Here is a 49,090-nt window from a genome sequence, read left to right on the forward strand (position 1 = left end):
TCGGCCAGGTCCCCGAATTCGTCGACCCGAATACCGCGGCACCCGCCAACAATGGTGGGACAGGCGGTGGTGGGGGAACCGGAGGCAACAACGGCGGCAATGGCGGCGGGAGCGGCAACGGCGGCGGAGGCAACAACAGCGGCGGACCCGGCACAGGCGGAAACAGCGGCACCGGCGGCGGATCCGGAAGCGGACCCGGCGGCGGCAACGGCAACGAAGCCAGCGGCAACGGATCAGGCGCGGGTTCGGGCAGCGGAAACGGCGGGTCCAGTGGAAACGGCGGCCCGAGCGGCGCACCCTCGGGCAGTCCCGGCCAGGGCACCGGTCCGAGCGGTGCCCCCGGCGCCAGCGGCGCTCTCTCCACCTCCGAGATGCTCAGCATGTTCTCGGAAGTGTTGCAGCTCATCACTTCCGGCATCACGACTCTCGCGCAACTCGGCAATCAACTTGCCGCGCAACTCGGCCCGGGATTGCAGGCGCTGACCAAAGCTGTCGAAGACGGCACCCTGACGGTGAAGCAGGCATTGGCCGAGGCTGCCGAGCGGATCGGCGAGGAGATAGCTGAGGTCGAGGAGCTACTCCTCCCACCGGGTGCGACCGGTCCGATCGAATCGCGGGCGCTGTTGCCCAGCCCGAACGAGGCACTAGAACTACTTCAGCTGGGGGTACTAGGACGTGCGGCGGGCAATCAGCCCGCGGTATTCCAGGATTTCACGACGGCGAGGTCGACCGATGACGGCGTCGGCGAGCCGGGATCGGCGGGCGTCCCGGGTATCACGGCGGAGGGTGGCAACTGATGGAACGGACCTGGCGGCTCACCGGCCTCGATTACCTGGTGCTGCGTGAACGATTGGTCGGACGCCGCACGAGCTGGCCGTTCGCCTACGTCGCCGACGTGAAGGGACATTTCGACTTCCAATTCGTCAAGGCTCGGGTCTGGGGTGAGCTGCAGGCCGCGTGGGACCCCGCGCTGGCCGAGGTCATGGTGAAGTCGATGCAGGCCGATGTGCGGATCGCGGTGCTCGCCAATGATGAGAGCGCGCCCCATGATCTGGCCCGTCAGTGGACGATGGCGGGCAAACTGTTCGGCGACCGAGCGATCCTGGTCGAGGGATTCCGCGTGCGGTCGCCCTATAGTCACGACGAACTGGTGATCACCGAGTGCGATGCGGTGGAGCTCGCACGGGTGATCGTGGACAAGCTTCCCCCGATGGCGGCGGGCAGCCAGTCGCAGATCGAATTGCTGAGCTCGACGGCCGAGCCCGCGTTCGATCACTGGCACGGTCGCAGTTCGCTGTTCGACGAAGGCGACAGCGATGTCGATACCCGGAGCCGCGAGTGGCAGGCCGCGCCGAAATCCACGGTCGGCCGGATCGAGATCACGCACGGTCACTCGAATTTCGGCCCGAGCGGCCAGGTGACCAAGTGGATCTTCTGGGAAGACCATCCCGGCGATGGCCGCTACATCATCGATGCCGGGCCGCCGGTGGCCGCGGTCGCGACCGATGCCGAACGGCTGGTGCGGCTCATCGAACGGGAATGCGCTGAACTGCAGCGCATCCGGGGGGACGAGTCGCGCGGTGGAATCTCCCGGGTCAGCGTCTACGACGACGGACTTTGAGATGACCGATCCGAACCGATTGCGTTGACTGGAGTCGACATGGCACTGGATTCCGATGTCTCGGACAACACCAAATGGGCGAGCTTGGCCAACGCGGAGCTACTGCTCGAGGCGGGCACGGCGCAGAAGTGCGCGCAGCACGTCGAGGACATGCTCAATGTCGTTGTCGGCGTGCACACCTGGGTGCAGGGCAACTATGAACGTGCGAGTCCGGTGTTCGCCGCGTGCGTATCGGGGGTGCAGATGTGGGCCCTGTTCAACTCGAAGATCGCCACCGAGTTGCTGGAACGCATGGATCGGCATCGCAACATCCTCACCAATATGGGCAACACGTTTCTCGCCGCGGGCAAGAAATACGACCTCACCGAGCACAACTCGGCCGTGAGCTTCGAGGGAATCTCCTTCGACAGCCCACCGGGCACCCCTCCCAGCGGAGCGCCCAAATCGGTGAAGATTCCCCGGCATTCGAACAAGCCGGATACCACGACGCTCTACGACCCGGCCTTGTTCTGGCCCGAGGCGGGCTCGCAGCTGGATTGGTCGGTTTTGTACAACGTCGGCCAGTCGATCAATGCGCAGGCGGTCGCCGACGCGGGCGGTGTGTGGTACTGGCTGTCCAAGGGGTTGGACCGTGGTTTCGACACCCTGCGGACCACCATCGCCGGTGCGTCGGATCAGTGGACCGGCGCGGGTGCGGACGCGGCGATTCTGGCGACGACGCAGTACGTACTCGCCTCCGAGCAGCTCACGACGGATATGAATCTGTTGGGTGACTCGCTGGTGTTCAGCTCGGGCTGGCTGCAGCAGACGAAGAACGGCATGCCGCAGACCCCCGAACCACCGCCCGCGACGACCACCTCACAGCAGACGCAGAACGACGCGGACCTGCTCCGGTTCCAAGAGCATTTCCAAACGCATTACACCGAGAACTACATGCATTTGACGACCCATATCGTGGCGCTACCACAGCCGAACGAGGTGGTGGCGCCGAGCCTGGACGTCGGCGGGACGGCGCCGACACCGATCGATGCGCTCGACACGCCCGGTGCAGACGGGTCCGGCGGTGATTCCGGCGACGAGCCGCCGACCGGCCCCGCCAACAACGGCGGTGACGCACCGCCCGTCGGCGATACTCCGACGGGCGGTGACAACCCGCCCGTCGACGGCGACGATCCCTCCTCCGGGCTCCCGAATCCCGAACCCGAAACGGGACCGAACACCCCGAACCTGCCGGAAGGGCTGGAGGACAAACCATTCGAGACGCTGAGCAACCTTTCCGACGACCTGACCTCGGAAAAATCGGGCAGCACCCCGTGGCTGATGAATTCCGCCCTCCTGCCGCCCGGAAACGTCCCGTTCGTCGGCAAGGGCGGTGGCGGCGGAGGTGGGACCGGTCGCGTATTCGCCCTGGAACAGCTGAAAAACCAGGAGGCCAAGCTGTTCCCCCGCCTCACCGCCGTTCCGGACGAGAAGTTGCCCGGGCGGGCCGGGCCCGCTGGTGGGCGCGAACCGGGTGTCCCGTTCGGCGGTCACCCCGGCCGCCCGAATGGCGAGGAGAAGGAGAAGAAGCGGTCCGAACTGCTGGATTCGACCGAGCATCTCGACGAGGCGCTCGGGCAGCACGGGCGCGGCATCAGACCGGTGCTCGATCGGTGAGCCGCACCTGGCAGCTCACCGATACCGAACTGATCGCGCTGTGGGACAGGCTCTTTCAGGACCGGCTACCGTCGCCGCTGTTCGCGCTGAATCGCGGCGACAACACGCGGGACTGGGCGCGACTGGCGGCGGCGGCGCTGGCCGGGCTGGCTGAGGCGGCTGACGGCGGTCTGCACGACGCCCTCACCCGGGTCGCCCACGCCGATATCCGGGTCACCGCGGTGGCGTTCGACCCGCGCGATTGCGGCGACCCCGCCGGCCAGCTTCGCCTGGTCGGAGCCCGGCAGGGCGACGTGGCGACCCTGATTCGCCAGCTTCCCGGCGAAACCCGTTGGCACAGTGGCGGTTATGTCATCAGCAGTGGCGATGCCGATCGGCTGGCCGGTGCGGTGGTCGGCGCGCTCCCCGCTCGGGTGGCCGGGCGGGGGTCGGACACTCCTTTGATCACCAGCCCGGCGAGCGCGGAGGTCGACCACCACTACGGCCGGTCTCCGGTCTACGACAACTATGCGGCCGATCGCGCCAGCGCGGCGTGGCTGCGACGGCCCGCGGAGCGGCTCGGAGTGATCGAAACCCGTATGGGCAGTTCGATCTTCGGGCCGCGCGGCATCACGCCCTACCGCATCGAATGGCGAGATCTGGTCGATGACGGCCGCTACGCCGTCGCCGAGACGGCAGGACCGGTCGCGACCGCGGTCGACCGGACGGCGCTGGCGACCATGATCGCCGCCGATATCGCGACCGTGTCACAGACCATGGAGGACGAGCGACGTGTCTGAACAACCCCCGAGAATCGACGCCGAGTGGTCCGCGGACTCGATTTTCGGCGCCACGATCCACGAGAGCCCGGTCTTCGACGGGGCCGAGGCCGGGCGAGACCCGGAGACGACGCTCGATCGGGACGCGCCGGACCTGGAAGCACCGAAATCTGATTTCACGCCCTACTCGACCGGCGAGGCCGCATTGCGCGGTGGTGACATCATCGTGACCGCGACCGATTCGGCTGTGCCGCTGGCGGTTCGGCTCACCGCCGACCAACTCCGGCGCGACCCGGATGATCTCGGTGACGACATTCTGCGGCTGTGCAAGCTCGCGGCCAACCGGGCCGGCTTGCTCCGGCGTGCGTACCTGGCCGAGATCGGTGTCCCGGAATCGGCGCTGGACCTGCTCGAATTGCCGTCCCAGGACGCGGTCGAACACCACGAGCTCGCAGCGGAATTGGAGCACGGGTACGAACCGCACAGCTGGCTCGACCGGGATGGAGAGTCGTGGTGACAGATTTCGCTGCCCTCGAGGCAGGTGCTCGCGCACGACTGGATCGGATGCGACGGCTCGCCGCGGATCTCGCCGCTGTCCGGGTCGACCACACCGATGCCGACGGGACCATCACCGTCTCGGTCGACGGGGTGGGCCGACTGCTCGACGTCCGTCTGACACAGGGGATTTCGAGGCTGTCGCCGTCCGAGTTCGAACGGGTGCTCGTCGCCACCGCCGCTGCGGCGGTGCGGCGGGCTTTGGGAACGCGCGGACAACTGATCGAGGAATTCAACGGTCAGGTGAACAGCTAGCGCTGCCCTGCCGGCACGGCCGAGTCAACGGGCAGGTGAACAGCAGGGGCCGCCGCTCGCGCACCGCTTGCGGACACCGCGGCCCGAATTAGATTTCTGACGCGAGCCGTCTAGGTATCGAGATCACAGACCAGCCCAGGAGGGTACCGCGATGAACGTCCTCAATGTGCAACCGCAGACATTCCGCCGATACGGCGAGATTTCGGACGGGATGGCGGCGACGGTCGCCGTCGCGGGGGCCGTCGACCAGGCCGCTGTCATCGCGGCCATCGCTCCGACCTTCGGGTTGATCGGTCACGAATTCCTGACGAGTTTCGCCTACGCCCAGGCCAACCACTTCGCCGCACTGACCCAGCTCGTCGAAATCCTCACCACCACCGCCGATACCGCGCGGGTGGCCGCGGCTTCCTATGAACTGACCGAGCAGCACAGCGTGGCTTCGTTCGCTCCGCTGACGGGCACCGAACAATGACTTTCGCGCAACCCCTGGCGGCGCCGCTACATCCGACCGTTCTCGACGCGCTGCGAAATACGCCGGCCGCTCCGCTTCTCGATCAGCCGACCCAGCAGGTGCTGGCCGGCATCGGCTTGCCCGCGCTGCCGCAGTTTCCCGCTCTCCCGCCGCTGCCGGGTCTGCCGGTCCTCCCGCCGCTCGACCCGGCGGCACTGTTCAAACCGGTAACCGACCTGATCAGCGGCTATGGTAACGGCAATCTGGGCGGGGGGGAGTTCAATCCGCAAACGTTGATGCGGAATGTCACCGACGCGGTGCGCACCGCGATGCAGCTGGCCTCAACGGGCATTCAGCTGCTGCAGTCGATGGAGAGCTCGGGGGCGACGGCGGCGACCGCGGCGGCGGTCGACACCGTGGCGACGTCCGCATCGATCTCCGAGCAGGCCGCGCGTATCAACCTGACCACCGGTGGCGCCGCGGGCACCGTCGCTACCGGATATGCGCAAATTGCGGCGGTGGCAACGCGTTTCGCGCTCACCACCGCAGCGCTCGGGCCCACGCTGGTGACGCCGCCCGGCCAGGCGGCGCTGCTGGCCACCGCCATCGAGGCGGGCACCGAGGCGATCGCGATCACCGCCCAGACCAAGGCGCAGTTGCTGGCGCAGTCGGCGGAGATGACCGAGGCGGGCAAGCCGGTGCCGACTCGCCGCCCGAAACGTGCGGACCTCGGCAAAGTCCAGCGTTCGCTCACCCCAACGGTTTCGGCGGCCAGTCCCTCGGCGCCGGATGTGTCGGCGGTCAGTTCGCTGCCCTCCCCAGGATCGGCGTCTGCCACCGCCGGGGTCGCGCCCTCCTCGCCGAACCAGCCCACCGTGACGCAGTTGCTGTCGCAATTGCAGCAGGTGGTGACGCCGTTGCTCTCGGTCGCGCAGACCATCGGTAAAGAGGTCTCCGCGCAGTTCCCGGCCAAGCCTGCCGCCGACCCCGCGGCGCCGGCTCCGACGCGCTCCGCTACGGCAGCCGTGCCGGTCGGGTCGACGAGTGGGGGAGCGGCGGTCGCCCCGGCGGCGGCTCCGCTGGGCGGGTGGCAAGCCGAAGGCGTCATCGCGGCGACCGCGAGCCCGGTCGGCACGCCGCTGATATCGGCGTCGACCGCGACGTACTCGCATGAAGTACTCCCGCCTTTCGCCCCTGGCGCCGGCTCGACCGGCGCCGAGCGGGCCCGCTCGGCGGGCGGCCGACCGGAATCGCCGGTCGATGCCCGCTATGGCGACGAACTGGTCGGAGGTCACCCGCCCGAGACCGCGGCACCCGTCATCGGCGTGGAAACGACCGGCGACCCGGATACCCCATTCAGCCTGTAGGAGGCGAACTTTCATGAGCAGTATCGCGATAGATCACGAACTCGCCCGGATGGCGGCCGGTCGGCTGGACATGCTGGCCGACGGCCTGGAGAGCGGGATACTGCAGCGCGGCGACGCGCTGCGTCCGGTGCCGGGCGCCGCCGACCCGGTGTCGCGGCACACCGCGCAGGTGCTGCGACAGGTCAGCGGTTCGTTCGAGCAGTCCTACCTGGGTGGCATCGGCGAACTGCGCAAGATCGCCGCGAACCTGCGTTCCCATGCCGACCTCGTCGGGGATTCCGACGACGAAGCCGTGCAGTCGTTCCAGCGCCTGGCGTAGTACCGCGCGGCAGACACCGAGACGAGGAGTGACGCGATGGTCGAACTTCCGCACGCCGGATTCACCGGCACGATGTGGGACGCCGTACCGGCCGAGCAGTTGGCACGCGAGCTGATGACCGGCCCCGGCGTCGTGCCGATGGCCGAGGCGGGGCTTGCCTACGCAGCGCTCGCGCTGGGCCTGGGTGAGGCCGGTGCCGAGTATCGCGCCATCCTCGCCATTGTCGGGAACGCGTGGGGATCGGATTCCAGCGCGGAGGGCATCGCCCAATTGGCGCAGCTGGCCGACTGGTTCGACGACATCACCACCGCCGCCCAGCACAATGCCGCCACGGCCGCCGAGCAGGCCGCGGCCTACGAGATCGCTCAGCTCACGATGCCGCACGTGGACGAGGTGGCGGCGGCGGTGCGGATGGCCGAGGAGATGGTCAGCGGCACGCTGCTCGGCGCACCGCTTGCCGGACTGTTCGACACTGCCGACCATCAGGTCGATGCCCTGCGCGACCACGCCGCCCAGGTGATGCGCACCTACGAGGCGGGCAGTGACAAGCTGTCCGCGGCGTGGGAGCAAGAGGCGGCCCCTGCCGTCTCCGCGGGAGCCGCCCTACTCGCCGAGCAGAAGCAGACGTCGAAGCCGGTCGTCGACGGGTCATCGGGGCCGCCTCCGGACTCGCAGGCCGTTTCTCCTCCCGCACTGCAGTTTTCGTCGGTCGTCGACCTGTCGGCGCTGACTGTCGCGCCGACGCCGACCCTGATGGTCGGCGGTGAGTCGCTGGTGTTCACGCCGATCCCGCAACCCGTCGCGCCGATCGTGGCGGCAACGGCCGGCGCTCCTGTCGTGGCAACGGCCGCGCAGGTACCGCCACCGTCGATGCTCGCGCCGCCCACGAATTCGCCGGTTCCGGTGTCGCCGCAAGCCGGTCAGCGGGCGGTGGCAGCCGAGGCGGGAGCTCTCGGCGAGCAGATCGTCGTCCAGGCCGGGTTCGCCACCGCACCACCAGTTCTGGGCGGCGTAGCGCAGTCTCGTACCGCCGGGGCGTCGCAATGACGACCCTGACCGTCGATGCCGCCCTCGTCGTCGCCGAAAAGCTCGGCGCGCAAACCCTTCCGGTGGTTCTCGCCCTGCGCCCACGGCACAGTGAGCACGCCGACTTCCATGCCGCCCGCGTCGCCGCTGTCGCGGAGCTGTGTGGGCGCGGCGTGCTCGACGAGGACGGGAACGTCCTCGACGACGAGCTGACCACCGCATTGTTCGCCCTGGCCCGTCCGGAAAGGCAACTGGCCCTGCGGATCCGGCGCGATGGCGTGCATCGAATCTGCCTGGCCCGGCGCGGCCTGGACCACGCGGTGGCGGTGCGAGTGGGCGACGAAATCCAGATCGGCACCGTGTGGGGTGACGAGGATCCGGTGGCGTTGAGCCGGCCGCTGCTGGCCGCACTCGGCGCCCGTCCACCCGCGGACATCCCGGCGCTCACCGCCCCCACCGCCGAACTGCGTCGACGGCTCGACGACGCGGGAACCACCGAGGCCAGCGCCGCCTACCAGCTCGGCATGTCCGAATCGGACGCGCTGACCGTGGGAGTCGCACTGCGCCAGTGCATTTCGGTCGCCGAGTTGGTGTGCTACTCCCACCGTGACGGCAGCCCGGTGCGGTCGCCCGCCGCCGTCGCCGTGTACGACACCGCGGCCGGCCGGATCATCGGCGGCGGCAGCATGGCCCCTGACGGGCAACCGTGGACGACCTTGGCCCCCGGCAGTGATCGCCGGTTGGCCCATGTCGTCGGTGCGCAGATCGAAGCGCTGCCCGAGGGCCGCTGGATGCCGTAATCGATACGCGCATCCACCCATCGTCCGGAGTCACTTCTCCGGAATTCTCAACACATCATCATCCGAAAGGAAATGTCAATGGCTGACGCAGATCCTCTCCACCTTGATTTCGCCATTTTTCAGAAGTATGCGAACGCGTACGCCGACGTGATTCCGCCCATCGACAAGAGCGTCGACAACCTCGAGGCGACGGTGATCGCCGCGAAGAAGGATTGGGAAGGTGAAGCCAATGTCGCGTTCACCAAATTCGCCGACGAACTGCAGGCGAAGATCCGCAAAGTGAATGTCGATCTGGGCCAGGTCTCGGAGGCGTTGCGTACCGGTGAAACGAAGGTCGCGGCAACCGAAAACGAGAGCATGGGCGGGTTCACCACGCTGAACACGAATTACCTCTGACCGGAACCACCGAAACCACTTCTGAGAACGGAACCAGCACAATGTTGTACAACCCTGCGGGCGTCATCCAGCTGATCACCGATATGGACAACTACCACACGGCCATTACCGCGGAGCGGGAAAACGCGCAGAACGCGGCGACCTCGCTGGTGCGGGATGGCTGGCAGAGCGGCGAAGGCGGCGCCGCCGGCTCGTTCCTGGCCAAGCACAAGACCCTGATCGCCGACCTGGACGACCTGCTCGTACTGCTGAAGAAGGGACGTGACAACGTGCAGGCCGCGCTGGACAAGGCCCGGGCGACCGATCAGCACGTCGCGGACGACTTCGTCTGGTAGATCCGGCACCGAGGAGTCCCCGGGGGCCCGCCGCCAACTGGCCGCGGGCCCCCGTTTTCATGCGGATTGCAGGGCCGGCTCCGGTTGCGGCTCGACCTCGGTTTCGGCGTCGGTCCGAGCGCCCTCGAGGTACTCGACTTCCTCCCGGATCGAGACCACCTGGACGGTCAGTTCCTGGCCCGCGCTGCGAATGTGCACCCGCCCGGGCACGTCCGCCGATTCGATCAGCGCGACATCGGCGCCGAGCAGAACCGCCGCGGACTCCCGCGGCGAACGGACATGGACGGCCGTCGCTTCCGACACCTGCCCAGCCGAGGCGACACCGTCGTAAACGATCATCGTGGCCGCGGCCGTGTATCGCGCGCTACCGGGCGCGGGCAACGACAGCGCGGCAGGCGCGCCGACCGCCGCGACCAGGCATTCCCATTCCCGGGGGCGAACGCTGTGCACGATCACCTGCGCACCCACCGCGATCGCGCGCAGCACCATCAGTTGGGTCAGCCGCAGCGACCCGACGATTTCCACCCGCCGGACCGCGGGCCCGAACAGCGGCACCGCGACACCGAGCCCGTCATCGGTAGCGCCGATCACCTGACCACACCCCGCTGCCGGCACCGTGAATCGCGACATCGCCGCTGGTACTCCGCGCAGCGCGGCGGACGGCTCGAGGTGCCCGCCGTCGAGCAGGACCCGGCGCTGCAGTCCGCGCAACGGACGCAACCCGAGTTCGGCGGGCGGTTCCTCGGCGTCGTGATGACCGACGCCGGCCAGGTCGCGCCGCACGACCGCGCTCAGCGCGACCATGGCGCCGCGCTGGCCCGGCGAGTCCGATTCGACGGCCGGTGTCATGCGCAAGCGGGTCAGCACCGACTTGCCGGGCAGCGTCCACACCGTCGCGAGCACCTCCGGTTCGAGGAGCTGTGGCCGGACGGCGTACCCGGTCAATTCGATGTCGCCGCCGCGCAAGACCTGCCAATCCTCGGCCCACTGCTGTGGGTCGTTGTCGTGCAGGACGGCGGCCTCCGCGGCCGCCAGTTCGTCGGCGGTCAGGATCGATACCCTGACGCCGCTGGTGGCGATGCGACCCGCGACCCGGCGCGTCGCGACCAGGGCGGTGCGGATCACGCCTTCCTGTGCGCTGCCCCGGTTGTCGATCGCGCCGACGTTGTCGAGCGGGTCGAAACGCAGGACCAGCCAGACGTTCTGGGTAGCGGCGGCAGGCAGTGGCCCGAGCAGTTTTTCGTAGACCCGGACGACGTTGCGCGGGCCCTGGGTGCGGACACCGAGCGTGACAACGTCGACGGCGGCCAGCCGAATGTCGAACTGGGACAGGCACCGTGCCACATCGGCGAGTGAGATGGCCGCGCCCGCCTCGATCCGAGCCGATCCGAGCAGGGTCGGCCGCACCGCGGTGCGGCCGAGCCCGACCATGGTGATCAGGTGGCGGCCGTCCCAGCGCATGCCACAGCGGGCGCCGGCGGAGTCCGGGATATCGACATCGAACGGCTCCGGGCGTGGTTCACTACCACTACCGCGCCGATTGCGCCACCAGAGCGAGCCGCGCATTCCCAGAATTCGCCAAACATTGGTTTTCCGAACTCGGACGCCACCGAGCAACGCAATTGCGATCCCGATGCCGAGCGCCACTCGAATATCTGCGCCGAGGATGATGGCTATGGTGGCGGCCGTTGTTCCCGCGGCCGCCGAGGGCAGCACGATGGACAACGGAACCCGCGTGAACAGTTCGCTCCGACCTGAACTCAGCGGTGGCGGATCCGACGATTCCTGAGTATTTTCCGGCGGCATTGTCTCGCTCTTCATTCAGCACATCTCCATTCGGCGCGCACCTGTGTGGTGCGGTAGCCTCTCACACGCCAGACGAGTGTGCGCATTCAGCCACACGGTGTTCATGCGCACGGAGGAGTTGAAATGCCGGCACAATTGACGACCCGGGCGCAGGTCAATGGATACAGATTTCTGCTGCAGCGTTTCGAGCACGCGCTGGTTCGCCGCGATGTGCGAATGCTGCACGATCCCATGCGCATCCAATTCCGTTCCTTGCTGACCGGCTTGGTGCTGGCAGTGCTGGTGACCGCTGGCTGCGGCGTCCTGGCGTTCCTGCGGCCGCAGGGGCAACTCGGCGATGCCAAGATCATCATGGCCGGCGACAGCGGCGCCCTCTACGTCATGGTGGACAAGACCATGCACCCGGTGCTGAATCTGGCTTCGGCCAGGCTGATCACCGGTACCAGCGAATCACCGACGTCGGTAAAGGATTCGAAGCTGGCCTCGGTGCCGCGCGGACCGTTGCTCGGCATCCCCGGCGCCCCCGCGTCGCTGCCGGGGGCGGTCGATCGCGATCGCTCCGAGTGGACGCTGTGCGAAGACGCGACCGACGGTGTGCGCAGTACGGTTCTCGACGGCGTGCCACAGCTCGGCCCGCAGATCCGGCCGGGCAGACCGGATGAGGCGGTGCTCGCGACCTATGACGGCGCCACCTACCTGATCTACGACGGCAAGCATGCTCGCATCGATATGAGCAGCGATGCGGTCGTGGCTACCTTGCAGATTCGCGGGATGCGGCCGCGGCCGATCGGCGCCGGACTGCTCAACGCGACCGTCGCCGCCCCTGAACTCCTCGATCCGGAGATCCCCGACGCGGGTGCGCCCAGCGCCGTGCGCGGCGGCAATGTCGTTGTGGGGTCCGTGATTCGGGTCCAAGGCGTCAACGGCGCGCAGCCGTATGTGGTGCTCACCGACGGGGTGCAGAAGATTTCGGAGTTCACCGCGCAGGTACTGCGCGCGTCGAACTCGATGGGGCATACCGTCATTCCGCTGCTGTCCCCGGACGCGATCGGCGGTCTGCCGGTGCTGGACACCCTGCCGATCGGGCAGTTCCCGGCCGGCGTCCCGTCCATCGTCGCCATGGACACCGATCCGGTGGCCTGCGCGAGCTGGGCACGTGGCGCGAGTGATCAAGCCGCCACCCTGCGCTTGCTCGTCGGCAGGCAACTGCCGCTGGCGTCCGGCCGGACACCGGTGCGGCTCGTCGGGGGCGAGGCCGCCCACACGGCCTACATCCCCGCAGGAACCGGCGAATTCGTGCAGGTCACCGGTATCGAGCTGGACAGCACCCGGCGCGATGGCCTGTTCTATGTCACCGACACCGGCGTTCGATTCGGTATTCCGGACGCCGCGACGGCAGCCATGCTCGGCCAGACCGCCGAGCCGAAGCTGGTGCCGTGGCAGATCATCAGCCAACTGCCCGCGGGGCCGATGCTGGATCGCCAATCCGCCCTCATCGCCAGGGATGTCGTCCGCACCGACGGGTCGTAGCCGGTGTCCGCGGGTGACGAGAAGGTGAACGGCTGTGGCGACCAGATCGTGCCCGGTCGCCGCCCGTGCGTCGGCTGGGTACTTTCCGGGCAGTCGAACGCGAAGGGGACTTGCTGATGCCGCGGATTGTGGGCAGGCGAAACGATGGCGCCGTCGTCGTCGCTGTCGGCGGGGTGTGTGTCATCGTCGGATCCGACGCCCTCGACGCCGCCGGACACTGTGCGACCCCGCCGGAACAACTGCGGGTGATGTTGGTCAGCGCTACGGCCACTGACGCCGATTGCACCGTTACCGACGAGCCGATGCCCGCCGGTCTGCTGTCGGCGGCGCAGCTCGCAGCGATCCTGGCCTGGGAGGTCGGGTTCGTCGAGGGCGAACCAGGCGACAGTGAGCGTCCCGGACTGAGCGGTGCTGAAACCGAACTCTACCTACGCTATCGACCCGATACCGGGGACGCCTATCCGAACAGTCTGGCCGTGGCGGAGGTCGACCGCCCGTTCTTCTCACTCGAACCCGTGCCCGCACCGGTCACGCCGTCCGATGCGCTCGAGTTCACCGACCACGAGTCCGCGCCGCTGGTTCAGCTCTGCGCATCGATGGCCCACGTCGAGGATCTGTCCGCCGCCGGGGTCGTCGCCGCGGCAGCCGAAGACCTGATCGACCGCGTCAGCTATGCCGAGACGGTCGAGGAGTTCTATCCGGCACTGGCGCACGCGGTTTCGGCGCGGACGGTGCCCGCTCCCGCCGTCGAGGCGGCCGACGGCGTCGACCGGGACGAGATCCTGGGCTTCTTCGGCCGCCTGCTGGCGGAGCTGGATCGGCGGCGGCCCTGGCCGGACCCGGTCACGGTCGCGGTCGACCCGCACACCTGGCCGACGCCGGGGTCGAGCAGGCTCATCGGCTGGGTGGATATCGGCATCTCGGCCCTGGAGTGGGCGGTGAAGGCGGGCTTTGCCGAGGTTCCCGACGACGATCAGGCGTTGCTGGTCTTGCGTTTACGGACTGGGCAGCTGATCGCGCTGGTGGGGGAGCAGGACCCGGACCCGGCCCGGTTCATGGTGCTGCTGCCCGATCTCGACGGCCAGCAAGATCCCGTGGCGGTGATCGCGTATCTGGCGCGATACGCCGGACTACGGGTCGAATTCGATGAACGGGCGGCGATGGCAGAGGTGGCGGCACAGTGATACGACCGGAGAACGCGAGCGCGGCGGCCGATGCCGCTGATCTGATCGACGCCGTGGGCCGGGCGCTGAGCCAGATGCGCGATCTGCGCGGTGCCCGCGACGCGCTGACCGCGTCCGCCACCGTGGAACACGGCCGAATCACCGTCGTGGTCAATGTTTCCGGCTCGATCATCGAGACGTACTACGCCGAGGACATCAACACACTCAGCTATGGCCAAATCGCCCGCGCGACAGTTCAGGCGGCGCAGGCTGCGGCCGCGAAGGTGGCCGCCAAGCAGGAAACGCTCCTGGCCCCGGCAGCCGAGCTGCGTTCGCGAATGCCCAAGCCCGAGGATCTGTTCGCGGGCCTGGCCGAGCTGCGGGCGCAACTGCCGACGCACACACCGGCACCGCTGACTCCGCCGTCGGAAAACACGCTGAACGATCGTCGAAATGATGGTCATCGAATTCTGGACCGATAAGTCGCCCGCCGAATTCTCCAGCGCGACAAGAGGACACCCACCATGGATGACGATTTCAATGCTGCCGTTGAGGGATTTCAGGCCAAGATGGCCGAAATCGCCGGTCTGCAAGCCGCACGTGCGCTACTGCTCGGCGTAGGCACCACGGCGCGACGGCGGGTGCGCGTCACCGTGAATGCCGACGGAATCGCCACCGACATCAAGTTTTCCGGCGCGATCGGCGAATTGACCCCGGCGGAACTCGCCGACGCTGTCACCGCGGCGTCGCGGGCGGCCGTGCTCGACGTCGCGCGCAAGGCCAAGGAACTGATGGCGCCGCTCGACGTCGACCAGGCCGAGGCGCCCAAACTGGACGACCTGTTCGCCACCATCACCTCATTGCGCGATCACCTGGGCTGATGCCGACCGCGGTGGGCCCGCGCCGTGCCGACTGGCGAGATCGCCACCGATAGTCGAGACTTCCGATCGGGGGTGGCCGAGCTATCGAGTTGAGGGCGCACCATGGCAGTCGAGATCACCCGTCCAGGCCGAGTGATCCGGACGCAACCGGCGCTGCCGTCGAACCGCGGGCGGCGCGCACTAGTCCTGTCGCTCATCGGCGCCACCGGATTCCTGATCAGCCAGGACGTTTCGTTGCACAGCGTCGCTGTGTCGACCCTGCTGCAGCAGCTGGGTGACCGGGACGTGCTCGAGTTCTCGCTGTGGATCCCGAAGTCTTATGTGCTGTCGCTCATCGTGTTTCTACTCATCGGTGGTGTGCTCACCGACCGCTGCGGCGCCAAACGAGTGCTGGTTGCCGGGTGTGTCACTTTTCTCGCGGGTCTGGTGGCCCACATGCTGCTGGCCGCGACCTCGATTCCGTTGCTGGTGGCCAGAATAGTGATGGGCGCGGGTGTCGCCGCTATCGTCCCCGCGTCGCTGTCGATCCTCGTGCTGGTCAGCAATGCCGGTCGGCAACGTGCCCAGGCGCTGCTGTTGTGGGCAGGCTGTCTGGCCGCGGGTGTGACAGTCGTTCCGCTGGTGAGCGGCCTGCTGTTGAACAATCTGTGGTGGCCCCGGGTCGCCCTCGCCGACGCCGTGGTCGCGGTGGCACTGTTGGCCGGCATCGTCAAGTTCGTACCGCGCTGCCCCGGCGATCCGCAAGCTCCGGTGGATTGGCCGAGTGTCGTTGCGGCGACGGTAGGTTCGGGGCTGGTCGCGCTCGGTCTATTGAAGGCGCCCGACTGGGGTTGGACCGCGGTTCCGGTCATCGTGCTGCTGGGGTCAGGCACCGTCCTCTTGGTTCTGGCGGCGGCAACCCGCCGTGGCGGCGAGTTGCCGCACGACATTCTGCTTCGCGCCGATCCGCGGGCGCAGCCCGCGATGTTCGCGCTGTCCGCGGCGGTCGTGGCGGAATTCGGCATCGTCTTCGTGACGATCCAGTACCTGCAGGCGGTGCGTGGTACCGACCCGGTGGTGGCCGGCGCGCTCATCTTCCTGCCCGCCTGCGTGGCCTCCGCGGCGGGCGCCAAGGCCGGTGCGGTGCTGCAACGCCGTACCGGCGCAACAACTCCGCTGATCATCGGCTTGACGATGGTGCTGGATGGCCTGGCTGTCGGTTTGACCGCGGACGCGGCGGGCAGCCTGGAGCGGATCGTGGGGATGGTCGCGGTGATGAGCGTGGGTATGGGCATCGTGATGGCGGTCGCGCTCGACGCGATCGGTACCGCGCTGCCGTCGACCCGCAACGGCGTCCTGTTCGCGGCGCAGTCGGCCGTCGTCCAACTCGGCAGCCTGCTCGGTTTGGCGGTAGCCGGTGGTCTCGTCGACCAGGGATATCGAGCGGGGCTTGTCATTCCGGCCAAGGTTGCCGCGCACGAAGGCATCGTCGCGGTCGGGCAACCGCTGGGCATGAACGTGGCAACGGCGGCCTCGGTCGGCGACACGCTCGGTGGGCCGCTCGCCAGGGCGGTGCAGAACGCGTTCTTGGTCGGCTACCGGCAGGCGTTGCTCGCCACCATCGTGGTTGTCGTCGTGATGATGCTCGTAATCGGCGTCCTGACCGCCCGCGCCCGCCTGCGGAGTGCCGGGAATTTCACGAGTTATCAAGAGATTCCAAAGAATACGCGGGAAATATAAATATTCGCAAAGTCGATATCAAGAAATTCGCGGCAGGGTTGACGCTTTCGATGCGGTGCGCATAATTCATTTCGGGGCGCACGGACTATTGAGAGGCTGGGGTTGTCGTGAAAAAGGTTGACGATGGCACTCCCGGTCGGCGCCGCATTCGGCCGGGTGCTGGAACGGCGCGACCGGCTACGTCGCGAACCTCGGCCGAGGAGATCCTGACCCGGGCGCGAGCCGAACGGGCACAGCTCGAGCAGGGCCGGCACTTCTATGCCCAGCTCGTCGATCAGGCGGAACTGTTACACGAGGAGATCCGTGCGCTGCACGAGGAACAGCGCGAGGTCTATCGGCAGCTGAACAACCTGCGTCGACGGTTCACCAGCCTGCCGCCCGTCCCTCGGCCGACCGGCTATCCGCCGATCACGGTCGCACCGGCCCCGCAGGCCGAGCCGCGCGCCGGTGCCGGCAGGGCGACTGCCTGACCTCGGGTCGCCTCGGTGAGGGACGTTGCCGGACAACAAAGTTCACCGATCGGCGATGCTCCACTCCGCGACGGCAGGCGTGATCGGCTACTGTAGTCTCACCTCCTGTTCAGGCTCGGACCTGGACTTGTGGAAGGGACCGGGTTCGTGCGTGTGGTGGTGGTGGAAGACGACGCGGGCGTTGCCGGTGCTGTTGTCGAAGGCCTCCGAGCCCATGGTTTCCCGGCCGTCGACCATCTGTCACACGGGCTCGACCTGCTGACTTCGCACGCCGACTACGACGCGGTCGTGCTCGATCTCGGGCTGCCCGACGTCAACGGTTACCTGGTGCTGCGCCAGCTCCGCAAGGTCAGCACGGTTCCGGTGGTCATGCTGACCGCCGAGGGCGACGAGTTGGCGGTGGTGTCGTGCCTGCGCGCCGGAGCCGACGACTACATGGTCAAACCGCCGCGGCTCGGTGAACTCGCCGCCCGCCTGGAAGCGGTCGTGCGACGCAGGCAGCCAACCGAATCCGGTCCGGCCGTGGTGGTTACCGGTGATGTCACCGTAGACCTGGGGGCTCGTGCCGTCGAGGTGGCCGGTCTGCCGGTCCAGCTGACCCAGAAAGAATTCGCCATAGCACGGGTGCTGGTCGAGCGCGCGGGCACCGCGGTGGGCCGGGACACGATCATGCACGAGATCTGGGGCGAGAAAACCCCGTCCACGTCTCGTTCGCTCGATGTTCACATGGGCGCGTTGCGGGCCAAACTGAACCGCCCCGGACTGATCGCCACCATTCACGGCTTCGGCTACCGCTGGACCAGGTGACCTCGCCGGATGCGCGTTCGGTTGGTGAGTGTGTTCACGCTGCTAGCGGCGATCTGCATGATCTGCTTCGGGATCGGGATCGGGATGGAGTTGGCGTCGAGCCGGACCCAGGCGATGGTGATCGATCGGATCCAGGTCGCCAACCAGTTCGCGGCGACGGCATCGGTTGATCCGGCACGCCTCGAAGGGGAGGCGCAGACCTATTTCGAGCAGACCGGCGATGGTGTCCTGGTGATCGCGGGCAGCGGCAGGGTGATGGTCGACGTCGGGGTGGACCGCGCCGACGCACGGGTCATCGAGGTGTCGAACAACGCACACCGGTTCGTACCGCCGGAGACACTGTATCCGTGGAGTACGCACCCGATGGTGGTCGGCCAGCCCATTGGAACCTCGCAGCAAGCCGGTGGTGTGGTCGTCATCGCGATCTCGACCTCGGCGACTCGCCGCGGCATCACCGACAGTTGGATTCAGCTCGCCTGCGTGACCGCCACCGCTGTGCTGGCGTTCGGCGGCGTGGCGCTCGGGGTATCGGGGTGGATCCTGCGACCGGTGTCCAAGCTGCGCCGCGATGTCGACGCGCTGACCTCGACCTTGCCGGTGCGGTGCGCGGAGCCGCGGGGCCCCCGGTCCAGAGGCCAGGGGCCACCGGAGATCGTCGAACTCGCGGTCGGTGTCGCGGCGATTACCCGGGCCGTCGCCGACCTGGCCGCGGCCGAGCGCAAACTGGTGGTCGATACGGCGCATTCGCTGCGAAATCCACTGGCCGCGCTCGCGGTTCGGCTGCAGGCCCTACAGCCGATGATCGCCCAGGATCACGCGGCGGCCACCTTCGCCGGTGTGGTGAGCGAAGTGGACCGGCTCGCCGAGTTGCTGGACGGATTGCTGACCTCGGCGGTGGCCGATGCCAAGGACGGCGGCGCGGCCGTGCGCCAGAACACGTCGAGCTGTGACGCGGTATCGGTGGCACGGGATCGAGTGGACGCGTGGCATGCCGCGTTCCAGCGCGCCGAGATGACCCTGACTCTCGATGCGACCGCGGAGGTCGCCGAGGCCGACGTTCCGGCGAGTGTGCTCGCCCAGATTCTCGATGTCGCGCTGAGTAATTCCGCGCGCTACGCGGGCCGCGATGCCCATACCGCGATCACCGTCAGCCACGAATGCGAGTCGGTGGTCGTGTCGGTGCGCGACGACGGCGTCGGGGTGTCACCCGACGAACTCGATCAGCTCACCACCCGATTCTTTCGCGGAGCACAGGCGACGGCCGGCGGTTCCGGTCTCGGTCTGCCTATCGCGGCGACCATGGCGGCCCAGTACGGCGGATTGTTCTTCGTCGACGTAGCCGACCCGTGCGGTCTGGTCGTCACGGCCAGCTTTCCGGCTTCGGTCGCGACGAACCTTACATCCAGGTGAACGCCTGAAGGTTCGGTGAACTCCGTCGGCGTGCCGCGCGAGCGGCACGAGGGCGACGGCACGATCGCCCTGTGGCACCTAACCCTGACGCCGGTAGCAACCCGTTCCTTTCGCTGATCGGTGAGTCGGGGCAATTCGGGTTGCCGGCGGGGTTGTCGTTCGTGGATCTGAAGGGGGACTGGCAATCGTCCGGGTTTCCCTGGGATCTCGACGGCGACGGCAAGCCCGAAGATGAAAAAGACGGAAAAGACGGCAAAAAGCATGATCCCGCCTTACCGCCCGGAGGCGGTTCGGACAAGGGTGGCTCCGGTAAGCCCGCGCCGAAAGGCGGCGGTGCGGGGCCGAGTGGCGCTCCACCCGGCAACAACCGCCCGAGCAGTGGGAACCCGAACACTGGCGGCAAGCCCAACAGCGGTTCGAACTCCAACGGCGGCGGCAACCCCTACAGCGGCGGCCCGGCCAATTACAACTCCGGTGGCGGCCCGATCAAGGTCGATCCGCAAGATCTGATCAACAAGGGTAAGCGGCTCGCAGAACTGCCGAGCGCGCCGAAGGGTCTGTTCGACATTCTCAGCACCCTGAGCGACTCCTTGCAGCGGCTGGGAAATCCATGGGGCGCAGACGAGTTCGGTAAACAGTTCGCCGAGGGCGCGACGGGTTATTCGGCGTCGGCCGAAGCGCTGGTGGGCAACGCGAGCCGGGGGTCGGACGCCACCGGGGCGATTCCGATCTTCGGACAGTTGCTGGTCAACTATGGCACCACTATCGAGCAGGCGGGCAAAGCATTTGCCGCGGGCGAGGACCTCTACGCCCAGTGGATCCTGAAGAACTACGTGGACGAGAACGCCAGTGGCGACCCCGGTCCGTACAAGGGCCCGCTCAGCTCCGATCCGAGCTTCGGCAAGAACACCGGAAACAACAACCCGTCCGGCCCGCCGCCGGGTGATCAGGACCAGCAGTCCGGCAATGGAGGCGGACAGAATTCGGGTGGATACACCGGCGGTGGCTCGAATTCCGGTGGTTCTGATCCCGCTGGTTCCTCGGCCGGTGACCCGGATGCCGACCTGCCGAACGGGCCTTCCACGCCGAATCTCGCGACTACCGGTACTCCCGATCCTGCCGCGCCACTGAGCGTAAAGGCTTCCTCCTCGAACCCGATCGACGCACTCGCGACGCCGGGACCGACGCTCGGCGGCATCCCGGCACACCCCGGCGTGCCAGCGTTCCCCGGTGCTCTCGGTCCGAACGCGTACCGCGCGGCCGATCCGGGAACGGTTGTGCCGGTCGACAAGGCCGGTGGTCCGACGACCGGCGGCAAGGGTGGCGGCATTCCGTCGGCGCCGCTGCCGCGGATGCTCGGGGCGGCCTATGACGGGGAGAAGCTGGTGCCGAAAGCCGGTGGCATCGGCGCCCAGTCGCGTGCGGGCGTACTGCCCCAGGCCTCGATGCCGGGGATGCCGGGGACGTCCGCGATGGGGAGTGGTGGTCAGTCGGCCCCTGGCAAGGAGAAGCGGCAAGAGCGTCGTGAGCCGCCGGTCGAGGAACAGTTCGAGCCCGAGCCCGACGCTGCCGACCCGTGGCATGGGCCCGGTCGGCGAGACGGCGGCCGGTGATGTCGATTCCCGATGCGGTCCGGCAATCCGATATCAACCTGCCCGAGGACCTGCGGTGGTTGAGCTGGGTCGCCGGTAGCGCGTGGCCCGAGGGCAGCGAGAACGGCATGTTCGCCCTGGCTGACGCCTGGTCGGAAGCCTCGGCGGGATTGACCGGGCTGGTCTCGAACATCGAAGACGCGGTGGACGAGATTCTCTCGGCGTATCCGTCGGCCGGTGCGGGTTCGGCCATGGCGCGCACCCTGCAGAACCTCACCGATGAGTCGGATCAGGCCTCGTTGCAGGCTATCGCCAAATCGCTCGGTCAGATTGCTGATTCGTGCGATCAGGTCGGTTGCGCGATTCAGCAGAACAAGATCATGATCATCGTCGGCCTCGTCCAGCTGGTCTACGAGATCGCGCTCGCGTGGCTGTTCCCGCCGACCGCCGGCCCGGCTCAGGCGGCGTTGATCGGGTGGTACCGCATTGTCTTCCAATACTTGAAGCAGCTGTTGCGGCAGATGCTCGTCGCCGCGCTGAAAGCCATGGGCCAGCAGGTGATTCTGACGCTCCTGATCCAGCTGGGACAAATGGCGGCCGGACATCGCGACGGTGTCAACGGTAAGGATTTGTGGTTCGCGGCGCTGGGCGGCGCGCTGGGTGGTGCGTTCGGTGCGATGTTCGGCAAGCTCGGTGGTGATCTGTTCGCATTCCTGGGCGGAAAGATCACCCGTTCGCAATTCGACAGCCGGTTCCAGCAGCTCATGCGCGGCGCCGTCGAGGGCGGCGCCGGTGGTGTCGGCGGCATGGTCGGCGGTGGCATCGCCAACCAGGTCATCAACGGTGGCGAATTCGAATTGGACCCGCGGATGCTCGGGGCCGGTGCCGCGGGCGCGTTCAGCGGCGGCGCGGGACGTTGGCGTGGCGCCGGCGCCAGCGGCGGCAAAGTGCACGTCGATCCGGTCGGCGGCCCGCGCAGTCTGGCCGGATCGACACCACCGACCAAAGTGCCGCCGTCGGCCTCGGATACCGGGCCCGCGGCTGCCCCCAAGGGTGCTTCGGACTCGCCGAATGTCAACGCAGGGACGGGGAGTGGCGCGCAGCCGAACGAATCGCTGTCCGAGCACCGCAGTGGGTCCCCGGCATCCAACCAGGGCGGTGATCAGACCGACTCGACCGTGAGCTCACCGCACCGGAACACCGCCGAGGACAACCTGTCGCAGCAGTCGTCGTCCGCGAAATCGGGTGGTGACGACTCTTCCGCACCGAACACCGGTCGCGCGCCCGCAAACCATGAACAATCGGAATCGACTGCGCTGCAGCATCCTTCCGATACGGCCGAGCCCGCGCCGCAGCAGCACGACGGCGGTCAGCTCGTACCGCAGCCACACAACGCGGCAAACGCATCCCAGCAGCCGGCGTCGAACGCGACCGGCGGGGACAAGTCCACGAGTTCGTCGCCATCCGCCCAACGTGGCGCGGACACCAAAGTCGGTGCAAGCCGGGACAACGTGACGACGGCACCGAAGAGCGACGTATCCGGTGACCACTCGGTGCGCGCGCAACCCCGGGCGGGTGGCGCACTCGATGCTCCGGAGTCCATTCAAGCGAAACAAGCCGACTCGACCGTCGCGCCCAAGCCGGACGAGGTGTCGTCGTCCCCGGCACAGCGGCGTGCGGAATCCGTGCAACCCGAGACCGATTCGGTCTCCCTGAACCGGCCGGACGCTCCGCAGGGTAACCGGCCGAACCCCGAGAATTCGGCCGCGGCAACCGACAAGACAACGCCGGTCAAGGAACCAGCCGGTGCTCCGAAACCCCAGGGCGACAAAGGGGAGAAGGCTCCGGCACGCGACACCTCGGCCGCGTCCGTGGCCGAACCGCGGGCCCGCGCGGGCGCCAAAGGCCTAAAGGGCGTCAGCGACGACCTGGCTCTCGTGGGAAAGATCGACGAGGCCACCGGCCTGCGCTGGCGGCTGGTCGATACATCGCTGCTCGATCCGGCCTGGCCGGGTGGCAAGGCTTTCATCCGGGAAGTCCTGGGCTTCGAGCAGACAATGCAGATGCTCCGTGGCAACAAGTCCCCGCACGAAGGCAGGGACCTCTTCCGGCCATTCCAGGACGGTGACTTGCCGATGCGCCCTGGCTTCGGCCAGAAGAAGCCGGCCGACGCTGCCGACGGTCTCGGCGGGGGCGGCGGCGTCCGAGGTTACGACGAACGGAACTCCCGTGGTGTGTTCCGGTTCAACACCGACGAGTTGCCCGATCACCGGTACACGATCGACAAGGACGGCCTCTGGTCCAAAGCCTCCGATTCGGAATCCAACGGTAAGCCGGATCCCGAATCGGACGTGATCCCGCGCAAGGGCGCCACGACGATCGAGGTGCCGCGCCAGGGCCCGATTCTGAAGCGCTGGGCCGAAATGTCCGCGCCCGCGATGCGTACCGTGGTCGGCGACCATGACGGCAACTGGTACGTCGGCAAGAACCTGCACCACGAGCAATTCCACAACGCGGGCGTTTACGTGGCTTTCCAAGCGCATTTCGTCAACGGGAAAATGGTCGCGGTGCACGACTGGGCAGGTGCGTACCAGCCCTCGCCGACCCGGGTGAAAGCCGCGCTGGAAAAGCTCGGGATCTACGGCGACCTGGACCATTACGACCAGCAGGGACGCAAGTACACCGATTCCGATCGGGAGGGTTGGACGCAGGCCGCCGAACCGACGCCGACTTCGCGAAGCAACCCTGCGACAGACGATGATTCGACTGAGCGCCCCGAGCCGTTCACCCGTGCCGTCTCCGATGAGCCGCAGCGGGACTTCCTCCGGGAAGCCGAAGACATCACCCGGATGTACAAGCGTGAAGATTGGCAGAACGCCACACCCGAGGACCTTCGGGAGGCGCTGCGGGGCAGCGTCCACCACGATGCACGCGACGCGGAAAGCGTTGCGAAATATCACCGCGCGGTGACCGCCGCCGTCGAAACCATCCGGCGCGGGACAACGAAGCTCGACGACGACGGTGCGGAGGTGGCGCCGGGCAAGGTCCTGCGCTGGACCCAGGTCATGGGCACTATGGGAATGCGCGAGGGCCCCATCAATATGGACGCGGGCGAGGGCAAGACGTTCGTCTTCCTCGCCGATTCGATTCTGAAGGCCGCCGCCGGTGACTCGGTGCACGTCTTCACCACTCGCGACACTCTGGCCAACGATGCGGTCAACCTGTACAAACAGGTTCTCGGGGTGCTCGGCCCGGACGTGTTCAACGTGGTCAGGATGAACCCGAACGGCGCCGACGAGACCGGCCTCGATCCGGTGAAGCCGACCATCTATATCGGCACCCTCGACGATGCGGCATTCGGGCAACTCCGCGGCAAGTTCATGCGCGGCGATATCGCCGTCATCGACGAACTCGACGAGGCGCTGTACTACGCCGACACCACCTGGATCATCTCCGACGGCCCCAGCCTGGCCGCGGATCCGCATATCGCCTCCCGCATCATGGCGGCTCGGCTCTTCCTCGACAATCGGCTGAATTCCGGGGATCTGAGCCCCGCGGACTTCGATCGGACGGACGGGCAGATCGGCGGCCCGGCGAAGCTCAACGCCGAGGGCGCCGAGAAGGTCAGAAGACTGCTCGCCGAGGAGGATCCCGGCGCGAGCCCCGACGACCTCGCCGTCCAGATCGACCGGGTGAATTCCGCCGCCTCGGCGCACTGGGAGTTCGTCGAGAACGACCACTACATCGTGCACCGAGGTGGCGACGGCGTCGACAAGGTCTACATCATCGACCAAACCACCCACAAGGTGATGTTCGATCCGGCGACCTCGACCGAGAGCCGGTGGAACGGCGGTTTGGCGCAGGCCATCGAGGCCAAACACGGGATCACGATCCGGGGCGACTCGGTGTCTTCACAAAGCCTCACCGCCAAGACCATGCTCGCGGAGCGGTACGAATGGCTCTCGGGCGCTTCGGGCACGGCCGAGGGGGTGTCCGGCCACCTGGTCGACAACTACGGGATGAAGCCGGTAGTCACGGTTCCGCGCTTCACGGAATCGAAACTGGATACTCTCGAGGCGAATCTGGCTCCGAACCAGTCGGCCAAGCATGATGCGATCGCCGACAAACTCATCGGTCGGCACAGTGCCCAGGCGCGTCCCGAGCTGGTGATCACCAACCGCAACAGTGAGGTCGCCGAGATCTCGGCCCGGTTGAAGCTCGCGAATATTCCGCACGAGGTCGTCGATGCCCGATGGTTCGCCGACCGGGGCCCCACTGCGGAAGCCGACCTGAAAGCGATCTTCGACAAGGCGGGTCAGCTCGGCAAGATCCTGATCATCAACCGCCAAGGCGGCCGTGGCGTCGATATCGAGATCAGCGATGCCGTCAACGCGGTCGGTGGCCTGCATGTCAGCATTTCGGGCAAGTCGGATGTGCGTGACATCGATATCCAGGCCGAGAACCGCGCCGCGCGCAACGGTCAGAAGGGCAGTGTCGAATACTTCCTCGCAGCCGATGACGCGCTGTTCGCCGGCGCTCCGCACCACGCCCAGACGATCATTCGTTACACCGACGCGGTCACCAGCCACGAGAAGGCGACGGTCCGGCTCGACGAGGCAAGGACTACAAGGGATCTCGCGGAGAGCGCCGATGCCGCGGGTAGCACCGCGCGGACCCGCGCGGTCCGGGACGCGGCCTTCGACGACTACACCATCGCGCGGGACGCGCACCGGGCGGCAACGGCCGAACGCGAAGCCGCCGAGGCCGCGGTGCAGGCCGCGGCGTCGCACCTGCAAGCGGAAAACGCCGCACGGCGGATGGGCCGCACCGTGCTGCTGCCGACCGCCGTCGTCGCGAGCGCCGCGAGCGTGGCAGCACACACACCCGCACGGGACCTGGATATCCCGTCGACGATACCCGAGCAGCGGGCGGACCTCGGGCAGCCGGAAACCGATGTATCCGAGTCGGATACCGGTTCGTTCTCGGACGACCTGACCGGTGCCGAACTGCCGCAGCTGTTCGGCGACGATCAGTTCGGTCCGCCGGTGCCGCCGCTCGCCGTCGTCGACTTCCCGGGCCTGTTCGTAGCCGATACCACTGGGCATCTGGTCGCGTTCGGGACCGAGGAAATGCCGGTGGTGCGGACCTATTCGCATGAGCAGAACCTCGTACACGAGATCGAACATCCGGTTTCCGGTCCGGTGGTGCTCGACAGCGCACTGGTGGCTGAGCTTTTCACCACCCGGACGCGCGATGACGGCACGGTGGTGGTGAGCTCGACGGCGACGGGGGCGCATGTCGTCACCGCCGGGGCGGCGTCGATGTTGCCCGCCGGGTCCGTCTACGGACGTCCTGATCCGCTCGACTCGACCAAGTTCACGCTGTACGGCGGGTCGACTGTCGGCTGGTTGTCCGTGGACGCGAATCGGATCGGTGTGACGACTCGCCGGGAAACCGATCCGCTCCAGCGTGACGATATCCCCGAAGCGGCGTTTGTCAACGGCCACGTATCCGCGCCGGCGGTAGTGTTCGCGGACCCGACGAGTCGTGTGCTGGGCAGGCGGCTGGCGGAGTTGGCCGACGCGATCAAAGCCAGTCGCAACGATGCCGCACTGCGTGCCGAGTTGACGGCGCAGCGGACGGCATCGCACGACGAGTTGGAGAATCACTTCGCGACGCTGCCGGTGGAGCAGCGCGCCATCGCTGTGGCACGCGCGAAGCAGCTGGGGAGCATCGATCTGCATACGGCGAAACTTGCCGAGAAGCACAATATTTCGCTTGAGACGGCGCGCGCGGAGATGAAGGCCGAGCTGGTCACGGCACTCGCGGGCAAAGATATCGCCGTGCGGATCTCGGAGGAGTCGCTGCTGGAAGTACTGCGGGATGGCCGATTCAAAACGGTATTCGATCTGGGCGACACCGGCACCGGAATGGATGACCGAGCGCTGCTCGAAGCCCGCTGGTTCGGCCATGACGTGAATGACCATCCGATCGATAAGCGGGCCGTCTACGGGTACGTTCGCGTCGGCGGTGAACAGCCGGTCGGCGACCTGCACGACGAACGATTGAATGTCTACGGCGACGCCGTGGTCGTCCTGAAGTCCGCGGTGCGGGCCCGGACGACGGTGTGCGTAGGAGATTCCATCGGGGATCAGTCCAATGTCTATCCTTCAAGGCTCGAGGACCCCGCACCGGAGTCCTTCGGCGTCTACCCGCCACGCAGGCCCGGCCTGCCGAGCGCCCATGTCGGTCTGCGGCGAGACCTGACGCATCCGGATTTCCGGAAGTGGGGGTATGTGGAGGCGCAGGTGCACGGTGGCGTCACCAGTGCCGACATCGATCATGTGGTCTTCAAGTGGGAGCCGGAAACAGACCTGCGGGATCAGCTCCGTGCAGCCGGAATTCCTTGGAAGGTAGTCAAGCACACGGCCCCGCCGATAGTGAACAAGCCGGGGCAGGCGGACCCCGCGATCAGTAGCGGATGGAAAACCTATCTCAACTCCTCGCGCGTATCCGATGATCCGAATGCGCTGCACGGCAAGAACTTCCTGGGCGTCACGGTCAGTTTCACCTACGCCGACGTGGTGACCCAGGAACTGATCGGACCGGCGGGGACGCCGATCGGCGTCAGTTACAAGCACGTCGAGTCGGAGATCGAGGGGGCCGAGCGCTGGGCGGGAGCGCAACAGTGGCACGACAAGGTGGTGCGTACCCGGCCCGGTCAAACCGGCAAGGATGTCTTCGCTGGTCAGACCAGGGTCGGGCACGAGGTCGTCGCGGCGCCGTGGGCGGCCGAATACGGCGGGGTCGGCCGGGAACCGGTTTTCGTCAACGCCCACGCTGGTCCGAACACCTTCGAGATCCGGCTGCGGACCGGAACGACGCTCGAGGTGAGCGGCGCGACATTCGCCAAGCTCGTCGAGCAGTCCCCGGCGCTGGAAGCCGCGCGCGCCGCCGGCGGTCCGAGCTCGGTCGTGCTGGTCGCGTGTGAGCCTGCGAAAGGTTCGGCGGCCACCGATTTCGCGGCTACGCTGCACCAGAGGTTTCCGGCCGCGCCGGTGCACGCCGCCGCCAGCGCGGTCTGGATCTCGAACTGGCGGAACCCGGCCGTGCCCACTGTTCGTTACCGCTACCTCGCCGCCGACAACAATGCCGGATGGGTGAGTCTGCACAGCGACGGCACCCGGGTCGAGCACGCCGGCACCCGCTATCCCACCGGCGCGACCGGATCGCCCACCACCACCACCACCACCACCGCCACCAAGCTCGCCGGGTCGAATTCGCTGGCTTCCAGCCGCAATCCGATCGTGTGGCAATGGAAAGAAGTCCTCGATCCACCGGTGAGCTCGCCCCTGACGACGACCACCGCGGAAGGCGTGCGCGGCGCGAGCAAGCAGCACACCGTGTTCGAAGTCTCGGACGTACTCACTCGACCCCTGCTCGACAAGAACGGCACAACGATCGGAGTGTCGTTCGTCCTCAAGTCGGAGGGGCAGCGTGAGGCGATCAAGTGGGCGCGCGCGGCATCCGGACAGGACATGGTGGTGCTGACCGACACCGGCCAGGACGTGGACGATGTCACCAAGCGGCGCTTGGTATTCGGTGAGGATGTCGTCGACGCTCCATGGAAGATCGACTATGCCCAGGACGGTCCGGGTCCGGTCTATATCGACGCGCACGCGAACTCGAAGGGGTTCATGGTCGAGATCATCTGGAAGAAGGGGACGAAGCAGGAGTCGACTCGGTCGGTGCGGGTCGACGGTGCCAACTACGCCAAGATCGTGAAGGCCGCCGAGCACTTCCAGGAGGCGCTGCGGACGGGTGGTCAGGCGACGGACCGGTCGCTGGTGCTGATCTCGTGCAAGGCGGGCAACCGGACGGCGGCGACCGATTTCGCGCTGGCGATGCGCGATCTGCTGCCTACCGCCCCGGTGCACGCGGGCGCGGGCGTGGTGATGGTCAGCGCCAAGAAGGCGGGGAAGACCTTCGCCACCCTCGGCGTCAACGACAACCGGGGCTGGGTCACCATCGGTTCCGATGGCGCGAAGGTGGTGCAGCAGAATACGATCAAGCATGCGTCCGCCGCGGCGAGCGGGACACCCGGGCAATCTACGGGGACGCGGACCGGCGCGGTGCGCGAGGTGGCCGAGGTGGCCGAGGAGACGGTGGCCGACACCACCGCGGAGTCCGGGGCACTCGTCGGCCCCGCGGTGAGCAGTGGCTGGCGCACGTATCTGAACTCGTGGCGGGTATCCAACGATCCGGACGTCCTGCACGGCAAGAACGCCTTCGAACTGCCGATCAATTTCACCTACGCCGACGTCGTCGTGCACGAGATGTTCGGATCGACCGGAGCATTGACCGGCGTCTGCTTCCAGCACCTCGATCTGGAACTCGACGCGAATCGACGCTGGGCGGCCGCGACGGAGTGGCACGACAAGGTGGTGCGCACCCAGCCGGGGCAGACCGGGAAGCAGGCCTTCCACGGTCCGATCAGGGTCGGACAGGAGGTGGTCGACGCGCCGTGGGTTGCCGAGTTCACCCGGACCGGACACCGACCGGTCTTCGTCACCGCCCACGCGGGTCCGAACACGTTCGAGATCCGGCTTCGGACCGGAACCACGCTCGAGGTGAACGGTACGACGTTCGCGAAGATCGTCGAGTGGTCCCCGGGATTGCGAGGCCCGCTGAGCACCGGTGAGGCGACCTCGATCGTTCTGCTGGCCTGCAAACCCGCAAAGGGATCGGCGGCAATGGAGTTCGCGCGCACACTGCACCAGAACTTCCCGCATGCGCCGGTTCATGCCGCCGCTACCTCGGTCTGGCAGTCGACCATGCGTTATCCGGCACGGCCGGATATCAACTATCGCCTGCTCGCGGCGGACCGCAATGCCGGTTGGGTGACATTGCACAACAACGGCACTCGAACAGAACACGCGTCCACTCGCTACCTATCCCCGACCGCCGCTTCGAGTGGCGTGGTCGGCTCCGGATCGACCATCGGTGGCGCGCTCAGCGCTCCGCTGCGTTTTTCTCCGAACAAGGAAACCACCGAGGTGATCGCGGCGGTAACCCCCGCCGAAGCGGCCGCGAACGACGCTCGCCTGTGGAAGTGGCTCACCCGAAACATGTTCGACGACGCCTTCGACCACGCGGTGCGCGGACGCAGGCTGCGCGACGGGTCCGATCTCCAGGAACCGTCCGATCTCGAGGATATGTCCGAGGATGCCCGGCACCCGGCGCCGGGCGCGGGCCTGCTCGCCGACACCGCCGAGATCCAATGGAGCGATGACGAACTCGCCACGCTGTTCGCCGACCCGGACGCCGGCTCGACGGCAACGGCGCTGAGCCCACCCGCTGCGACGGCGGAGCATCACCCACCGACCACGGAAACCCTGGAGGCGTTGCCGTTGCACGTCGCCCCGGCCGCCGAGGCGTTCGTTCGCGGCGATCGATGCGTGCTGATCGATGGACTCGGCACCGCGCACCGGCTCGACGTCGGCAGCGGCTGGCGCGCCGTGAAGGGAACGTTCAGCCATCCCGGCACCGGCGCCGAATACATCGGGCTGGTTCCGCTGGATCAGAAGCACGATGCCAGTCCGATCCGGATCCGTAAGACGTTGCTCGCCGAGGCATTCGAGGAGAATGCCGCCACATTCTTCTGGGAGACCACCTACTTCCTGGCCCGTGCCGGTATCGGAATCGAAGGGTCCGGCGACACCCCGGTCTGGCTACCTCCGCGTGCCGTCGTGGCGGTGAAACACGCGCACAATCCCGATGGGACACCGGATCCGAGCCGGACAATGGTCGGGCGCCCGAAGGCCGCTACCTGGCACACCCTGGACAGCGACATCCTCGGTCCGCTCGTCCCCGAGCTGCGCCGGGCGAACAATCCGCTCTGGGATGAGATCAGTGGTCCCCGGGTATCGGACGTGCGGCAGGGCGCGCTGGACAACTGCTTCCTGGTCGCCAACATGATGGCGCTGGCTCGCAGCCCGCTGCCCTTGCTCCGCGAGATGATGACCGATCTCGGTGACTCCGTCGCCGTCCGGTTCTTCGACAAGAACGGTGACGCGGCTTGGGTGCGGGTCTCCAAGGATCTCTATGTCGACGGCGACAACAGCACTCGCTACGCCGCCGACCTGGGTGTGTTGTGGCCCGCAGTCCTGGAGAAGGCCTACGCGGTCTTCGCCGGTGAATTCGGTTACGCCGGACTCGACGGCGGCAGTCCCGGCACCACCGCCGCGACGATGCTGCCCGCGACGCTGCCCAGCGGATTGCGGTTCCAGCCGTCCCGGGCGGTCACCGATGCCTATTTCCATCATCCGATGCGCATGGACATCGACGAGCTCCGCAGCCTGGCCGGCAGCGATGACGAGTTCGCTCGCGCGGTCTCCGCATTGCGTGGCGAGTGGGAAGATCGGGTGCGCGATCATCGCGCACGCGAGGCGAATCCGATGGGCGCCGACGCGGATCGCGCACAGGTGCTGGCACTGGTGGCCGGCAACGGGAACAACGTGTGGGCGGCCGTGCGTGAGTTCTACCGGCTGATCCGGCCGGACAACCCCAGCTCGACCGAAGGGTTCCGGCGCTTCCTGAACCATGAGTTGAGCCCGGAGCAGCGCACGCGCTGGGCTTCGAACATCGAGCGCCTCGTCGATTCCGTGGACCGGGCGGCGTCCTGGCGCACCCGTGAGCTGGACCAGCAGACCGGCAGGCACATCGCCGAACGCGTCGACTTCGCCTTGGGCCGAGGCGATCTGGTGATGCTGGGTACGCGCAACTGGGGTCGCGACGACACCGTGCAATTCCCAGGCCTGGCGGGCAATCACGGCTACACGGCAGTCGGCGTGCAGCGAGATGAGGACGGCAACCCGGTGGCGTTGCGGCTGCGCAACCCATGGGGCACGAACAGATCGGCACAACCTCCGCTGTCGGGGATCACCTTCCTGGCCGACGGTGTGGTGGACGTGGAGCTGCGGCATCTCAACAAATTCGCCACCCTCGCGATCTGTGGTCCGGGTGCGCGCGGCCTGTTCGGACTCGACCGGCTCGCCCCGCCTGGCGTCGACGATCTGGTCGGAACTCATTCGGAGGTACCGGAACCGGCACAGTCGGCCGACGCAGCCGAACTTCTCGGCGTCGAGTTGCCTGGCGCCGACGAGGGCGACGGTCACGCGGTCGCGCACGTCTCGCATCCGATCGATTGGAAGAAGCACCTCGGTGTACTCGGACAGCTGGGCGGTGGAAAGAAGTTGTCCGGCACCGCTGAGCACACCGTGGTGCGGTTCCGCGCGAAGAATCTGATCCAGGAGCCGATCTTGGATCTCCAGGGCCGCACGGTGGGCATCACCTTCCTTTACGGGCCCGACGAGTTGGAGGTGCTGCGTACCTGGGGGAACGCGCCGAACGGCCACGGGATGGTTTTCCGCACTCGGCCAGGCGAAGCCGGGTCCGCCGCGCTCGCCGGTGACCGGAATCGGATCGGGTTGGACCGGTTCGTCCCGGCTCCGTGGGTGGCCGAGTACCGGGAGGGCAAGCCGGGACCGTTCTACATCTCGGTGCACGCCGACAGCCGCGGTTTCGAAGTCCGCTCGCGCGCCGGGCGGTCGATCGCCGTCGACGGTACGACCTTCGCTGCCATCGTGCAGGCGTCGCCGACCTTTCAGGCGGCAATGACATCGGGTCCGTCGCGGTCGGTCGTCATGATCGCTTGTGCGGTAGCGAACGGCTCGGCGGGCGAAGAGTTCTCGGCCGCACTGCACCGGACTTTCCCCGACCGCCGGATCTACGGGTCTCGCGGCGATGTCGATGTCCATGCGGAGAGTGGTCGCGGGGTGGGCCTGCTGGCCGCCGGCGACAACGCGGGGTGGATGTCCTACCTGAACGCCGTCGCGACCGACCACGCCGCGACGAGGTACGACGCTCCGGCCACCGATGGCAGGGCGGCATTCGTCGAACAGACGGCGAATGACACCGATATCGTCGACTGGGTCGAGCAGTTGCGCTCGACGGAGGCATTTTTCGGTGAGGAACCGTACTTCGGGGTGACCAGCGACGACCGGGTAATCGGCTTCTTCGGCGCGGACGTACTCGTCAACCCGATGCTCGATCACCGCGGCACTGCGATCGGAGTCAGCTTTCATCAGCCAGGCCATCTCGAGGGCGAGCTGTTGTGGGCGCGGACGGAGAATTTCCACAACGTGGTCACCAGAATGCGCGACGGCGACGACGATTTGAGTGTGGTGGTGCAACGAATCCTGCAGGAAGGGTCTTCTCGCACCGAAAACGTCCGTGCGCCGTGGGCCCTCGACTATGCGAACGGGAAGAATGGACCGGTATATATCAGTGCGCACGCCGATGCGAACCTCTTCGAAATCAACCTGCGATCCGGGGTGACCATCGACGTCGACGGGAGGACCTTTGCCTCGATCGTCCAGTCCGCGCACCCTTTCGGCGCCGCGCTTGCCTCCGGGCTCGCCGCCGCGCTGGGGACGCCGAAATCGTTCGTCTTGATGGCATGCAAGGCGGCAGCGGGCGTTGCGGGATCCGGTTTCGCCGAGGTCTTCGGCAGGATGTTCCCGGGGCGCCCGGTCCATGCGAGCACTGGCACCGTCAACTTTCATGTCCTGCGGGTCGACAAGGAGGAGGGGCCGCCGATACGGATCAGCTGGCTGGGTGCGAGCCACAATGCCGGCTGGATGTCCTATCACAACGGCCGGCAGATCCGGCACGACCATACCCGGCACCCACCGCCACACCCCGATTCGACCGAATCCAGCTGAGAAGACTGATCGAGAAGGGCTCATCAATGACCGAGCAGAGCAACGACAACGACGCGGAATGGCTGTTCCTGATCGATCCGGGCTGGCAGCCCGCCGACGAGGACGATCGCCCGCCCGCACACGCGGTGCTGGGTGGCTGGTTCGTCGATGCCGACGGCACAGCAGGCGAATTCCAGCCCAACCCGGACTATCGCCCCGCCGACGAGGGGTCGTTCATCGACCCGATCGACGCGACATTGCGGCTGGTCCTGGAGAAGCGGGCCGAACCGGGCCAGCTGCTCGCGACCCTACGCGGTGCGGTAGTCGGTGTCGCGGTCGACGAGAACGGCAATCCGGTCGTCGCGGCGTCCCCGGATCAGATCCCCTGCGTGCTGGTGACCTCGGCGCCCGAGCACCGCCGGCACGCGCAGGTCGAAGGCTGGACCGAGGTCTCGATGGCCGAACTCGCCGCGGCGCTGCCGGAGGAGGGCATCGATGTCCTGATCAATCCCGGCGCTCCCGCATCGATGCGGCTGCTCGCTGGTGCGGTCAAGGCGGCGGTCGCCGTCGCGACCTGAGTGTGTGGTCGCTGAGCGGGCGTGCGCCGGCTCAGCGACCGTCGTTCAGAACCGAGATTCCTCAAAAGCGTTTGACTGATACCGCATTTCGGTGATGTGCTCGGGCGTCAGCAGCCGGTCGGGTACCGGTTCGTCGCGCCGCGTGAAGCCCGGCCGGGCGAGCAGTGCGGCCAGGGCGAGTACCTGGAGATCAGCCGGCGCCACCGTGTAGCGACCCGCGGCATCGACCACACGCGCGTCGACCACGATGCACACGCTGCCGACCGCGACGACCGGAGCTCGATCGCCGCGCTCGGCCACGATTCTCGGCAGGTGCTCGGGGACGCTCGGCTCGTTCATCACAGGCCTTTCCGATCGGACCGAATCACAGGGCGGGCAGCTGACAGATCTGGACGAGCTCGCGCCCACGCGTGCGTGACACCAGCATGCCCCGTCCCGGCGGATACTGCGCCGGGCGCACGTCACCGAGCAGCACACCCTCGTCCTTGGGGGTGCTCATCAGAATGCCGTCGACCGACATGTCCTTGAGCGGGCCGAGGACATTGTCGTAGAGCGCACGCGACGCGCCGCCGGCTCGCCGCGCGATCACCACGTGCAGACCGATATCGCGGGCCTGCGGAAGCAGATCCATCAGCGGCAGCAGCGGATTGTTCGACGCCACCATGTCGTAGTCATCGACGATCACATAGACCTCCGGGCCGGTCCACCAGCTGCGTTCCCGAAGCTGCGTGGGGGTGATGTCGGCGCCCGGCATCCGCTGGGACACAAATCCCGCAACCTCTTTGAGGGTCGGGACCGAGGTTTGCGCCGAGGTCGAATATCCGGCCAGATGCGGGCCATCGATGGCGCCGAGCATGGTGCGGCGATAGTCGACCATAATGACCCGGGCATCGTTCGGGCTGGAGTTCTCCACGATTCCCTGCGCGATATTGCGCAGCAGTGTGGTCTTGCCGCAGCCGACGTCGGCGAAGACCAGCAGGTGCGGTTGCTCCTCGAAGTCGAGCACCATCGGCGCCAGTTCCGATTCGCTCAGTCCGATCAGGACCCGCTTGTTATCCAGGCGCAGGCCCTGCGCCCGTGCGGTTTCCAGCACCTGTGCCCGGTCCAGTTCCAGCGGGAGTTGGCGCACGGCGGGTGCGTGGCGGTCACCGTAGACCCGCACCATCGCTTCCTTGGCCGCGGCGACGCCCTCGGCGAGGGTCCCCGGGTCGACGTCGGTGTCGAGGCGGGGCAGCGCGATCAACATGTGCAGTTTGTCGGGAGTCATGCCGCGGCCCGGGCGATTGATCGGAACGCCCACTGCCGCACGACGATCCATCTCCGAGTCCGACGGGTCGCCGAGGCGTAGTTCGATCCTGGTGCCGATCTGATCCTTCACCACCGGCCGGATCTCGGCCCACCGGTTGGCGCCGAGCACGAGGTGGATGCCGTAGGACAGACCGCGCGCGGCCAAACCGAGCACCTGGCCTTCGACGATGTCGAAATCCTCCCGGAACGCCGCCCAGCCGTCGATGACCAGGAAGACATCGCCGAACAGGTCGGCCGAGAGCGGGTGCGCCGCGCGTTCGCCCTCGGGCAGCTCGGCGAGCTGTGCCTTCAGTTTCCGGAAGTCGCGCATGTTCTCGATGCCGAGGTCGAGAAAGCGGCGTTCACGCTGCCGCAACAGCATGCTGAGCTCGGCCACTATCCGCCGGACGCGGTCGCCCTCGAGGCGACCTGCCGTCGACCCGACGTGCGGGAGACCGGCGAGCGCGGACAGTGTGCCGCCACCGAAATCGAGGCAGTAGAACTGCACCTGCTCGGGGGTGTGAGTGGCCGCGGCAGCCGTGATGATGGTGCGCAGGGTGGTCGACTTGCCCGACTGCGGCCCACCGACCACCGCGATATTGCCCTGGGCGCCGGCCAGCTCGATCGTGAGGACATCGCGCCGCTGCTCGTAGGGCTTGTCGACGATGCCGATCGGCAACCACAGATTGCCGTTGCGGTTGCTCTCCGAACGCCAATCCTGCTCGGGCAGCAGCATATCCACGGTGGGCGAGATCTCGAGCGGCGGCAGCCAGACTTCGTGCGCGGGTCTGCCGTGCCCGGTCAACCGCTCGACCACCACCTGCAGCAGTGACTGCTCGTGCGTGGGGGCGAGGGGTTCGGTCGCGGTTTCGCCGAGCAGTTCGCTCAGGTCCGGCAGTTCCACCGGGACCGGCTGCGCCGCGCGGACCGCGACGGCCGCGGCGGTGAAGAGGTCGACCGCGCCCGCTGTGCCGGTCGCCTCGGCGACGGCACGGTCACCGGCGGGCGGCACATAGGTACCCGACACGTAGGTCGCGTTGAACCGCAGCGGGTCCGAGGAATCGCTCTTGAGATAGCCGGCGCCGGGTTGACCGGGCAGGTGATAGGCGTCGGTGATGCCGAGCACCTGGCGGGACTCGCCAGCGGAGAAGGTGCGCAGGCCGATTCGGTAGGACAGGTGCGAGTCCAGACCGCGCAGCCGGTTCTCCTCGAGGCGCTGCGATGCCAGCAGGAGATGCACCCGCAGCGATCGCCCGAGCCGGCCGATCATCACGAAGAGCTCCGCGAAATCCGGCTTCTGCGAGAGCAATTCGGAGAACTCGTCGACGATGATGAACAGTGCCGGTAGTGGATCGAGCTGGGCTCCGTTGGTGCGCGCCTTCTCGTATTCGGTGACATTGGCGAAGTTCCCGGTCGCTCGGAGCAATTCCTGACGGCGGGTCAATTCACCGGCGAGAGCGTCACGCATGCGGTCGACCATCGAGAGTTCTTCCTCGAGATTGGTGATCACCGCGGAAACATGGGGGAGGGGGTCGAGGCCGAGGAAGGTCGCACCGCCCTTGAAGTCGACCAGGACGAGGTTGAGCAGATCCGGCGAGTGGGTGGTCACCATCGACAACACCAGCGTGCGCAGGAACTCCGACTTGCCCGAACCTGTAGCACCGATACACAATCCGTGCGGGCCCATGCCGCTCTCCGCGGATTCCTTGATGTCGATCTCGACGGGCGTGCCGTCGGGAGTGACGCCGATCGGAACCCGGAGGCGTTCGCGCGCGGAGCGGGGCCGCCACACGGACTCGGCGTCGATCGTCGCGGCGTCGGGAATCGACAGCAGCGACATCAGACCGGGATCGCCGGAGACGTCGTCGCCGAGATTGACGATCTGGGCGGTGGTGGCGATCCGGAACCGAGCCATGGCGCGCGCGAAGGTGGCGGCCACCTCGGGGCTCAGCCGATCGGGACCCGCGAAATTCTCCACCGACCCGCCGGTGCGCGCGCCGATCACGTCCTCGTCGACGACCAATTGCAGGCCGCGCCGGACCGCGAGCCCGGCTGGTGGCGCGGTCAGGTCCAATACGGTGACCGAGTCGAGGCCCGCGTCGCTGATCGTGCGTTCGGAACCGCTGACATAGCCGTCGTCGATGACGACGACCACGTGCAATCGCCCCGTGGTCGGCGGTGCGTTGCGCAGGAACCGGCCTCGTTCGAGCAGGTCCTCGCTCAATGCGGTCTCGAGCTCCGAGAGCGACTCGTAAACCGTGCGCGCCGAGCCGATCCCGTCGCGGTCGCGCGGATGTTGCAGGTGCGGAAGCCATTTCGTCCATTGCCAGGTCTCCGCGTCGGGTTCGGCGGTGACGATGGCGAAGATCATGAAGTCCGGACCGTGAAAAGTGGCCAGTTCCATCAGTATCGATCGGAGCAGAGCGCGCCCGTGCTCCCGCGGGCCTTCGATGTTGACCGCGGGGAACGCGCGCAGCGAGATGGCGGTCGGCAGGCCGTGCACGACCGAGTGAGTGCGCACGAACCGGCGCAGCGCCACCGTCGCCACCGGTTCCAGGTCTTCGAGCGGGCCGGTCTCGGGCCTGGCCAGCTTGGTGGCGATGCGATGGCTGCCGACGCCGATCCGGACATGCCCGAAGTCGGGGTCGCCGGGCCGGCGTTCCCACATCCGCCGGGTGCCGATCAGGGCGTGCAGGTCGACCGGGTGCGGGTGGCTCCAGATCAATGCCGCCCGCTGCGCGGTGCCAGTGCTGCGGACGTCGCGGCGCAATTGATCGAGGTAGCGGAAATAGTCCTTGCGTTCCTCATTGAGCTCGGCCGCCTTCTTGCCACCGCCGCCGGTGCGACCGGCGAACATGCCGACCATCGACATCAGCATCATCATCGGGAACATCATGGCCATGGGGTTGGTCAGCATCGACCGGCCGCTCATGGTGAACATCAGCGCCATCATGCCGACCATGGCGACCACCATGACCAGCGGAAGCAGGCGCTGCCACAGCGGGCCGGGCACCGGCGCGGTGATCTCCGGCGGTGCGTTGAGCACCACGTCGCCGCCGGGCGGCCGCGGCGGCGCGATCCGGGCCAGCCGAATGAAACCTTGTGTACTCATGGCTGTTCCGTTCAGTCGTCGCCGGGCAGAACGAGCGGCATGCGCTGCTTGCGGCGGAAGGGGATCGACAGCGTCGAGAAGATGGCGAGCAGGGTCAGGCAGATCGCGGCGCCCGTCACGCCGATGCGCCGCGGCCACGGGTTCACCGGTGCGATCGGGGTCGGGCCCGCGATCTGTTCGCCGGCCGCCGGATCATGGAGCGGCGGATTCGGCAGTACGGCGGTGAGCGCGGCTACCGGGTCGACCATGCCCGCGCCGATCCGGGCGTCGTGGCCGTCGCCGGGGGCATGCGCCGTGCCGATGATGCGATCCATCACCTCTTTGGCGGACAGCTGCGGAAAGCGTGCGCGCACAAGGGCCGCCAGGCCTGCGACGTAGGCGCTGGAAAAGCTGGTTCCCGCGACCGGCGATACCTGACCGTCGGCCTGCGGGGTGCCGTTGACCAGGCCGGTGCCACCAGGTTTGCTGTCGAGTGAAATCAGGTTGCTGCCGGGGGCGGCCACCGAGACCCACGGCCCGTACAGCGTGAACGGCGACGGCGAGCCGTCCGGCTCGACCGAGGCCACCGAGAGCACATAGGGCGAGAACCACGCGGGCGTCGCGATGGTTCTGACCGAATCCCAGCCGGCGCCGTTCTGCTCCTTGCACGCGCCCTGCGATTGCAGGTTTCCCGCGGCCGCTACGACGACGACATCGCGGTCGTAAGCGTATTTCAGTGCGGCGCCGAGCATCCCGTCCACCGGGCCGGAACCGGCGGGCCGGCAGGACACTTCGGAGATGTTGACGACCGTCGCGTGCAGATCCACCGCGCGGACCACGGCATGCGCGAGGGTGGCGACGGTGCCGTACCCACCGGCCGACATGCCGTCCGGCCGGTCATTGCGGTAGCTGTTCTTGGCTTGATAGGCCAGGCTGGTCTGCCGGATCGCCAGCACCGTGGCGCCCGGGGCGACACCGGCGAAACCATCGCCGCCGTCCGGGGACGGGTGCGCGGCGATGATCCCCGCGACCAGGGTGCCGTGCCCGTCGCAGTCGGTCGTGCCGTCGGAATCGGAGACGTAGTCCCCGCCCGCGTCGACCGTCAACCGCGGATGGCGATTGACTCCGGTGTCGATCACCGCGACAACCTGTCCCGCGCCGCGACCGAATTCCCAGGCAGCGGCGACCCCGAGCGCCTTTTGCGCGGCGGGCACCCCGACCGGAGATGGTCCGGTCCAGCTGGGTTCCGAGCACAGCAGTCGCTGTTGCGAGGGTTCCGGCGGGGCCACCGGGGCGCCGGTGATCAGCAGGCCCGGATCGACCCCTGGCGGCACGACGGCCCTGGCTGGACCGGCGGGCTGCAACGCCGCCGTGATCGCGAGTGCCGCGACGGCGAGCGCGGCCGGCGCCGATCGTGCGTGGTCACGCATTGCGGGCCAGGGCATAGACGTCGATGATCCAGAAGACCAGTGGCCCGATCAGGCAGATCATCAGGTACTCCAGCAGCTCACCGGCCCGCTGCACGACCGGCGAGATCTCGAGCTTCGGCCCGGCCACCCCGATCAGCAGCGCGAGTGCCGCGACGACGAGCAGCGCGCCCGCGGCGGGCAACGCGGCATCGGTGAGTTGGGTGCCGAGCAGCACCATCGGCGGGATCAGCGCCGAGCAGCCGCCGAGCACCAGCAGCGCAGCCTGGGTGAGGTCAGAGAAGGCACGCCCGCGCCGGGCCAGCACGATGCCGACCGCCACCGCCAGCAACGCGGTTTGCCAGAGGTGCTCCCGGGCCGCCGCGACCACCATGATCGTCGCGCACACCGTCACCGTCACGATCCCGGCGATCATCCCGGACTGATAGTCGTTGGCCCGACGGGACCGTTCGCCCAGCCCGGCCGCCGAGGGGATCGAGGTCGCGCCGATCGCGCCGATGCCCTCGATGGTCGGCCGGGGCTCATGGTCACGCGGATCGATCACTCCGCCCGCGGTCGGCACCGGCGGCACCGGCAGCCGCGCGGCCGCGACCGCGATCCGCGGCGTCAGCGTGATGCCGAGCAGTGCGATGAAGATGACTCCGGCCGCGGTTTTGGACGGTGCCACCTGCCACACCGTGGTCGTACCCGCGGCGCCGAGGCCGAACGCCGTGATCGTGATGACGGCGGTGAACATGGTTGGGCGCACCGCAATCACCCGCATCGCGATCGTCGCGAGCAGCATCGTGACGGCACAACTCAGCAGCAGGTGCGGTGCGCCCGGCCGACCGGGCACGAGCGCCGCGGCCCCGGTGCCCATCAGCAGCAACCCGCACAGCGCGAGGACCGTGGCGGGCAGTGTCGCGGCATACCACCGGGCGACGAGCCCGGCTCCGACCAGGACGAGGAGCCCGAACCCGACGCCCGCAGCACCGGCCCATCCGCCGGCCCCGTGTCCCGCCGCGTACAGCAACAGGAGGCACGCGCTCGCGACCGCGGCGATCGCGCCGCCGAGCCCGGCCAGACCCGCGGACTCGGCGGTCCAGCCGCGAAACGAGTTGTCGGTCAGCCGGGCCACGGCGTCGATCACGTCATCGAAGAGCGCAGGGGAGTCGACCGAATCCACCGCGCTCAGCACCAGCAGGTCGCCGTCGAAGACCTCGGCCTCGGTGAGCGTCCGGACCGGATCGATCGCGGTGTGGCCCAGCCGGGACAGCGTCCAATGCCGGGCGGCCAGCGGCCCATCCTCCTCGTGTTCGGACAGGTCCGGATTGCGAGAGGCGATGAGTGTCACCACATCTGGAATGAAATTGGCGATCGGGATCGTGGCGGGCAGCGCGACATCGACCTGAGTGTTCCCGCCGATCACCGAGACTCTGCACAGCTGCGGCTCGATCGCCGTTGACTCGATCACGTGACAACTCCCGAATTCCCTGGTTACGACGATCGGGAAGGTAGCAATCACGGTGCCCCGCGGCAGTGGCCCGACGCGGAGTTCGCTTTGTCGTAACCCGCGGTGTGGCAACGACATGCGGTTATCGCGTCGAGCGCGCGCGGTGGGGTGAACTGTCCGTGAATGGCCGGTGTTCGCCGTCCGGGTTCGCTGGGCCGGACAGCCGAGTTCGCGCTAATTTCCGGGCATGTCAGCGATTCGGCAAGCGCAACAGGTCTTCGACGCGGGCGTCCTCTCGCTCGGTCTGATGGTCGACGGCCAGCAAGCCGCGAAGAATCTCGAGTACGCCAAGGTCGCCTTCCGCCGGGCGACCGAGCTCGATCCCGACATGTGCGACGCCTGGCTCGGGCGCGTCGCCGCCGGGGACGCCACCCAGGAAGTGCTACGCCAGTTACACCGCACCTCGACGACTTCGCATCTGCGTGAGCAGCGCCGGCTCGGTCTGCCGCCGCGGCAACTGGCCGGCCGGTTCCAGATCGGCCAGTACATCGACTATCCGATCGCCAGCCTCACCGAGATCTGGCTCGCCCAGGCGATGCACCTCGTCGAGGATCGGGATTTCGATGCGGCCGAACGCGTTCTCGACGAGCTGGACGAGCGTCGCAGGCAGCTGACCGAGGATCCCGACCGTGCCGTCGACGACAAGGTCTGCGCCTACGCGCGCGGCGTGCTCTATTTCACCGGTCAACTGTGGCCGGAGGTGATGGGCGTGCTGGCCGGGTCGGCCGACTGGCAGGACCAATACATGGCGGCCGGGGCGCACGTCATGGTCGGCACCGCCTGCGCCCACCTCGGCCTCTTCGGCGAGGCGACCCGCCGGCTGGAATTGGCCGAGCGCGGCCCGATTCCGGCGGCCCGGACCGCGGCCATGTACTGCCGCGGGCTGGCGTTGCGCGAGCAAGGCCACGAGAACGAGGCACGGGCGTTGTTCGAGACCGTCTACACGCAGGTCCCCGGGTTCGCCTCCAACGCCACCGCGATGCGCGACCCCAAGTTCCGGATCATGGTGACCACCAAGGAACAGATCGAATCACGCACCGACCGTTGGGATCCGGCGTCGGCGCCGTCCCTGGCGGAGGCAGCCGAAGAGGAACAGCATCACAGGGCCGAGGTGATCCTCGCCGCCGCCCGCGCGGAACTGGCGGCGCAGATCGGCCTCGGTGCGGTCAAGGTGCAGGTCGCCAAGCTGCAGTCCTCGGCGATGATGGCCAAGATCAGGGCCGAGAAGGGCCTCAACAGCATGCCCCGCGGCCAGCATCTCGCCTTCACCGGCCCGCCCGGCACCGGCAAGACCACCATCGCCAGGGTGGTGGCCAAGATCTACTGCGGGCTCGGGTTGCTCAAGACCGACAAGGTCGTGGAGGCCAAACGGTCCGATTTCGTTGGCCAGCACCTGGGTTCGACCGCGATCAAATCCAACCAGCTGATCGATTCGGCCATGGACGGTGTGCTGTTCGTCGACGAGGCCTACACCCTGATCCAGGCGGGCCTTTCCGGTGGTGACGCCTTCGGGCGCGAGGCCGTCGACACCCTGCTGGCGCGGATGGAGAACGATCGCGACCGCCTGGTCGTCATCATCGCAGGCTACGACGGCGAGATCGACCGCTTCCTGGCCAGCAACGACGGCCTGTCCTCCCGCTTCGCCAAGCGCGTGAAGTTCGACTCCTACTCGCCCGGCGAACTCTGCGAGATAGCCCGATTCATCGCCGCCAAACGCGATTCCGCCGTAGCCGACGAGGCGGTCGAACTGTTGCGCGAGTCGTGCGCGACGCTCTACGCCACCGAAGGCACCGACCAGAGCGGCCTGCCCCGCCGCGGCGTCGACCTCGCCGGCAACGGCCGATTCATCCGAAACGTCATCGAAAGCGCAGAGGAAGAGCGCGAATACCGCCTAGCCATGGACGACAGCCTCGACCACCGCGCCCTCGACGAAGAAACCCTGATGCGCATCGAGGCCGACGATATGCGCAAGGCGCTGGAAGTGGTGCTCTCGACCCTCATGCCCTGAGTGCGAATACAACTGGGAGTCGAAGCATCTCGCCGAGCTTGTCGCCGACCTGACGACGAAGTTCGCCGACCTGTACGACGTCAGCCACGAGCGGAAGAACGTCGCCGAGTATCCGGGCTACTGCCTGGGGTCGATCACTGTGTCGAGAAGAATCCCGGCTTTCTCGCATTTATCACGAAGAGTGAGTTTTCGTTCAAGCGCTACGACAAGTTCACGGCGGCAGGCGTCGTCGAAGGCGGAGACCTCTACCGCGAGTTCGGTGAATTCGACGCATTGACCGGTCCCCGATAACGGGACCACCCGGTCTTTGAGCCCGGGTTGTTTCGATCCCGTTTCAGTTGATGTAGCAGGCCACGGGATGGTGGACATGGCCGCAGCGGGCAGCGTACTCGGCCGGGGTCAGATAGCCCGGCGCCGAATGCCGATGCCGATGGTTGAGCTCGAGCTTGAAATCGCCGATAACCACCCGAGCCTCGAGCAGGCTCGTCCAGTGGTTACGGTTGAGGCACTCACTACGCAGCCGCCGGTTGAACGACTCGATGAACCCGTTGTTCCACGGGCGTCCCGGGCGGAATGTAGACAATCCCCACCCGATCGGCGCAAAACGTGTGCAGCGCAATAGAAATCATCTCCGGTCCGTTGTCCATGCGCAGCACCCGCGGTGGGCCACCAGCGGGCGGTGAACACCTTCTCCAGCGCGGCGACGAGTTTCTCGGCGGTGATCGACCGCTCGACCAGGTGCAGCAGCGATTCGCGGGTGTGCTCATCGAGCGTCGACGCGATCTTCATCGCCCGCCCGTCAACGGTGGGGTCGAATGGAAATCCAACGCCACAACACCTTCTGTGCGTCCGCGTCGACCGGCGGCACCGGCGAACACCCGGCCTGCTTACGCGGGGAATGCTCGCGCACCTGCAAGCCCTCCTCACGCCAGAGCCGGTGCACCTTCTTCTTGTTCACCGCGCTGCCCTCGTCAAACAGCGCCGCCCAGGCACGGCGGAACCCGTGCCCTTGGTTTTTCCTGGCGTAAGACCGCAGCCAGGCCCGCAAACCGGCATCCGATCTTCTCGATTCGCTATCGCCCCGGCGGTGGCCCCGGCCCAAGACATGTGCTTACGCGACACCAATAGTCGCCACCGAGCATGAGCAACTCACCCGTTCCCACCGTGCTTGCCGCACATTCGCCGCGAACCGCCGAGCGCTGCTAGGCGAAACTTGCAGTACCTCAACAAAATCGGGACCTTCTCCGCTACAAGCATTGAAGACGAACACCGAGGTAGTCAAGATCAAAGAGGTACCCACCTTGTACACCTTTTCAGTACAAGACACACACTCTGGGTGCCTTTTCGCCCACCAAAGCCGAAAAGGTCCCGACACTGGGTGACTTTTCGGCTTCGGTAGACGACGCCGACGACCAACTGACGCGAAGAACCGCCGCAGCACCTGTAGGTGGACGAAACGCCGACCCGGCAGCGATACGCCGACACAGCGCACTCGGACCGCACTCTGCACCCGTCCGCGCCCCAGCACCACCTGGGTCCGTGGGCGCACACCGGCGACCACCCGCCCCAAAGAACATCGCCGCCCGCGACCCGGCACCGGTGGCGAAACACTGGCCGTCGGCCGGATCGTTCACCTCCTCACCGAGCGAAATCCATTCCATTTCATTCCATTTCCAGCGATCGGAATGAAATGGAATGGATTGGAACGGAATACCGGTGCTGAAAGCTGTTGCAACGCCCGCCGCCAGCAGGTCGCCGAGTCACCGTCAGTACCCCGGCTGACCGCCGCTTCGCCGGCAGCGACCGCGCCACAACCGCCCGGCGGTCGCCAGCATCGGCGCTGGGACTGACTTACCGCCGAGCATAATCCTGGCAAACGGCGTAGTTCGGCAGGCACCTTCCGCGCCGGGTTCCGTTCTTCCCGCAGCGCTACCGGCGCGTCCCGGGCAGGCGCCGCTGGATATGCCCCGGAAACTGCCTTCGCGTTGGCGATGGATGTCGGTCACCACACTCTGTCCGAACTCGGTCAACGCGTTCTTGCCCACGAACCCGCGGGCGGCCAGAAGATCGGTTCGTGATGAGCGATGCGGGCAGCTTGCGGATCGCTTCGAGGTCGTCGCCGAAAGTATGAACTAAGCGCTTGTGCTTAGCTTTCCGTCGAGCTACGGTCGTATGTTGGTGCGGATGACCTAAGAGCTTGAGTCCGGCCGGATCGACACCGAAACCCGGGTGCAGCATTAGAGCCTGCACGACCCGCTGATCGGGCTGCCGAACCGCACCGCGGTGTACCGGCGGATCACCACCGTCCTGTACACCGCCCACTGCTGGCGCACCCTGCTTGCGGTGCTGCTAGTCGATGTCGACGACTTCAAGGTCGTCGACGACAGCCTCGGGCACGCCCACGGTGACGCCGTCCTGCAACGACGCGGCGGCGGCTGGCGGGGGCGGTCCGCCCGGCCGATACCGTCGCCCGCCTCGGCGGCGACGAATTCTTTCGTCTGCGAGGGCATCGGCACCGCGGACACCGCGACCGCCCTGGCCGCCCGGATCACCGCCGGTTTGGCCCTCATCCAAATGCTCGGCTAATTCAGAAGTTGAAAGTAGCGGAAGGCTACTTCGATGGTTGCTCGGTCTGAGAATACGGTGGGGGTGACGACGGCCATGTATCCGCTGTCGCCGGCACAGTACGGCGTCTGGATGGCGGAGAAGGCGTCGAGCGGCGTGCCGTTCAATATTGCCCATTACCTCGAAATTACAGGTCCTGTCGACGTCGGTTTGATGGTTCGGGAGGGACTTGACGCGACTGCGGAGCTGAAATCCGGGCGATTCCGCTTGGTCGAAGTAGACGGCATTCCCTATCAGTGGGTGGAGGGGGTGCAGTCCTACGAGGACGGTGTTCTCGATCTCAGCTCGGAGCCGGATCCTGTTCGTTCGGCTATGGAGTGGATGCGTGCCGACTACAGCAAACCGGTGGATCTGCTTCGTGACGAATTGTCGGAAACCAAGCTGATCGTGCTGGCGGACGGTCATTACTTCTGGTATTCACGGATCCATCACATCGCGATGGACGGATACGGCGGACTGAATGTCACTCGTCGCATCGCGCAGCGGTACAGCGCCGCGGTGGAAGGTCGGCAGCCGTCGACGCTGAAGACGGTGGACCTGGAAACGCTGTATCGAGGGGAGCGCGAGTACCGCGAGTCCGGTCGGTTCGTTGCGGATCGTCAGTACTGGGCGGAGCGGGTTGCCGGTCTTCCGGAGCCGATCAGCCTGTCGAGACGATCGGCTCCGCCGGCCGCCTACGATCTGGTGAGCGGGCAGGAGTTGGGTCCAGAGCTGACGGCCCGGCTGGAGGCGATGACCCGGGAGAACGGGCAGAGTCCAGCGCAGGTTGTCGTTGCCGCGATCGCGGCGTTCCTGTCTCGGATGGCGAATACCTGCGACGTCGTGATGAGTCTGCCTGTCACGGGTCGGGCGAACGCTGGTGCGAAGCAGGCTGCGGGAATGTTCTCGAATCTTCTCCCGATCCGATTCCACGTCGGTGTGCGGACGACGATCGGTGAGCTGGTCGCCCAGTCTGCGCGGGAGCTGCTCGGGGCCCTGCGTCATCAGCGGTATCGCTACGAGGATATTCGCCGTGATGCGAATCTGCTGAACACCATCGGGGCTGTGTTCGGTCCCGTTGTGAATCTCATGCTGTTCGATTCCGAGTTGAATCTCGGGGAGGCGACGGCTACCTATCACATTCTGCGGTCCGGGATATTGGACGACCTGCAGATCAATGTTCATGGAAGCGGTCATGATGCCGCCTTGTCGATCGACCTCCACGGAAATCCGAACAGATACACCCAGGAGGAGCTGGACCGTCTTCACAGCAGGTTGATCGACTTCTTCGGTCGTTTTCTTCATGCGGAGCACGACACCGAGATATCACGGTTGAGCCTGCTCGATGTGGAGGAGCGGAGCCGGTTGGTGCCGGTGCGGGGTGCGGCGGCGGTGGTGGGCTGGACTCTGCCGCAGATCTTCACGGAGGCGGCGGGGGTGGATCCGGGTGCGGTGGCGGTGGTGTACGGGGCGCGATCGCTGACCTATCGAGAGCTCGACGAGTGGTCGAGCCGGGTGGCGCGGGTGCTGATCGGCCGGGGGGTGGGCCCGGAGTCGGTGGTGGCGGTGGCTGTGCCGCGGTCGGTGGAGTCGGTGTTGGCGGTGTGGGCGGTCGCCAAAGCCGGGGGGGCGTTCGTGCCGGTGGATCCGATGTATCCGGCCGGGCGGATCTCGCACATGCTCGCCGATTCCGGGGCGGTGGTGGGTATGACGCTCTGCGAGCAGGCGGGTGCACTGCCGGGGTCGGTGGAATGGTTGGTGCTCGACGATGCGGCGGTGCGGGCCGAGTGTGCTCGGCAGTCCGGTGCGGTGGTGACCGATGCGGATCGGGTCGGCCCGTTGCGGGTCGATCATCCCGCGTATGTGATCTATACCTCCGGCTCCACGGGGGTCCCGAAGGGGGTGGTGGTGCCGCATCGGGGGGTGGGGAACTTCGCCGTCGAGCAGCTCGAGCGATATCGGGCGGGGTCGTCGTCGCGTGTGTTGCATGCCGCCTCACCGAGTTTCGATGCTTCGGTGCTGGAGTTGCTGTTGGCGTTCGCGACGTCGGCGCGGTTGGTGATCGCACCGGCGCAGGTGCGCGGCGGTGCGGAGCTGGCCGGGCTGATCGCCGGGGAGGGGGTCACGCACGGCTTCCTGACGCCGACCGTGCTGGCCACGCTCGATCCGGGGGAGCTGTCCGGGTTCGGGTGTGTGGTGGTCGGTGGTGAGGTGTGTCCGCCGGAGCTGGTGACCCGGTGGGCGCCGGGCCGGCGGTTGCACAACGGCTACGGGCCGACCGAGGCGACGGTGATGTCGAACATCGGGGACCCGATGGTGGTGGGGGAGCCGATCACCATCGGCGGCCCGGTCCGGGGGGTGTGCGAGGTGGTGTTGGACGGGTGGTTGCGTCCGGTGCCGGTGGGGGTGGTGGGGGAGTTGTATCTGGCGGGGGTGCAGTTGGCGCGGGGCTATCACGGTCGCCCGGGCCTGACGGCGGGTCGGTTCGTGGCGGATCCGTTCGGCGGGTCGGGGGAGCGGATGTACCGGACGGGGGATCTGGTGCGGTGGCGTGCGGATGGGCAGTTGGAGTATGTGGGGCGCAGTGATTTCCAGGTGAAGCTGCGGGGGTTCCGGATCGAGTTGGGGGAGATCGAGGCGGCGCTTGCCCGGCACGACGCGGTGGCGCGGGCGGTGGTGGTGGTCCGCGGCGAGGGTGGGGTCGACCGGTTGGTGGGGTATGTCGTGCCCGAGATGGGGGTGGGGGTCGATGTCGAGGAGTTGAGGCGGTTCGTCGGTGATGGGTTGCCGGGGTTTATGGTGCCGGCGGTTTTGGTGGTGGTGGATGGGTTGCCGTTGACGCCGGTGGGGAAGTTGGATCGTGCGGCGTTGCCGGTGCCGGAGTTCGCGGGTGGGGTGTATCGGGCGCCGTCGGGGCCGGTG

34 protein-coding genes are annotated in these 49,090 nt (G+C 67.3%); 27 read left to right on the forward strand and 7 right to left on the reverse strand.

Going from position 1 to position 49,090, the window contains the following annotated elements; all coding sequences use genetic code 11:
- From IU459_RS33430 to IU459_RS33490, 13 genes are all read left to right on the forward strand, one after another.
- Positions 1-797, forward strand: a 797-nt coding sequence (locus IU459_RS33430) for a hypothetical protein (protein ID WP_195133596.1), incomplete at its 5' end; no start/stop codon positions are given.
- On the forward strand, positions 797-1,621 hold the full coding sequence (locus IU459_RS33435) for an ESX secretion-associated protein EspG (RefSeq protein ID WP_195133597.1): 825 nt from the start codon (positions 797-799) through the stop codon (positions 1,619-1,621). The genes IU459_RS33430 and IU459_RS33435, both read left to right, overlap by 1 nt.
- Positions 1,622-1,660: 39 nt before the next feature.
- Positions 1,661-3,277 (forward strand): hypothetical protein, encoded by a 1,617-nt coding sequence (locus IU459_RS33440; protein ID WP_195133598.1) that lies wholly within the window; start codon positions 1,661-1,663, stop codon positions 3,275-3,277.
- Positions 3,274-4,056, forward strand: coding sequence for an ESX secretion-associated protein EspG (locus IU459_RS33445; RefSeq protein WP_195133599.1), 783 nt, complete (start codon positions 3,274-3,276; stop codon positions 4,054-4,056). Before IU459_RS33440 ends, IU459_RS33445 begins: the two co-directional genes overlap by 4 nt.
- Positions 4,049-4,552, forward strand: a complete 504-nt coding sequence (locus tag IU459_RS38905) for a hypothetical protein (protein WP_228838877.1) — start codon at positions 4,049-4,051, stop codon at positions 4,550-4,552. Before IU459_RS33445 ends, IU459_RS38905 begins: the two co-directional genes overlap by 8 nt.
- Positions 4,549-4,845, forward strand: coding sequence for a YbaB/EbfC family nucleoid-associated protein (locus tag IU459_RS33455; RefSeq protein ID WP_324199126.1), 297 nt, complete (start codon positions 4,549-4,551; stop codon positions 4,843-4,845). The genes IU459_RS38905 and IU459_RS33455 overlap by 4 nt, the downstream gene beginning before the upstream one ends.
- A 151-nt stretch (positions 4,846-4,996) precedes the next feature.
- Positions 4,997-5,317 carry a type VII secretion target gene (locus IU459_RS33460; protein WP_195133600.1) on the forward strand — a complete coding sequence of 107 codons (321 nt, stop codon included), beginning with the start codon at positions 4,997-4,999 and terminating at the stop codon, positions 5,315-5,317.
- On the forward strand, positions 5,314-6,663 hold the full coding sequence (locus tag IU459_RS33465; protein WP_195133601.1) for a hypothetical protein: 1,350 nt from the start codon (positions 5,314-5,316) through the stop codon (positions 6,661-6,663). Before IU459_RS33460 ends, IU459_RS33465 begins: the two co-directional genes overlap by 4 nt.
- Positions 6,664-6,676: 13 nt before the next feature.
- Positions 6,677-6,982 carry a PE domain-containing protein gene (locus tag IU459_RS33470; RefSeq protein WP_195133602.1) on the forward strand — a complete coding sequence of 102 codons (306 nt, stop codon included), beginning with the start codon at positions 6,677-6,679 and terminating at the stop codon, positions 6,980-6,982.
- Positions 6,983-7,018: 36 nt separating this feature from the next.
- Positions 7,019-8,029 (forward strand): PPE domain-containing protein, encoded by a 1,011-nt coding sequence (locus IU459_RS33475; protein WP_195133603.1) that lies wholly within the window; start codon positions 7,019-7,021, stop codon positions 8,027-8,029.
- Positions 8,026-8,808 carry an ESX secretion-associated protein EspG gene (locus IU459_RS33480; RefSeq protein WP_195133604.1) on the forward strand — a complete coding sequence of 261 codons (783 nt, stop codon included), beginning with the start codon at positions 8,026-8,028 and terminating at the stop codon, positions 8,806-8,808. Before IU459_RS33475 ends, IU459_RS33480 begins: the two co-directional genes overlap by 4 nt.
- Positions 8,809-8,886: 78 nt before the next feature.
- On the forward strand, positions 8,887-9,204 hold the full coding sequence (locus IU459_RS33485; RefSeq protein WP_195133605.1) for a WXG100 family type VII secretion target: 318 nt from the start codon (positions 8,887-8,889) through the stop codon (positions 9,202-9,204).
- Positions 9,205-9,245: 41 nt separating this feature from the next.
- Positions 9,246-9,539: a hypothetical protein gene (locus IU459_RS33490; RefSeq protein ID WP_195133606.1), complete on the forward strand. Its 294-nt coding sequence runs from the start codon at positions 9,246-9,248 to the stop codon at positions 9,537-9,539.
- Positions 9,540-9,596: 57 nt separating this feature from the next.
- Here IU459_RS33490 and eccE read toward each other — a convergent pair whose 3' ends face one another.
- On the reverse strand, positions 9,597-11,360 hold the full coding sequence (gene eccE, locus IU459_RS33495; protein ID WP_195133607.1) for a type VII secretion protein EccE: 1,764 nt from the start codon (positions 11,358-11,360) through the stop codon (positions 9,597-9,599).
- Positions 11,361-11,468: 108 nt separating this feature from the next.
- Between eccE and eccB the strand changes: the two genes are divergently transcribed.
- From eccB to IU459_RS33550, 11 genes are all read left to right on the forward strand, one after another.
- The gene (gene eccB, locus IU459_RS33500; protein ID WP_195133608.1) at positions 11,469-12,875 is read left to right on the forward strand and encodes a type VII secretion protein EccB; all 1,407 of its coding nucleotides are present in this window, start codon (positions 11,469-11,471) and stop codon (positions 12,873-12,875) included.
- Between the two features lie 116 nt (positions 12,876-12,991).
- Positions 12,992-14,059, forward strand: a complete 1,068-nt coding sequence (locus IU459_RS33505) for a hypothetical protein (RefSeq protein ID WP_195133609.1) — start codon at positions 12,992-12,994, stop codon at positions 14,057-14,059.
- Entirely contained in the window at positions 14,056-14,520 is a 465-nt protein-coding gene (locus IU459_RS33510) for a YbaB/EbfC family DNA-binding protein (protein ID WP_195133610.1), read from the forward strand. Before IU459_RS33505 ends, IU459_RS33510 begins: the two co-directional genes overlap by 4 nt.
- A 42-nt stretch (positions 14,521-14,562) precedes the next feature.
- Entirely contained in the window at positions 14,563-14,919 is a 357-nt protein-coding gene (locus IU459_RS33515; protein WP_195133611.1) for a YbaB/EbfC family nucleoid-associated protein, read from the forward strand.
- A gap of 102 nt (positions 14,920-15,021) precedes the next feature.
- Positions 15,022-16,638, forward strand: a complete 1,617-nt coding sequence (locus IU459_RS33520) for an MFS transporter (RefSeq protein WP_195133612.1) — start codon at positions 15,022-15,024, stop codon at positions 16,636-16,638.
- Between the two features lie 107 nt (positions 16,639-16,745).
- On the forward strand, positions 16,746-17,108 hold the full coding sequence (locus IU459_RS33525) for a hypothetical protein (protein ID WP_195133613.1): 363 nt from the start codon (positions 16,746-16,748) through the stop codon (positions 17,106-17,108).
- A gap of 147 nt (positions 17,109-17,255) precedes the next feature.
- Entirely contained in the window at positions 17,256-17,915 is a 660-nt protein-coding gene (locus IU459_RS33530) for a response regulator transcription factor (protein ID WP_195133614.1), read from the forward strand.
- Positions 17,916-17,945: 30 nt separating this feature from the next.
- Positions 17,946-19,325 carry a sensor histidine kinase gene (locus tag IU459_RS33535; protein ID WP_195133615.1) on the forward strand — a complete coding sequence of 460 codons (1,380 nt, stop codon included), beginning with the start codon at positions 17,946-17,948 and terminating at the stop codon, positions 19,323-19,325.
- 71 nt (positions 19,326-19,396) lie between these two features.
- Entirely contained in the window at positions 19,397-20,938 is a 1,542-nt protein-coding gene (locus IU459_RS33540; protein WP_195133616.1) for a hypothetical protein, read from the forward strand.
- Positions 20,938-33,702, forward strand: coding sequence for a preprotein translocase subunit SecA (locus IU459_RS33545; protein ID WP_195133617.1), 12,765 nt, complete (start codon positions 20,938-20,940; stop codon positions 33,700-33,702). The genes IU459_RS33540 and IU459_RS33545 overlap by 1 nt, the downstream gene beginning before the upstream one ends.
- A 26-nt stretch (positions 33,703-33,728) precedes the next feature.
- Entirely contained in the window at positions 33,729-34,259 is a 531-nt protein-coding gene (locus IU459_RS33550; protein ID WP_195133618.1) for a type VII secretion system-associated protein, read from the forward strand.
- A 45-nt stretch (positions 34,260-34,304) separates the two neighbouring features.
- Here IU459_RS33550 and IU459_RS33555 read toward each other — a convergent pair whose 3' ends face one another.
- From IU459_RS33555 to eccD, 4 genes are all read right to left on the reverse strand, one after another.
- Positions 34,305-34,559: a hypothetical protein gene (locus IU459_RS33555; protein WP_228838878.1), complete on the reverse strand. Its 255-nt coding sequence runs from the start codon at positions 34,557-34,559 to the stop codon at positions 34,305-34,307.
- Between the two features lie 64 nt (positions 34,560-34,623).
- Complete coding sequence (gene eccCa, locus IU459_RS33560; protein WP_195133620.1) at positions 34,624-38,658, reverse strand: type VII secretion protein EccCa; 4,035 nt, start codon at positions 38,656-38,658, stop codon at positions 34,624-34,626.
- 11 nt (positions 38,659-38,669) lie between these two features.
- Positions 38,670-40,082 carry a type VII secretion-associated serine protease mycosin gene (mycP, locus tag IU459_RS33565; RefSeq protein WP_228838879.1) on the reverse strand — a complete coding sequence of 471 codons (1,413 nt, stop codon included), beginning with the start codon at positions 40,080-40,082 and terminating at the stop codon, positions 38,670-38,672.
- Positions 40,060-41,517 carry a type VII secretion integral membrane protein EccD gene (gene eccD, locus IU459_RS33570; RefSeq protein WP_324199127.1) on the reverse strand — a complete coding sequence of 486 codons (1,458 nt, stop codon included), beginning with the start codon at positions 41,515-41,517 and terminating at the stop codon, positions 40,060-40,062. The genes mycP and eccD overlap by 23 nt, the downstream gene beginning before the upstream one ends.
- Positions 41,518-41,743: 226 nt before the next feature.
- On the opposite strand from eccD, the gene eccA reads away from it, so the two are divergent.
- Positions 41,744-43,564, forward strand: coding sequence for a type VII secretion AAA-ATPase EccA (gene eccA / locus IU459_RS33575; RefSeq protein WP_195133622.1), 1,821 nt, complete (start codon positions 41,744-41,746; stop codon positions 43,562-43,564).
- Between the two features lie 334 nt (positions 43,565-43,898).
- Here eccA and IU459_RS33580 read toward each other — a convergent pair whose 3' ends face one another.
- Both IU459_RS33580 and IU459_RS33585 read right to left on the reverse strand, forming a co-directional pair.
- The gene (locus IU459_RS33580) at positions 43,899-44,147 is read right to left on the reverse strand and encodes an integrase core domain-containing protein (RefSeq protein WP_195133623.1); all 249 of its coding nucleotides are present in this window, start codon (positions 44,145-44,147) and stop codon (positions 43,899-43,901) included.
- Between the two features lie 216 nt (positions 44,148-44,363).
- On the reverse strand, positions 44,364-44,612 hold the full coding sequence (locus IU459_RS33585; protein WP_195133624.1) for an IS3 family transposase: 249 nt from the start codon (positions 44,610-44,612) through the stop codon (positions 44,364-44,366).
- 1,196 nt (positions 44,613-45,808) lie between these two features.
- Between IU459_RS33585 and IU459_RS33590 the strand changes: the two genes are divergently transcribed.
- Positions 45,809-46,150, forward strand: coding sequence for a diguanylate cyclase domain-containing protein (locus tag IU459_RS33590; protein WP_324199128.1), 342 nt, complete (start codon positions 45,809-45,811; stop codon positions 46,148-46,150).
- 33 nt (positions 46,151-46,183) lie between these two features.
- The coding region (locus IU459_RS33595) for an amino acid adenylation domain-containing protein (RefSeq protein ID WP_195133625.1) at positions 46,184-49,090 on the forward strand (2,907 nt) is incomplete at its 3' end.

The sequence above is a fragment of the Nocardia amamiensis genome, from assembly GCF_015477605.1.
Classification (GTDB): Bacteria; Actinomycetota; Actinomycetes; order Mycobacteriales; family Mycobacteriaceae; genus Nocardia; species Nocardia amamiensis_A.

Bases quoted from the DNA above. Each gene is read 5' to 3' on its own strand.
- IU459_RS33465 (WP_195133601.1), top strand. From the start codon at position 5,314: ATGACTTTCGCGCAACCCCTGGCGGCGCCGCTACATCCGACCGTTCTC.
- IU459_RS33550 (WP_195133618.1), top strand. From the start codon at position 33,729: ATGACCGAGCAGAGCAACGACAACGACGCGGAATGGCTGTTCCTGATC.
- IU459_RS33470 (WP_195133602.1), top strand. From the start codon at position 6,677: ATGAGCAGTATCGCGATAGATCACGAACTCGCCCGGATGGCGGCCGGT.
- IU459_RS33435 (WP_195133597.1), top strand. From the start codon at position 797: ATGGAACGGACCTGGCGGCTCACCGGCCTCGATTACCTGGTGCTGCGT.
- IU459_RS33545 (WP_195133617.1), top strand. From the start codon at position 20,938: ATGTCGATTCCCGATGCGGTCCGGCAATCCGATATCAACCTGCCCGAG.
- IU459_RS33485 (WP_195133605.1), top strand. From the start codon at position 8,887: ATGGCTGACGCAGATCCTCTCCACCTTGATTTCGCCATTTTTCAGAAG.
- IU459_RS33505 (WP_195133609.1), top strand. From the start codon at position 12,992: ATGCCGCGGATTGTGGGCAGGCGAAACGATGGCGCCGTCGTCGTCGCT.
- mycP (WP_228838879.1), bottom strand. From the start codon at position 40,082: ATGCCCTGGCCCGCAATGCGTGACCACGCACGATCGGCGCCGGCCGCG.
- IU459_RS33480 (WP_195133604.1), top strand. From the start codon at position 8,026: ATGACGACCCTGACCGTCGATGCCGCCCTCGTCGTCGCCGAAAAGCTC.
- eccB (WP_195133608.1), top strand. From the start codon at position 11,469: ATGCCGGCACAATTGACGACCCGGGCGCAGGTCAATGGATACAGATTT.
- IU459_RS33490 (WP_195133606.1), top strand. From the start codon at position 9,246: ATGTTGTACAACCCTGCGGGCGTCATCCAGCTGATCACCGATATGGAC.
- eccCa (WP_195133620.1), bottom strand. From the start codon at position 38,658: ATGAGTACACAAGGTTTCATTCGGCTGGCCCGGATCGCGCCGCCGCGG.
- IU459_RS33475 (WP_195133603.1), top strand. From the start codon at position 7,019: ATGGTCGAACTTCCGCACGCCGGATTCACCGGCACGATGTGGGACGCC.
- IU459_RS33515 (WP_195133611.1), top strand. From the start codon at position 14,563: ATGGATGACGATTTCAATGCTGCCGTTGAGGGATTTCAGGCCAAGATG.
- IU459_RS33460 (WP_195133600.1), top strand. From the start codon at position 4,997: ATGAACGTCCTCAATGTGCAACCGCAGACATTCCGCCGATACGGCGAG.
- IU459_RS33440 (WP_195133598.1), top strand. From the start codon at position 1,661: ATGGCACTGGATTCCGATGTCTCGGACAACACCAAATGGGCGAGCTTG.
- eccA (WP_195133622.1), top strand. From the start codon at position 41,744: ATGTCAGCGATTCGGCAAGCGCAACAGGTCTTCGACGCGGGCGTCCTC.
- IU459_RS33520 (WP_195133612.1), top strand. From the start codon at position 15,022: ATGGCAGTCGAGATCACCCGTCCAGGCCGAGTGATCCGGACGCAACCG.
- eccE (WP_195133607.1), bottom strand. From the start codon at position 11,360: ATGAAGAGCGAGACAATGCCGCCGGAAAATACTCAGGAATCGTCGGAT.